At 70.3% G+C, this 57,671-nt stretch carries 44 protein-coding genes and 2 pseudogenes (1 of these 46 running past the window's edge); 28 read left to right on the top strand and 18 right to left on the bottom strand.

What is annotated here, in order from left to right; translation table 11 throughout:
• The 5 genes in view from ACGFI8_RS41260 to ACGFI8_RS41240 are tightly spaced (at most 25 nt apart) and all read left to right on the top strand, a layout consistent with a single transcriptional unit that may run on beyond the window.
• Positions 1-171, top strand: partial view of an NDP-hexose 2,3-dehydratase family protein gene (locus tag ACGFI8_RS41260; RefSeq protein ID WP_392813083.1) — the final stretch only. The gene continues 1,230 nt to the left of window position 1, outside the view; only the last 171 of its 1,401 coding nucleotides appear in the window; its start codon lies off the left edge, out of view; the stop codon is at positions 169-171.
• Positions 172-184: 13 nt separating this feature from the next.
• The gene (locus ACGFI8_RS41255) at positions 185-1,183 is read left to right on the top strand and encodes a Gfo/Idh/MocA family protein (protein WP_392813081.1); all 999 of its coding nucleotides are present in this window, start codon (positions 185-187) and stop codon (positions 1,181-1,183) included.
• Entirely contained in the window at positions 1,183-2,100 is a 918-nt protein-coding gene (locus tag ACGFI8_RS41250; RefSeq protein WP_392813080.1) for an ROK family protein, read from the top strand. Before ACGFI8_RS41255 ends, ACGFI8_RS41250 begins: the two co-directional genes overlap by 1 nt.
• A 15-nt stretch (positions 2,101-2,115) precedes the next feature.
• A complete protein-coding gene (locus ACGFI8_RS41245) occupies positions 2,116-2,697 on the top strand; it encodes a hypothetical protein (RefSeq protein WP_392813079.1) in 582 nt (193 codons plus the stop codon).
• 25 nt (positions 2,698-2,722) lie between these two features.
• The gene (locus tag ACGFI8_RS41240) at positions 2,723-8,023 is read left to right on the top strand and encodes a hypothetical protein (protein WP_392813077.1); all 5,301 of its coding nucleotides are present in this window, start codon (positions 2,723-2,725) and stop codon (positions 8,021-8,023) included.
• 154 nt (positions 8,024-8,177) lie between these two features.
• Here ACGFI8_RS41240 and ACGFI8_RS41235 read toward each other — a convergent pair whose 3' ends face one another.
• Together ACGFI8_RS41235 and ACGFI8_RS41230 are read right to left on the bottom strand one after the other, a co-directional pair.
• Positions 8,178-9,689, bottom strand: a complete 1,512-nt coding sequence (locus tag ACGFI8_RS41235) for an FAD-dependent oxidoreductase (protein WP_392813076.1) — start codon at positions 9,687-9,689, stop codon at positions 8,178-8,180.
• 195 nt (positions 9,690-9,884) lie between these two features.
• The gene (locus ACGFI8_RS41230) at positions 9,885-10,679 is read right to left on the bottom strand and encodes a TetR/AcrR family transcriptional regulator (RefSeq protein WP_392813074.1); all 795 of its coding nucleotides are present in this window, start codon (positions 10,677-10,679) and stop codon (positions 9,885-9,887) included.
• A gap of 97 nt (positions 10,680-10,776) precedes the next feature.
• Here ACGFI8_RS41230 and ACGFI8_RS41225 point away from each other — a divergent pair, with 97 nt between their 5' ends.
• The 6 genes from ACGFI8_RS41225 (at position 10,777) to ACGFI8_RS41200 (ending at position 16,289) form a co-directional block, all read left to right on the top strand.
• Entirely contained in the window at positions 10,777-11,772 is a 996-nt protein-coding gene (locus ACGFI8_RS41225; RefSeq protein WP_392813096.1) for an ATP-binding cassette domain-containing protein, read from the top strand.
• On the top strand, positions 11,772-12,608 hold the full coding sequence (locus tag ACGFI8_RS41220; RefSeq protein ID WP_392813072.1) for an ABC transporter permease: 837 nt from the start codon (positions 11,772-11,774) through the stop codon (positions 12,606-12,608). The genes ACGFI8_RS41225 and ACGFI8_RS41220 overlap by 1 nt, the downstream gene beginning before the upstream one ends.
• 38 nt (positions 12,609-12,646) lie before the next feature.
• Positions 12,647-13,096: a DUF6069 family protein gene (locus ACGFI8_RS41215; protein ID WP_392813071.1), complete on the top strand. Its 450-nt coding sequence runs from the start codon at positions 12,647-12,649 to the stop codon at positions 13,094-13,096.
• Positions 13,097-13,301: 205 nt separating this feature from the next.
• Complete coding sequence (locus ACGFI8_RS41210; protein WP_392813069.1) at positions 13,302-14,468, top strand: DegT/DnrJ/EryC1/StrS family aminotransferase; 1,167 nt, start codon at positions 13,302-13,304, stop codon at positions 14,466-14,468.
• Entirely contained in the window at positions 14,465-15,568 is a 1,104-nt protein-coding gene (locus tag ACGFI8_RS41205; protein ID WP_392813067.1) for a Gfo/Idh/MocA family protein, read from the top strand. The genes ACGFI8_RS41210 and ACGFI8_RS41205 overlap by 4 nt, the downstream gene beginning before the upstream one ends.
• 43 nt (positions 15,569-15,611) lie before the next feature.
• On the top strand, positions 15,612-16,289 hold the full coding sequence (locus ACGFI8_RS41200; protein ID WP_392813066.1) for an HAD-IA family hydrolase: 678 nt from the start codon (positions 15,612-15,614) through the stop codon (positions 16,287-16,289).
• Positions 16,290-16,337: 48 nt separating this feature from the next.
• Here ACGFI8_RS41200 and ACGFI8_RS41195 read toward each other — a convergent pair whose 3' ends face one another.
• Complete coding sequence (locus ACGFI8_RS41195; protein WP_392813064.1) at positions 16,338-17,378, bottom strand: 3-dehydroquinate synthase family protein; 1,041 nt, start codon at positions 17,376-17,378, stop codon at positions 16,338-16,340.
• Positions 17,375-18,616 (bottom strand): 3-deoxy-7-phosphoheptulonate synthase, encoded by a 1,242-nt coding sequence (locus tag ACGFI8_RS41190; RefSeq protein ID WP_392813062.1) that lies wholly within the window; start codon positions 18,614-18,616, stop codon positions 17,375-17,377. The genes ACGFI8_RS41195 and ACGFI8_RS41190 overlap by 4 nt, the downstream gene beginning before the upstream one ends.
• 391 nt (positions 18,617-19,007) lie before the next feature.
• Between ACGFI8_RS41190 and ACGFI8_RS41185 the strand changes: the two genes are divergently transcribed.
• The 4 genes from ACGFI8_RS41185 (at position 19,008) to ACGFI8_RS41170 (ending at position 25,205) form a co-directional block, all read left to right on the top strand.
• Positions 19,008-19,817 (top strand): thioesterase II family protein, encoded by an 810-nt coding sequence (locus ACGFI8_RS41185; RefSeq protein ID WP_392813060.1) that lies wholly within the window; start codon positions 19,008-19,010, stop codon positions 19,815-19,817.
• Positions 19,810-20,259 carry a type II 3-dehydroquinate dehydratase gene (locus ACGFI8_RS41180; RefSeq protein ID WP_392813058.1) on the top strand — a complete coding sequence of 150 codons (450 nt, stop codon included), beginning with the start codon at positions 19,810-19,812 and terminating at the stop codon, positions 20,257-20,259. The genes ACGFI8_RS41185 and ACGFI8_RS41180 overlap by 8 nt, the downstream gene beginning before the upstream one ends.
• 511 nt (positions 20,260-20,770) lie before the next feature.
• Positions 20,771-23,437 (top strand): BTAD domain-containing putative transcriptional regulator, encoded by a 2,667-nt coding sequence (locus ACGFI8_RS41175; protein ID WP_392813056.1) that lies wholly within the window; start codon positions 20,771-20,773, stop codon positions 23,435-23,437.
• Positions 23,438-23,477: 40 nt separating this feature from the next.
• Positions 23,478-25,205 carry a copper resistance protein CopC gene (locus ACGFI8_RS41170; protein WP_392813055.1) on the top strand — a complete coding sequence of 576 codons (1,728 nt, stop codon included), beginning with the start codon at positions 23,478-23,480 and terminating at the stop codon, positions 25,203-25,205.
• A 34-nt stretch (positions 25,206-25,239) separates the two neighbouring features.
• Here the strand turns inward: ACGFI8_RS41170 and ACGFI8_RS41165 are convergent, their stop codons facing one another.
• The 3 genes from ACGFI8_RS41165 to ACGFI8_RS41155 all read right to left on the bottom strand — a co-directional run bounded on the left by ACGFI8_RS41165 (position 25,240) and on the right by ACGFI8_RS41155 (position 29,373).
• Positions 25,240-28,098 carry an AAA family ATPase gene (locus tag ACGFI8_RS41165; RefSeq protein ID WP_392813053.1) on the bottom strand — a complete coding sequence of 953 codons (2,859 nt, stop codon included), beginning with the start codon at positions 28,096-28,098 and terminating at the stop codon, positions 25,240-25,242.
• A gap of 211 nt (positions 28,099-28,309) precedes the next feature.
• A complete protein-coding gene (locus tag ACGFI8_RS41160) occupies positions 28,310-28,552 on the bottom strand; it encodes a DUF5988 family protein (RefSeq protein WP_392813052.1) in 243 nt (80 codons plus the stop codon).
• A 113-nt stretch (positions 28,553-28,665) separates the two neighbouring features.
• Positions 28,666-29,373 carry a YcnI family protein gene (locus tag ACGFI8_RS41155; protein WP_392813051.1) on the bottom strand — a complete coding sequence of 236 codons (708 nt, stop codon included), beginning with the start codon at positions 29,371-29,373 and terminating at the stop codon, positions 28,666-28,668.
• Between the two features lie 226 nt (positions 29,374-29,599).
• Here ACGFI8_RS41155 and ACGFI8_RS41150 point away from each other — a divergent pair, with 226 nt between their 5' ends.
• Both ACGFI8_RS41150 and ACGFI8_RS41145 read left to right on the top strand, forming a co-directional pair.
• Entirely contained in the window at positions 29,600-30,448 is an 849-nt protein-coding gene (locus tag ACGFI8_RS41150; RefSeq protein WP_392813050.1) for a shikimate dehydrogenase, read from the top strand.
• 267 nt (positions 30,449-30,715) lie between these two features.
• Complete coding sequence (locus ACGFI8_RS41145) at positions 30,716-31,123, top strand: nuclear transport factor 2 family protein (RefSeq protein WP_392813049.1); 408 nt, start codon at positions 30,716-30,718, stop codon at positions 31,121-31,123.
• A 214-nt stretch (positions 31,124-31,337) separates the two neighbouring features.
• On the opposite strand, the gene ACGFI8_RS41140 is transcribed toward ACGFI8_RS41145, so the two are convergent.
• The 5 genes from ACGFI8_RS41140 to ACGFI8_RS41120 all read right to left on the bottom strand — a co-directional run bounded on the left by ACGFI8_RS41140 (position 31,338) and on the right by ACGFI8_RS41120 (position 34,801).
• Positions 31,338-31,892, bottom strand: a complete 555-nt coding sequence (locus ACGFI8_RS41140; protein ID WP_392813047.1) for a hypothetical protein — start codon at positions 31,890-31,892, stop codon at positions 31,338-31,340.
• 332 nt (positions 31,893-32,224) lie between these two features.
• Complete coding sequence (locus ACGFI8_RS41135; RefSeq protein WP_392813046.1) at positions 32,225-32,599, bottom strand: hypothetical protein; 375 nt, start codon at positions 32,597-32,599, stop codon at positions 32,225-32,227.
• 89 nt (positions 32,600-32,688) lie between these two features.
• A complete protein-coding gene (locus ACGFI8_RS41130; protein WP_392813094.1) occupies positions 32,689-32,835 on the bottom strand; it encodes a hypothetical protein in 147 nt (48 codons plus the stop codon).
• A gap of 294 nt (positions 32,836-33,129) precedes the next feature.
• Positions 33,130-34,017 carry an ABC transporter substrate-binding protein gene (locus tag ACGFI8_RS41125; RefSeq protein WP_392813045.1) on the bottom strand — a complete coding sequence of 296 codons (888 nt, stop codon included), beginning with the start codon at positions 34,015-34,017 and terminating at the stop codon, positions 33,130-33,132.
• Positions 34,018-34,042: 25 nt separating this feature from the next.
• Complete coding sequence (locus tag ACGFI8_RS41120; RefSeq protein WP_392813044.1) at positions 34,043-34,801, bottom strand: SDR family oxidoreductase; 759 nt, start codon at positions 34,799-34,801, stop codon at positions 34,043-34,045.
• Positions 34,802-35,979: 1,178 nt separating this feature from the next.
• On the opposite strand from ACGFI8_RS41120, the pseudogene ACGFI8_RS41115 reads away from it, so the two are divergent.
• A pseudogene (locus ACGFI8_RS41115) lies at positions 35,980-37,062 on the top strand (RNA-guided endonuclease InsQ/TnpB family protein); the annotation flags it as partial.
• A 292-nt stretch (positions 37,063-37,354) separates the two neighbouring features.
• On the opposite strand, the gene ACGFI8_RS41110 reads toward ACGFI8_RS41115, so the two are convergent.
• Entirely contained in the window at positions 37,355-37,837 is a 483-nt protein-coding gene (locus tag ACGFI8_RS41110; protein ID WP_392813042.1) for an SDR family NAD(P)-dependent oxidoreductase, read from the bottom strand.
• Between the two features lie 731 nt (positions 37,838-38,568).
• Here ACGFI8_RS41110 and ACGFI8_RS41105 point away from each other — a divergent pair.
• From ACGFI8_RS41105 to ACGFI8_RS41085, 5 genes are all read left to right on the top strand, one after another.
• A complete protein-coding gene (locus ACGFI8_RS41105) occupies positions 38,569-39,492 on the top strand; it encodes an NADP-dependent oxidoreductase (protein WP_392813040.1) in 924 nt (307 codons plus the stop codon).
• 447 nt (positions 39,493-39,939) lie between these two features.
• On the top strand, positions 39,940-41,295 hold the full coding sequence (locus ACGFI8_RS41100) for a dihydrolipoyl dehydrogenase family protein (RefSeq protein WP_392813039.1): 1,356 nt from the start codon (positions 39,940-39,942) through the stop codon (positions 41,293-41,295).
• A gap of 115 nt (positions 41,296-41,410) precedes the next feature.
• Positions 41,411-41,860, top strand: coding sequence for a VOC family protein (locus tag ACGFI8_RS41095; RefSeq protein WP_392813037.1), 450 nt, complete (start codon positions 41,411-41,413; stop codon positions 41,858-41,860).
• A gap of 182 nt (positions 41,861-42,042) precedes the next feature.
• Positions 42,043-42,858: a helix-turn-helix domain-containing protein gene (locus tag ACGFI8_RS41090; protein WP_392813035.1), complete on the top strand. Its 816-nt coding sequence runs from the start codon at positions 42,043-42,045 to the stop codon at positions 42,856-42,858.
• Positions 42,859-43,551: 693 nt separating this feature from the next.
• Positions 43,552-44,931 carry an amidohydrolase family protein gene (locus ACGFI8_RS41085; RefSeq protein WP_392813033.1) on the top strand — a complete coding sequence of 460 codons (1,380 nt, stop codon included), beginning with the start codon at positions 43,552-43,554 and terminating at the stop codon, positions 44,929-44,931.
• On the opposite strand, the gene ACGFI8_RS41080 is transcribed toward ACGFI8_RS41085, so the two are convergent.
• Both ACGFI8_RS41080 and ACGFI8_RS41075 read right to left on the bottom strand, forming a co-directional pair.
• Positions 44,912-45,832 carry a LysR family transcriptional regulator gene (locus tag ACGFI8_RS41080; RefSeq protein ID WP_392813031.1) on the bottom strand — a complete coding sequence of 307 codons (921 nt, stop codon included), beginning with the start codon at positions 45,830-45,832 and terminating at the stop codon, positions 44,912-44,914. The two genes, ACGFI8_RS41085 and ACGFI8_RS41080, sit on opposite strands and share 20 nt — an antisense overlap.
• Positions 45,833-45,923: 91 nt before the next feature.
• Positions 45,924-46,748, bottom strand: coding sequence for a PaaX family transcriptional regulator C-terminal domain-containing protein (locus tag ACGFI8_RS41075; protein ID WP_392813030.1), 825 nt, complete (start codon positions 46,746-46,748; stop codon positions 45,924-45,926).
• A 154-nt stretch (positions 46,749-46,902) separates the two neighbouring features.
• Here ACGFI8_RS41075 and ACGFI8_RS41070 point away from each other — a divergent pair, with 154 nt between their 5' ends.
• The 5 genes from ACGFI8_RS41070 to ACGFI8_RS41050 are packed head-to-tail and all read left to right on the top strand — an operon-like array spanning position 46,903 to position 55,936.
• Positions 46,903-48,519, top strand: a complete 1,617-nt coding sequence (locus tag ACGFI8_RS41070; RefSeq protein ID WP_392813028.1) for an FAD-dependent monooxygenase — start codon at positions 46,903-46,905, stop codon at positions 48,517-48,519.
• Complete coding sequence (locus tag ACGFI8_RS41065; protein WP_392813026.1) at positions 48,512-50,596, top strand: acetate--CoA ligase family protein; 2,085 nt, start codon at positions 48,512-48,514, stop codon at positions 50,594-50,596. The genes ACGFI8_RS41070 and ACGFI8_RS41065 overlap by 8 nt, the downstream gene beginning before the upstream one ends.
• 2 nt (positions 50,597-50,598) lie before the next feature.
• Positions 50,599-52,734, top strand: a complete 2,136-nt coding sequence (locus tag ACGFI8_RS41060) for a hydantoinase/oxoprolinase family protein (protein WP_392813025.1) — start codon at positions 50,599-50,601, stop codon at positions 52,732-52,734.
• On the top strand, positions 52,731-55,022 hold the full coding sequence (locus ACGFI8_RS41055; protein WP_392813024.1) for a hydantoinase B/oxoprolinase family protein: 2,292 nt from the start codon (positions 52,731-52,733) through the stop codon (positions 55,020-55,022). Before ACGFI8_RS41060 ends, ACGFI8_RS41055 begins: the two co-directional genes overlap by 4 nt.
• Complete coding sequence (locus ACGFI8_RS41050; protein WP_392813023.1) at positions 55,019-55,936, top strand: 3-keto-5-aminohexanoate cleavage protein; 918 nt, start codon at positions 55,019-55,021, stop codon at positions 55,934-55,936. Before ACGFI8_RS41055 ends, ACGFI8_RS41050 begins: the two co-directional genes overlap by 4 nt.
• Positions 55,937-56,095: 159 nt before the next feature.
• Here ACGFI8_RS41050 and ACGFI8_RS41045 read toward each other — a convergent pair.
• The 3 genes and pseudogenes from ACGFI8_RS41045 to ACGFI8_RS41035 all read right to left on the bottom strand — a co-directional run.
• Positions 56,096-56,140, bottom strand: a pseudogene (locus tag ACGFI8_RS41045) (hypothetical protein); the annotation flags it as partial.
• A 2-nt stretch (positions 56,141-56,142) separates the two neighbouring features.
• Complete coding sequence (locus tag ACGFI8_RS41040) at positions 56,143-56,337, bottom strand: hypothetical protein (RefSeq protein WP_392813021.1); 195 nt, start codon at positions 56,335-56,337, stop codon at positions 56,143-56,145.
• Between the two features lie 143 nt (positions 56,338-56,480).
• Positions 56,481-57,041 (bottom strand): cupin domain-containing protein, encoded by a 561-nt coding sequence (locus ACGFI8_RS41035; protein WP_392813019.1) that lies wholly within the window; start codon positions 57,039-57,041, stop codon positions 56,481-56,483.
• Positions 57,042-57,671: the final 630 nt, after the last annotated feature.

The following is a 57,671-nucleotide window of genomic DNA, read 5'->3' as shown; positions in this document are numbered from 1 at the left end:
TACCACGCGCAGAACCGCTACCTGGTGGTCGAGGTCGGCGACGACTTCCCGATCGAGGCCCCGCCCGGGTACCGCTGGCTGAGCCTGCACCAGTTGTGCGACCTGCTGCTGCACAGTAACTACCTGAACGTTGAGCTGCGCACGCTGATGGCCTGCATCCAGGCGCTGTGAGACGGAGCTGACGATGTCCGTGACACGCATTCTCGCCCCCGTCCGTTTCGGCGTGCTCGGCTGCGCCGACATTGCCAGGCGCCGGATGCTACCGGCGCTGCTCGCCGACCCGGAGGTTCGGCTGGTCGCGGTGGCGAGCCGCGACGCCGCGAAGGCGCGCACGTTCACCGACCGCTTCGGTGGCGAGCCGGTCGGCGGCTACGACGCGCTGCTGGAGCGCACCGACGTCGACGCCGTCTACCTCCCGCTGCCGGCCGTGCTGCACGCCGAGTGGATCCGGCGGGCGCTGCTCGCGGGCAAGCACGTGCTGGCCGAAAAGCCGCTGACCACCGACCATGCATCGGCCGCCGCGCTGGTCGAGCTGGCCCGAGAGCGCGGCCTGCTGCTGTTCGAGAACGCCATGTTCCTGCGGCATTCGCAGCACGAAGCGGTGCGCGGCATGGTAGCCGGTGGGGCCATCGGCGAACTGCGGCAGTTCGCGAGCGCGTTCACGATTCCGCCGAAGCCGCCGACCGATATCCGGTACCAGGCCGACGTCGGCGGCGGCGCGCTGCTCGACGTCGGGTTCTACCCGATCCGGGCCGCGGCGCACTTCCTCGGGCCCGACCTGGCGGTCACCGGCGCCGTGCTGCGCGTCGATCCGATGCACCGCGTCGTGGTGTCCGGATCGATCCTGTTGCACACGCCCGACGGCGTGGCCGCTCACCTGACCTTCGGCATGGAGCACAGCTACCGGGCGAGCTATGAGCTCACAGGCAGCACCGGGCGGCTGTCACTGGACCGCGTGTTCACGCCGCCCGCCGATTTCCAGCCGGTGGTCCACGTCGAGCGCCAGGATCACCGCGAGGAGCTGGTCCTGCCGGCCGACGACCAGTTCGCCAACGTGGTGCGGCTGTTCGCCGGTGCGCTGACGGCGGGCACCGGCCTCGATGCGCACGCCGCCGACTCGCTGTGCCAGGCGCAGCTCATGGACGCCGTGCTCGCCCGGGCGGACCTGGTCAAGGCCGAGTAATGGCGGCCTACCTGGGCGTGGACGTCGGCGGAACGAAGACGGCCCTGCGACTGGAGGCCGACGGTCACGCCGCTGTGGAGAGCGTCGTGCGGTGGCCTGTCGGCGGCGGGGTCCGTCACGACCTGGGCGTGCTCGCCCGCGCGGTGCGCGAGGTGTGCGCCGGGCGGCCGGTGCTCACCGCGGTCGGCGTCGCGATGCCGGCGACCGTCGACGGCGCGGGCCGTGTGGTGGGGTGGCCCGGCCGCCCGTCGTGGACCGGCCTGGATCTGGGTGCCTATCTTCGGGAACTGTTCCCGACGGCCCGGGTGTCCTGGGCCGACGACGGCGACCTCGCGGCCGTCGCCGAGGCGGCGGTGGCGGGCCGGCGCGACGTCGTGTACGTCGGCGTCGGCACCGGCGTGGGCGGTGGCATCGTGCTCGACGGCCGGCCGTTGCCGGGCCCCGGCCGGGGCTCCTGCGAGCTCGGCCACATGGTGGTCGACCGCGCCGGTCCGGCCTGCGACTGCGGGCGCCGCGGCTGCGTCCAGGCGGTCGCATCCGGTCCGGCCACACTGCGACGGGCGGCCCGCGGGCGCGGCGTCGGTGAGGTCTCGGCCGCCGAGCTGCGCCAGGCCTGGCTCGACGGTGCGCAGTGGGCGAGGGCGGCTGTGCGCGACAGCGCCGACGCGGTGGCCCTGGCCGTGGTGGGTGTGGCGGAGCTGCTCGGGCCCGACGTGGCTGTGGTCGGCGGCGGGTTCGCCGTCGGGCTGCCCGGCTACGCGGCTGTGGTGGCCGAGCACATCCGTGCCTCGGCCCGGCCCGGCCGTCCCGGTCCGGCGGTCCGGGAGGCGGTGCTGGGCCCGCTGTCCTCCCTGTCCGGCGCGGTGCTGCTGGCCCGCGACCAGTTGGCCGAGGCGCAGCCCGCGGACTCGGACTGACCTGAGGAGAGCACCATGCGCAGAGCCCCCACCCGCGCCGCGAGCCGGTCGGTGCGGCCGATGTACCGCGCCGTCGTCGCGGTCGCCGTGTTCGTCGCGGTCGCCGGCACCGGCGTCGGGTTCTGGCTGCGTGGCGAGGGCGCGGCGCCGGTCGCCAGCGCGACGCTGGGCGGGCTGACCGCCACCATCGGGCACGCGTCGTGGGTGGTCATGCAGAACCACGAGATGGACGGCCAGGACGGCTACCAGATGCCGGCGCAGATGATGCCGGGCGCGCCCGAGGGCGACGACATGCGGCTGGGCGTCAAGCTGTCGCTGACCAACCCCGGTGCCGGGGCGCGGCTGTTCGACCTCGGCACCGAGTTCACCCTGGGCGGCGGGCGCACCGACGGGCATCTCGCGCCGCAGGCCGACACGTTCGGCGGCCTGCCCCGGCTCACGGCGCACAGCCAGGTCGACGGCGTCCTCTACTTCGACACGCCGATGCCCAGCCAGGCCGACCCGCCGCTCTTCCTGAACTGGCGCCGTGACGGCGGCCAGCACCGGCTGCTGGTGGATCTGCGGGGCACCGCCCCCGACCACCACAGCCACGGATAGCCCCACTCTCAAGGAGGCCCGATCGATGCTCAAACGGTCCGCCGTGCTCGTACATGGGCCGGCTCCTGGCTGGTCGCAACGACCGGAAGGCGTGCAGTTCGCGGCATTCCGGTCGACCATGTTCCTGGTGTTGTTCCTGGCCATCGGGACGGTCACCTGGCAGCACTGGCTGCTGGGCGATGTGCACGGCTCCCTGCTGTCCCACGCCCCGTACTTCGTGCTCGACCTGATCCTCACCGTGCCGGCGGCGGCGGCGAGCGTCTGGCTCGTGGACGCCGGCGACCGTCTGCTGCGCCGTCGGCGCGGGGGTGTTCTCGGCACCGGCCGGCAGGTGGCCCGCGCGAGTGCCATCGGCGTCGTGCTGGCGGTGCTGTATGTGCCGCTGGCAACCGTGCAGGCGCTCGGCCGGACGGTCATCGCCACGGCCGGAGGCCACCAGCACGATCATGCCGGCTCGGTGGCGACCGGCGGGCTGCCCTACGGCGGCCTGGTCGGGCTGCTGCGAGACGCGGCCGGCGTGGCCGTGCAGGTCGAGGTGGCCATCCTGATGCTGGCGCTGATCGGGGTGGTGGTCGTACCGGCATTCGCCGCCGAGTTGCGTCGTGCGGCCGCACCGGCCCATCTGGTCTGGTCGCGCTCGCTGGCGACCGGCATGGTGGTCGCGGCGTCCGTGTTTGCGCTGCCGGCCGCGGACGCGGCCGCGGCGGGGAGGCCGGAGGGGTGCGGCAGGGCGCCGCAGCGGACCTACAACGTCACGGCGATCGATCTTGACATCGTCGTCGACCGCTTCGGCGATCACGACCCGTACGGCTACATGTACGTGCTCAACGACCGGCTGAGCGCGGTGCGGGCGCAGGAGGCCGCGCTGCACGCCGCGTCGTCGCTACCGGAGGACGACCCGTCGGCCGCCAAGGTGTCGATCGGGCTGGGCCAGGACCCGATCCAGCCGCTGGTGCTGCGGGCACGGCTCGGTGAGTGCGTGGTCATCAACCTGACGAACAAGCTCACCCGGGCACCGCTCAACGGCCTGCTCGGCAACCCGCCGATCGCCCAACCCGGTGGCATTCCGTCCGTCTCGATCGACATGGCGGGCGTCTCCTATGACGCCGCGGCTGGCGACGGCGGTCAGGCGGTCGGCAACAACCCGACGTCGGTCATGGCCGAGGTGGGCCAGACCAAGCAGTACCGGTACTACCTCGACCCGACGATGGGCGAGGGCGCCAAGGTGTTCCGCAGCGGCGGCGACTCCACCCAGCTCACCGCCCACGGCCTGTTCGGCACGCTGATCGCCGAGCCGGCCGGGTCGCGCTGGTACGACCCGGTCACCGGGGTCGAGCGCACCACGGATGCCACGTGGAGCAACTGGGAGGCGATGATCAAGCCGGGGGCCGGCACGACCTTCCGCGAGTTCACGATCATCTACCACGAGGTCGGCGACGAGAACTTCAACCTCCGTCGGCCGCTGCGCCAGAACACCACCGGGATTCCGATCGGTGGTGACCCCGGCACGCCGGTCGGCGACCAGGTGCAGCTCGGCCGGCCGTTGCCGATGCTCGACATCCGGCCGCCCACCGCGTCCCAGCCCGACGAGGGCGGCGGCGCGACGAACTCGTACCGCCCCGGCAGCCGGGCGATCAACTACCGCAGCGAGTCGTTCTACCGTCGGCTTCAGCTCGACGCCGGTCGTGGCGCCGACGCACAGCAGGCCGACAAGTCGCTGGCGTACAGCTCGTACACGTTCGGCGACCCGGCGACCCCGATGCCTCGGTCGTACCTCGGTGAGCCGACGAAGACCCGCCTGGTGCAGGCGGGCCAGGAGCAGCTGCACGTGCATCACGTGCACGGCGGCGGTACCCGGTGGACGCTGGACGACGGTGCCGGCGACACCGACCTGGGCGGCGGCCTGTCGAAGGAGCCGCTCCCGAGCACCGACACCATCCAGTTGGACTCGCAGACGGTCAGCCCGTTCGAGTCCTACACGCTGGACCACGCGTGCGGTGCGGGCGGATGCCAGCAGGCGGCCGGCGACTTCCTGTACCACTGTCATATCGCGCACCACTACATCGCCGGCATGTGGGGCCTGTGGCGGGTCTACGACACGGCCCAACCCGACCTGGCGAAGCTGCCCGGCCGGGAGGCCGCGCCGAGCGCCGTCAACTCCGCCGGCCTGCTGGGCCGCACCATCGAGGGCAAGACGGTGGTGCTGCAGGCCGGTCTGACCAACCCGCAGACCCAGGTGGCGCTGGAGCAGTTGGTGGAGAACGCGCTGCCGCCGCAGGGCACCCGCTGGAACGACGGCAGCGGCCCGGACACGCAGGACGCCACCGTCTGGGACTGGCTGAAGCGCGGCACCGCCGCGGCACCTGTGTATCTGGGTGAACCGGACACCACCGCGGTATGGGCCAACTATCGCTCATCCGCTCCCGGCGCCCGACCGGAGATCCTGTTCAACCCGGTCACCGGGCGTCCCGCGTACCCGTTGTTGAAACCACATCTGGGGATGCGACCACCCTTCGCGCCAAACGGGCACGCCGGCGCGCCGGGCGTCGGCGACACCGCGACGGCGCGACATCGGGACGGGCTGTGTCCCCAGGCATCCCGGGTGGACAGGTTCAACGTCACGGCCATCTCGGTGCCGTTCCAGGAGACGGCCCGCGAGACCGACAACAAGGGTGAGATCTACGTCCTCACGCAGGACAAGGACGCCGTGCTGGCCGGCACGAAACCTGTCGAGCCGCTGGCGATCCGGTCCAACGTCGGCGACTGCATCGCGGTCAACTTCGGCAGCGAGCTGAATCCGTCGGTCCAGAGCAAGGTCAACATGCACACGCACCTCGTGCAGTTCGACCCGCTCGCATCCGACGGCGTGGTGGCGGGCTTCGCGTTTGAGCAGTCCGTGTACGCGGCGAGCCGGGACAACCGCACGCTCGCGTCGGTCGACGCGCCCAACCGGGTCACCGTGTCGAACGTCGATCACCTGCGGCCGGGCATCTCGATCGGCGTGGGCGTCGCCCGCACCAGCATCGAGGTCAAGAAGATCGTGACCATCGCCGGCAATCAGCTCACCTTCGACAGCGACCTCGCGAACCCGGACCACACCGCGGGCGAGCCGGTGAGCGTGGAGTTCGTCCAGTACCGCTGGTACTCCGATGTGGACTCGGGCACGGTGTTCTGGCACGACCATGTCAATGCCATCTATTCGTGGGCGCACGGCCTGTTCGCCGCGCACATCATCGAGCCCAAGGGCTCGACCTACCATGATCCGAAGACCGGCGCACAGGTGACCAGCGGCACGCAGGTCGACATCCACACGACGGGCTCCGTCGGCGCCGGGCAGTCCGGCTCGTTCCGCGAGTTCGTGCTGTTCCTGCACAACGGCCGACGCGGCCGCGGTGAGTTGAACTCGTCGCCGCAGGAGGGCCTCAACCCGTTCAACCCCGGCCAGGAGTGCGAGGAAGGGGACATCAACCTCAGAGCGGCGCCGCTGGGTGAGCGAACACCGCCGGGCGCGACACCGGCGAACCCGACGACCACCATGCAGCGGCAGGAGTTCAACGGCGCCAACTGTCGCAACGCGTTCAGCCGGGCACCCGACATACCGAACCAGCTCGACGCGAACACCGTCCGGGCAACCGTCACCACGGTGGACCCGTATGTGTTCTCGTCGGTGAAGTACGGCGACCCATCGACACCGCTGCTGCGGGCGTACACCGGCGACCCGGTCGTGGTGCGCACCATCGGGGTGGGTGAACGCGCCGAGGCGCTGCGCATCCAGGGCCACCGGTTCCGAACACAGCGGTTCAACGCGGACGGCGAGCTCACCGACACGGCCACCACGGGCATCTCCGAACGGTTCGACTACGTGCTCGACGGCGGTGCCGGCGCCCCTGGCGACTACCTGTACTACAGCGCGCGGACGTTTGCGCTGGAGAGCGGCGCGTGGGGCATCTTCCGGGCGCACGACACGCTGCAGGGCGACCTGAAGCCGTTGCCCGGCAGGCCGGCTCCGGCCACCGGGGTCGGGTTCCCGAGACAGGTGGCGGCGACCGGCAACACCCAGCAGGTTCCGGGGCCCGACCCGGCCTCGGCGTACCGGCCGGACGGCACGGTCAACACCGACGTGGTCACCTCGACGGTCAACCCGTGTCCGACGCTCGCCAGGCGGATCGACTACGACGTGTCGCTCATCAACCAGGCGCTGCCGACGTCGCCGTACCAGGACACCGGTGGCGTGGTGTACGCGCTGACCTCCGACGTGGCGGCGGTCAGAGCCGGCACCAAGGCACTGGAGCCGCTGGTGCTGCGGGCCGACAAGGGCGACTGCGTCCGGCTGACGCTGCGCAACCAGACGACGGCCGGGTCGCTCTACGGCGGTACCAACGCTGGCCTCGACCTGGCGAAGCTGGTGCACAACCCGCAACTGTCGTCCGGTGCGGCGATCGGGCTCAACCCCGACTCGACCGTGACGGCGGGCAGGTCGGTCACCTACACCTACTACGCCGACAAGGAACTGGGCACGTCGCTGTTCCAGAACCTGGGCAGCACGGCCTCCCTGCGGCACGGCGCGTACGGCATGCTCATCGTCGAGCCGGCCGGGTCGACCTGGACCAAAAGCGCCGACAACACACCGCTCGGCCCGACCGCCACCAGCACGCAGGCCATCATCAGGCTGCCGAACGGCACGCGGTTGCGCGAGTTCGCGCTGACGATGCAGACGACTGACCAGCAGTTCTCGCGCAGCGTCCAGCCGTATGTCGACGTCGTGGCGGGTAGCGGCGTCAACCAGCCGCAGAGTCCGTTGCCGTTCGCGCCGGTGCCCGGCGCACCACCAGGCACGGCCGATCATTCCGGTCCGTACGACAAGGCGTACAACAGTGTCAACTACCGTACCGAACCGTTGACGCAGCGACTCGGGCTCACCGCGAACGTCAACGACTACACGACGGTCAACGTGGTCGGGTCGTACGGTAGCGCGTTCAGCTCCAACCCGTACGGTGAACCACGAACACCCGTGTTCCAGGCGTACGCGCACGACCCGGTGGTGTTCCGGGTGGGCGTCGGCGCCTCCGACCAGTTCCATTCGTTCGCGATCAGTGGGCACGCGTTCCGGATGGATCCGCGGATCCGCAAGTCGGCGATGATCAGCACGCGCACCATCGGCGCCGGCGAGACGATGGACGCGTGCATCGCCTCGGCGGGTGGCCAGGCCGGCAACCCGGGTGACTACCTCTACCAGGACGCCCGTCAGGCGTTCACGGAGGCGGGCATCTGGGGCATCTTCCGAGTGCGTCCCCGCGGCGCTCCGGGCGGTCCCGCACCGCTGTAGCGGCGGTACCCGAACACGGCGTCCCCGGTCCGCAGTGGACCGGGGACGCCCTCGTGCGTGCTGCGCTGCGACGTCTCGCGGGCGGGATGGGTGGCGGCGCACGAAAAGGCCCGGCGGTCACCTGGGTGACCGCCGGGCCGCCGACCGTACAGCGTCAGCTACCGATGCTCTGCGGGTACCGGAAGAAGTTCGTCGGGTCGTACCGGTGCTTGATCCGCACCAGGCGCGAGTAGTGGTCGCCGAACGTCGAGTGCTGCCAGTCGGCCACCGGGCGGGCGCTCGGGAAGTTGATGTACGAGCCGCTCGCGAACTGTGCCAGCACGGCGGCACCCTCGTCGGTCCACGCGGTCGCCTGGGCGACCTGTTCGTCGCTCGGTGCCGAGCTGTCCTGGCCGCAAATGTAGCCGATCAGGAATCGCGCGTCGCGCTGCCACCATGCGCTCGACGCGCGCGGGATGTGGTTGGCCACGCCGCCGATCGCGATGCACTGCAGGTACCGGTAGGGCAGCTCCGGGTGCCTTTCCCAGGCGGCCACGTAGCGGCCGACCTCCTCGGCGGTAAGAGCCCGGTTGATGAGCTGGAAGCTCTGCCGCTCCCACGGTGCGCGGGGCATCTGCGCCTCGGGGTTGTGCCCGACGCGGTGGCACTGCAGCAGGGTCTTGTCGCCACAGTAGTTGGTCGTGGCCGCGTCGGCGTAGGGCAGCTGCCCGCTGACGTCGCGGGTGAGCGGCTGCACGCCGACGCGGCCGGCCAGTTCGTCGAGCGCCGCGTCGAGCTCCGCCTTGGGGCCGAGGTACAGGCCCGTGATGAGGACCGTCGGCGAGCCGAAGAACGGTGGGAGCACCGCGAGCAGCGAGCCCAGGCTGTTCGAGCCGGCGACGCACCAGGCCTGCCATTCGGCGATGACCTGTTGCATCTTGTCGGCCGGCCACGTGGTGGTGTACGTGACCGCCGTGGGCGCCTCGACCGGCGCGACCTCGAAGTCGACGACCACGCCGAAGTTGTTGCCACCGCCGCCGCGGATCGCCCAGTACAGGTCGGGCTCCTCGTCGGGGGAGCAGTGCACCAGCCGGCCGTCAGCGAGCACCAGCCGGGCCGACACGACCCGGTCACTGCCGATGCCGAATTTGCGGGTGTGGTAGCCGATGCCGCCGCCGGACAGGAATCCGCCGAGGCAGACCGTCCCGCAGGTACCGCTGATCACCTGCTTGTTGTAGGGCTTCAGCGCGTTGACGGCGTCGACCGCCTCGAGGCCGGGGCCGAGGTGGATAGTGGACCTGCCGACGGTTGCGTGGTTGATCCGCGACACGTCGATGACCAGACCTTCGCTCGTCGACCAGCCGGAGTGATTGTGCCCTCCACTACGTACCCGTACCGGTATCTCGTAGTGCTTGGCGAACCGGACGCACGCGCTCACGTCACCGGGCGTCTCGCAGTAGGCGATGCCCTGCGGGTTGACGGCGTCGTACTGGGCGACCTCCAACTGCTTGGCGAGGTCGTAGCCGCTGTTGCCGGGCAGCACCAGATCGCCGTGCAGCTGGTTGCGCAGGCGGCCCCAGTTGGTGCCCGGACCCGTCGCGTTGGCGGAGCCCGCGCCGAGGCCCACTGTGCCGGTGGCCAGCGCGATGCCTCCGGTCGCGCGGAGCAGGGTTCGTCTGGATGGCAACTGTTCCTCCTTGGAATGGCAACCGCCACGTCCCGGTGCCGGAACGTGGTTCGTGCGGTTCCGCTCAGCCGGCCACGCTATTCGGTGCGATACCGGGTGGCTATGTAGCGGCCGAGATGAGGGGTGCATGAGGGGGAGGAACAGCAGGTGTCACGCGCGTTGCGGGGTTGATTCCCGAAGCGTGGCGGGCTTGTATCAACGCGACGGTTTCTCCGGCAGCGTCGCGGCGATTCCGGCGATGATGCGGTCGAGTCCACGTTCGAACCTGGTTTGGAAGTCATGGTCGGCGCCTTCGCGCACCACCCGGGTGAAGTACGGGTACTCGCCGCCGCTGGTGAGTCGTTCGAGGTAGTCGGCCATGCGCTTGTTCCACTCAACTTCGTCGATGCCCATGTTGCGTCGGGCCTCCTGTTCGGCCAGCTCTTCCTGGACGAACCCGCCGACCCAGCTGGCGACCATGGAGAAGATGCCCAGCATGTCCTCGATGGACAGTCCGACTCCGTCGAGCACCGCCATCGCGTGCTCGAAGATGACCAGCATGTTGGGGCCCATCGCCGGACGCCCGGCGGCGATGCGCGCGAGCCACGGGTGCGTGAGCTGGGTGTCGCGCAGTTGCGCGGCCACCGTGCGCAGATCGTGCCGCCAGTCGCCGACCGGCGGGGGTAGCTTCGTCTCGCCGTGGATGTGGTCGAGCATCAAGGCGCACAGCGACTCCTTGTTCTCGACGTAGCGGTACAGGCTCATCGCGCCGGTGCCGAGCGACGCCGCGACCTTGCGCATCGACACCGCCTCGATGCCGTCTCGGTCGGCGATCTCGATGGCGGCCTCGGCCACCTGGGCGAGGCTGTACGACGGGGCCGGGCCTCGGGCGGGCTTGGTGGCCAGCGGCACCTGGACCCGACCGGAGAGTCGCCCCTTGCCGACGGTCGGGGCTGCCCTCGTATCGCTCTTCCTGGTTGCGTCGTCGCCGGCGCCGGCCCTCGATGTCACTGTCACCCGTCCTTACCTAACTTGCGTACGCCGTACCTGGTTAGCTATCGTACAACCGCGTACGGTGTACTCAGCGGAGGGACGTTGTATCGTGACCATGCATGGCGACGCTGTCGTCGTCGCAGAGGGAGTACGCAAACGGTTCGGCAAGACGCAAGCGCTTGACGGTTTCGACCTGACGGTGCCGGCCGGGGCGGTCTACGGGGTGCTGGGGCCCAACGGCGCCGGCAAGACCACCGCCGTGCGAGTGTTCGCCACCCTGGTGCGGCCCGACGAGGGCCGGGTCACGGTCGCCGGCCACGACGTGGTCCGCGACCCCGCCGAGGTGCGCCGCCGCATCGGGCTCGCCGGGCAGTTCGCGGCGCTGGACGAGGCACTGACCGGTCGCGAGAACCTGCGGATCTTCGGCCGGCTCTTCCACCTGCGCCGGGCGGTCGCCCACAAGCGGGCCGACGAGCTGTTGGAGCGTTTCGACCTGGCGTCGGCCGCCGACCGGCTGGTCTCGACCTACTCCGGCGGCATGCGGCGGCGCCTGGACCTCATCTCCAGCCTGATCGTCTCGCCGTTGGTGCTGTTCATGGACGAGCCGACGACCGGCCTCGACCCGCGCAGCCGCAACGAAATCTGGAACACGATCCGCGAGCTGGTCAGTGACGGGACCACGGTGCTGCTCACCACGCAGTACCTCGACGAGGCCGACCAGCTGGCGGGGCAGATCGCGGTCGTCGACCACGGCAAGGTGATCGCCTCGGGAACCCCGGACACCCTGAAGGCGATGATCGGCGGCCGCATCGACGTGGTCGTGCAGGACTCGGGCGACCTCGAGCGGGCCGGCCGGGTGCTGAGCGAGGCCGCGCGGTCGACGCCCGACGTCGACGTCGAGCAGCGCCGGCTCAGCGCGCCGATCGGCGTCGACACGTTGACGCTGCCGGCGGTGGTGCGCCTGCTCGACGCGGCTGGAGTCGACCCCGAAGACGTGGCGGTTCGTCGCCCCACCCTCGACGAGGTGTTCCTGGCGTTGACCGGCAAGCGTGACGACGGCGAGCCGGCCGCCGAGCCCTCCGTGGAGAAGACGAAGGAAGGGGTTTCCTGATGACGGCGCTCGACGTGCGGCCGGCCGAGACGGCGACGGTGCCGCGGATGGGCCAGGGGCCGGCCGACGTCCTCACGGCGACCTACCGGCATCTCCTGCGGCTCAAGCACGCGCCCGGCCAGATCATCAGCACGCTGATGTTTCCGCTGGCCTTCGTGGTGCTGTTCGGATTCGTCTTCGGCAGCGCGATTCCGATCGACGGTGGCGCCAACTACCGTGAGTACCTGATTCCCGGCCTGCTGGTGCTGACCATCTTCACCAACATCATGGCCACCATGATCGCCGTTGCCCGCGACAACGGCCTGGGCGTGATGGACCGGTTCCGTTCCATGCCGGTCGCGCGTTCCGCGATCCTGTTCGGCCAGGCCCTCGCCGACCTGATCAGCATGGCGGTGACGCTGCTGTTCATGCTGCTGTGCGGCCTGGTCGTCGGCTGGCGGGCACACAACGGCGTCGGGCAGTTCCTCGCCGCGTTCGGCCTGCTGCTGTTGCTGCAGTTCGCGACGTCGTGGGTCGGCGTCTACTTCGGTACCACGGTCAAGAACCTGGAGACGGCGGGCAAACTCGGTCCGCTGATCATGCCCCTCACCATGATCTCCAACGTCTTCGTGCCCACTCAGCAGATGCCCCTCGTGCTGCGGGTGATCTCCAACTGGAACCCGGTCAGCTGCGCGGTGGCGGCGTGCCGGCACCTGTTCGGCAACCCGGGCGTGCCGCAGGGCGACGTGGCCTGGCCGATCGCGCATCCCGTGGTCGCCACGCTCGGCTGGTCGGTGCTGCTGCTGGCGATTTTCGTGCCGCTGGCCGTGCGGCGTTTCCAGATCGACGAGTCCTGACCGCACCAGACCATCGAACAACAACGAAGGAGAAAGTCATGACGACGTCGAAGGCGTCGAGCGACGGCACGGCCGTCGCGCCCAAGGTGCGTGGCGGGCGGATCTGGGGCGCCGGCCTCCTCGCTGCCCTGGTGGGGGTGTTCCTCAACCTGGGCGTCGGCCTGGGGCTGCGCGCCGCGCTGGACATCGACAATAAGTTCCTGCCGCTCACCCCGGGCGCCATCGTGTTCTTCACGTTCATCCCGATGGTGTTCGGCGTGCTGTTCTACCAGATCCTGCGGGCCGTGTCCGGTCGTGCCAACGCCGTCTTCGCCATCGTGGTCCTGGGGCTCGCGGTGCTGAGCCTGGCGGCGCCGCTGAGCCTGCTCGGTGCAGACGCGAAGGACTGGGAGGGGCTGACTACCGGTGCCGCCCTGGCGCTGATTCCGTTGCACCTGCTGCCGGCCGTCGTGCTCGTGTTCGCGTTGACCCGGCTGCAGCCGCGGTAGCCTGATAAGCGCCCGTCGCAATCGCGCCGGCATCGCCTTCGACGGCGATGCCGGCGCGAACTTTTTCGTTCCCTGTATCAATGACCGGTAGGGGGTGCTTAGGGGAAATACTAGGGCGCTGACGCCTTTCATTTCCTGCGATAGCGTCCACCACGCATCCACAATCGCCGAGTGTCGGCTCAGGTATGTGGAAAGGTGGAATCAGGTGAGCGACAATTCCCTCAGCGCCCCGCAGCTCCCGCAATGGCCGCAGTTCGACGACACCGAGCGGACGAACCTCATCCGCGCCCTGGAACAGGGGCAGTGGTGGCGCATGGGCGGCAGTGAGGTCGACTCGTTCGAGCGCGAGTTCGCTGAGTACCACGGCGCCCAGCACGCATTGGCAGTAACGAATGGCACGCACGCGCTCGAGCTGGCCCTCGAAGTGCTCGGCGTCGGCCCCGGCACCGAGGTTATCGTGCCGGCGTTCACCTTCATCTCGTCGTCGCAGGCGGCGCAGCGGCTGGGCGCGGTGGCCGTGCCCGTCGATGTCGACCTCGACACCTACTGTATCGACGCGGCGGCGACCGAGGCCGCGATCGGCCCGAAGACCCGCGCGATCATGCCGGTACACATGGCGGGCCAGGTGGCCGACATGGACGCGCTCGCGAAGCTCTCCGCCGACGCCGGTATCCCGCTGGTGCAGGACGCGGCGCACGCGCATGGCGCACAGTGGCAGGGCCGGAAGGTCGGCGAGCTCGGCTCGGTCGCGGCGTTCAGCTTCCAGAACGGCAAGCTGATGACCGCGGGCGAGGGCGGCGCGGTGACCTTCCCCGACCAGACGTTGTACGAGAGCGCCTTCCTGCGGCACAGCTGCGGCCGGCCGCGCACCGACCGGTGGTATCTGCACCGCACGTCGGGCTCGAACTTCCGGCTCAACGAGTTCTCTGCGAGCGTGCTGCGCGCCCAGCTGACCCGGTTGGCCGGGCAGATCGACACTCGGGAACAGCGCTGGCCGTTGCTGTCAGGGCTGCTGTGCGAGATCCCCGGCGTCGTTGCGCAGGGCCGCGACGAGCGGTGCGACCGCAACCCCCACTACATGGCCATGTTCCGGCTCGAGGGCGCCACCGAGGAGCGGCGCAACGCCGTGGTCGACAAGCTGGTCGCCCACGGCCTGCCGGCGTTCGTCGGGTTCCGCGCTATCTACCGGTGCGACGGTTTCTGGGAGACGGGCGCGCCGGCCGAGTCGGTGGACGACATCGCCGGTCGCTGTCCCGCGACCGAGGCTCTGCACCGCGAGGCCATCTGGCTGCACCACCGGACGCTGCTGGGCACCGAGGCGCAGATGCAGGACGTCGCGCGGATCGTGGCACACGTGCTGGCGGAGGCGTGACGGTCCGCGTGGCCGTCGTGGGTCTGGGCTGGGCAGCCAGGTCGATCTGGCTGCCCAGGCTGCATGCCCACACGGCGTTCGACGTGACCGCCGTCGTCGATCCCGCGCCCGCGGCGCGGGACTGGGCGGCCGGGCACTATCCGGGCGTCCCGGTGCTGACGGACGTCGACGAGCTGGGCCCCGACCGGATCGACCTGGCCGTGGTGGCGGTGCCCAACCACCTGCACAGCGCGGTGGCCGGCCGGCTGTTGTCCGGTGGCACGCCGGTGTTCGTGGAGAAGCCGGTGTGCCTGAGCCCGGCCGAGGCCGGGCAGCTGGCTGCAGCCGAGCAGGCCGGCGGCGCGGTGCTGCTCGCGGGGAGCGCGGCGCGCTACCGCACCGACGTGCGGGCGCTCTACGACGTGGTGGCGCAGCGGATCGGGCGGATCCGACACGTCACGCTGGCCTGGGTGCGCTCGCGGGGCGTGCCGGACGCCGGCGGTTGGTTCACCCGGCAGCACCTCTCCGGCGGCGGCGCCCTGGTCGACCTCGGCTGGCACCTGCTCGACACGGTGTTGCCACTGCTCGGTGACGCCCCGTTCGACCAGGTGGCCGGCGTGGTCTCCAGCGACTTCCTCGACGCCGGTGGGTGGGGCGCCGCGTGGCGCGACGAGCCGGGCGCCACCGAGGCGGAGACCGGCGACGTCGAGGACACCGCCCGAGGCTTCATGGTCACCCGGGACGGCGTGGCGGTGTCGCTGCGGGCCAGCTGGGCGTCGCACGAGGCGCTCGACAGCACCCTGATCGAGGTCGAGGGCAGCGCCGGTACGGCGACGCTGCACTGCACATTCGGATTTAGCCCGAACCGGCGCCACGGCTCGTCGCTGACGTGCACGAGCGGCGGCAAGACCGTCGAGGTACCCGTTGCGGATGCGGCCGTCGGCGAGGAGTACGCGCACCAACTCGACGCGCTGCCCGCGCTGCTCGCCGACCCGGCGGGCAAGGGCCGCGCCGTCGCCGAGGCGCGCCGGATCGTCGAGGCGATCCAGCACGTCTACGCCTCCGCGCGCCCGTACCGGACCGCTGACCAGCAGGTCCGGGTTGCGCCCGCGGTCCGCTGACGATCCGGCGGACCGTGCGTACCGAACCCACGAGGGAGCGAGCATGCGTACAGACACCGATACCGATCCGCGCAAACTTGCGGTGATCTTCGATCTGGACGGCGTACTCGTCGACAGTTTCGAGGTCATGCGCGAGGCCTTCACGATCGCGTACGCCGAGGTGGTCGGCGGCGGCGAAGCGCCGTTCGAGGAGTACAACCGCCATCTCGGTCGCTATTTTCCGGACATCATGCGCATCATGGGGCTGCCCCTGGAGATGCAGGAGCCGTTCGTGCGGGAGAGCCGCCGGCTGGCGCACCGGGTCACCGTCTTCGCCGGCGTCCGTGAGCTGCTGCGGGTGCTGCGGGCCCGCGGGCTGCGACTGACGGTGGCGACCGGCAAGAGCGGCTCGCGCGCCCGGTCGCTGCTCAACCAGCTGGGCCTGCTGTCGCAGTTCGACTTCGTGACCGGCTCGGACGAGATCGCCCGGCCGAAGCCCGCACCCGACATCGTGTTGGACGCGTTGGATCGCCTGGGCGTACACCCGGACGAGGCCATGATGGTCGGTGACGCCGTCACCGATATCGCGAGTGCCCAGGGCGCCGGTGTGATGGCGGTGGCCGCGCTGTGGGCCGACAACGACGAGGAGGCGCTGCTGGCAGCGCGGCCGGATGCCGTGCTGAGCCGGCCCTCGGACCTGCTCGTGCTGTGCCCGCCGATACCGGCGCCGGCTCGCCGCTGACGGGCCAGGGCTCCCCGGAAGCGGCCACTTCCGGGAAGCCCTGGAGTTTCAGAACCGCGCGCGCGGCATGCTCTCGAGCGTGTGGGCGACGATCTGCTCCGGCACGTCCGGCACCAGCTGCGGGCCGTCCGGACCGTCGAGCACGAACGTGAGCCCGTCGGTGGCCTTCTTGTCCAGCCGCATCAGGCCGGTGAGCGCCGCGACGTCCAGCTCCGCCGGCAACGCCTCCGGCAGCCCGTAGTCGCTGACCACCCGGTGGTGCTCGGCGACCCGGTCGTCGTCGATGCGGCCCAGCGCGCCCGCGAGGCGGCCGGCGAACACCGTGCCGACCGCGACCGCCTCGCCGTGGCGCATCCGGAAGTCGGTGGCGCGCTCCAGCGCGTGGCCGAGGGTGTGGCCGTAGTTCAGGATGTGCCGCAGCCCGGCGTCGCGCTCGTCGGCGCTGACCACAGCCGCCTTGAGCGCGACGCTCGCCGCGATCTGGTCGCCCACCGGCTGGCCGCGCAGGTCGCCCGCGCCGATGAAGTGGCAGCGGGCGATTTCGCCGTATCCGTTGACCCATTCGCGCCGCGGCAGCGTCTGCAGGTACTCGGTGTCGCACAGCACCGCGCGGGGCTGCCAGTACGCGCCCACCAGGTTCTTGCCCTCGGGCAGGTTGACCGCCGTCTTACCGCCGACGCTCGCGTCGACCTGGGCCAGTAGCGAGGTCGGCAGGTGCACGACCGGTACGCCCCGGTGGAACAGCGCGGCGGCGAGCCCCACGACATCGGTGGTGGTGCCGCCGCCGCAGGAGACCACCGCGTCGGCACGGGTCAGCCCGAACCGGGCAAACTCGCTGCACAGCCCGGCGACTGTGGCGAGGGTCTTGTCGTCCTCGCCGTCGTGGGCGGGCAGCACGAGCGCCGGTACCCCCGGGTCGGGCAGCCAGTCGTACGGCCGCGCCGACACGATGACGACCCGCCGGGCCCCGATGCCAGCGATGACGTCGGCCAGCAGGTGCCGGACGCCGGGTCCGATATGGACGGTGTAGGACCGTTCCCGCAACTGGACTTCGACGCGCCGGGGCGGGTCGGCCGGTACCGTAGTCATGTGCTCCCCCTGCATCCGCGCAGCAGCTGCGCCACGTGCCGGGCCAGCTCGACCGCCTGCGACGCGTTGAGCCGCGGGTCGCACGCGGTCTCGTAGCGCCGGGGCAGGTCGGCGTCGGATATCCGCTGTGCGCCGCCCAGGCATTCGGTGACGTCCTCACCGGCCAGCTCCACGTGCACGCCACCTGGGTGGCTGCCCAGCCGGCGGTGCACGTCGAAGAAGCCCTCGACCTCGTCGAGGATCCGGTCGAAGTGGCGTGTCTTGTGGCCGGACGCGGACCGGAAGGTGTTGCCGTGCATGGGATCGCACTGCCAGACGACCTGGTGTTCGGAGGCCTCCACCTTTTCGACGATCGGTGGCAGCATGTCGCGGACCTGGTCGCTGCCCATCCGGCTGACGAAGGTGAGCCGGCCCGGTGTGTTGTCCGGGTCGAGGCGGTCGAGGTACTCGACCGCCTGTTCGGGTGTCGTCGTCGGTCCGAGCTTGACGCCGATCGGGTTGGTCAGCAGTTCGGCGAAGGCGATGTGTGCGCCGTCGAGCTGCCGCGTGCGCTCGCCGATCCACAGGAAGTGGCCGGACACGTCGTAGAGGCCGCCGGCGCTGAGCCGCAGCAGCGCCCGTTCGTAGTCGAGCAGCAGGGCCTCGTGGCTGGTGAACAGGCGGCCGTGATGGTCCGGCAGGGCCCGCAGCAGCTGCATCGTGCGGGCGGAGTCGTCGTACGCCTGGATCATCCGGTACGGGTCCGGAATGCGGGCCCGCGCGCTGGCGGTGAACGCGTTGATGATGTCGCCGCGGTACGCCGGCAGGCCGTGTTCGTCGAATGGGTGGGAACGCGGCTTGGCGTACTGGCCGGCGATCCGCGCGACCGTGACGACGGACACACCACCGTCGATGCGCAGCACGTCGGCCATCTCGGTGAGGGTGTGCACGTTGGCGCGGAGGTGCGCCTCGGTGTTGCCGGCGAAGGTCTCGGCGCAGTCACCGCCCTGCAGCATGAACGCCTCACCCTTCGCGACGGCGGCCAGGCGCCGGCTCAGTACGTCGATCTCGATGGGCAGAGCCAGTGGTGGCGCGACGGCCAGCGCCGCGCCGACCGCCAGGACCTCATCGCGGTCGGGCCACTCGGGCTGTTGGAATGCCTGGCGGCCGAGGGCGGTCTCCAGCCGTTCGTGCCACCAGGGGGGCAACCATAGTGATGCGGCCGCACCGTGGACCGGTGCGCCGGGGGTCACGTCCATGCCGCCAACCGTAGGAGGCGGCCGAGCGCTGCCTGCCTATCTGCCGGTAACTGGGCCGGCTCCGGCGACGAATGTCGGGTTCCGCGCTGAGACACCCGGGGATGTTAGGGGTTGGCGCGGTCCGGCCCGCTGTCTAGCGTCGACCTGTCGCTTGATATCGATGACCGTTTGGGGGTCAGATGTCGGCATCGGCAGATCACGTACCGCCGCTCATCGTCCGCAAGTCCTACGGAGGGGCGTCCGTCGCGATGAACTCGAGGGAACTCGGTGCCACGGCGGTCTTTGCCTGGCTGGAAGCCGGCGTGATCGACTCGGGCAGCACCCGGTTCCGGCGGGCGCAGGCTCTCGCGGCCGCACCGGCGGGCCGTGCCCGGCGCGCGGACATCTCGCGGTGAGCGCGGCACCGGTCGCCTCGTCCGCGGCCGCGGACGAGGCGTGGATCCGGCGATACCGGCCCGCTCCTGAGGCGCGGGTCTCGCTCGCCTGCTTTCCGCACGCCGGCGGTTCGGCCAACTTCTACCTGCCGGCCGCCCGCGGGTTGGCGCCCGCCGTGGAGGTGCTGTCGATGCAGTACCCGGGCCGGCAGGACCGGCGCGCGGAGCCGTCTGTCGACACCATCGCCGGGCTGGCCGACCTCGCCTTCGTGGCGCTGTCGCCGGTCGCGCGGAGCGCAGACCGTCCGTTCGCGCTGTGGGGCCACAGCATGGGGGCGATCGTCGCGTTCGAGGTCGCCCTGCGGCTGCGTGCGCAGCGGCTGCCGGCGCCGGTGCGGCTGATCGTGTCGGGCCGCCGCGCGCCGTCGTGCCTTCGTGGCGAGCAGGTGCACACCGGCGGCGACGAGGCCATCATCGCCGAGCTGCGCGCGCTCGGCGGCACCGCCGAGACGCTGCTGGCCGACGCGGAGCTGCGCGAGATGATCATGTCCGCGGTACGTGCCGACTACCACGCGATCGAGACGTACCGCTACGCCCCGGGGCCGTCGCTGGACTGCCCGGTGTCGGTGCTCACCGGCGACAGCGACCCGCACGTGACGCTGGACGAGGCGCAGGCATGGGCGCTGCATACCACCGCGGCCACCGATGTCAGCGTCTTCCCGGGCGGCCACTTCTTCCTCGTCGAGCAGGCCGCGCAGGTGCTCGACCACGTGGCGCACCGGCTGGCCGGCGACGTACCCGTCGATCGGGAGGTGACCGATGCGTGAGCTGCTGCTGGTCAACGGGCCCAATCTCGGGATCCTGGGGCGGCGGGAGACGGCCATCTACGGTACCGCGACGCTGGCCGACATCGTCGATGCCGTCGCGGCCGAGGTCGCGGAGCGGGGTTGGCAGGTGGTCTCCGTGCAGGACGAGTCGGAGGGCGAGCTGATCCGCGCGATCCAGGACAACTATGCGACAGTCGGCGCGATCGTCAATCCCGGTGCGTTGATGATCGCCGGCTGGAGTCTGCGCGACGCCCTCGCGAACTATCCGCGTCCGTGGATCGAGGTTCATCTGTCGAATGTGTGGGCGCGCGAGCAGTTTCGGCACGAATCCGTGCTGGCCCCCCTGGCGAGCGGCGTCATCGTCGGGCTCGGCGCCCGCGGTTACCGGCTCGCGGCCCGTGCGCTGCTCGAACTGGTCGACGAACCGGCCGGTCGATTGTAAAGATTTGCACTAACCGTCGTTTACATTCTCGAAACACGGCGCAGTCGATCACGTCGGAATCCCGACGTGGCGCCGTTGAGTTGCCATTCGCGTCTGTCACTGCTATTGTCAATTTACGGAGGATGGATCACTGTAGCCTGCGACCCTGTCGCGGGAACGTCGGCGCAATGGCCGGTCCACGCGGATCAATGACGACAACCAGCATGGGGGTGGGGTCGTATGGTCGGATCTGGATGTGTCGCAGGGTGCTCAGAGAGCGCTGCAGGTGCCGCGTATGTTGGCTTTTGTGCAGCTCGTTTACGCCAGGATCGGCCCGGTCCCCGGGTCTGCGTGCTGCAACACTCAACGTGTTCGCCGGGATGTCACGCGCACACGCCGCGACGCCGCCAGCATGTTCCTCTCTCGGTCCGTTTGACGCCCGGTGATCCTACCGTTCTCAGGTGGACGGGGCGCAATGCAATTTAATGTTCTCGGGCCGCTCGAGGTTGTTTCCGATAACTATTCGGTTCCGTTGGGAGGGGTCAACCAGCGCGCCACGCTCGGTGCGCTGCTGTTGCAAGCCAACAATGTCGTGGCAACGCGCCAATTGCTCAAGGCGCTGTGGCGCGACGATCCGCCGGCCACCGCGCGCAAGATGTTGCAGAACGCCGTCGCCGGACTCCGCGCGACGTTCGCGGCGCACGGCACCGACGCCCGACTGCTCACCTACACGCCCGGCTACCTGCTGCGCGTCGATCCCGACAGCGTCGACCTGCTCCGCTTCCAACGGCTGGTGGAGCGCGGCCGGGCCGCGATGGCAACCGGCGGGTGGGAAGCTGCAGTACAGGACCTTCGCGAGGCGCTCGCGCTGTGGCGGGGCCCCGCGCTCGCCGACCTGCTCGAGACCGGCCTTGCCTGGCCCCAGCTCGACGTGTTGCGCAACGCCCACCTGGCAGCGCTGGAGGACTACGTCGAGGTGCAGCTCGCCACCGGACAGCACTACGCGGTGATCGGCGAGATCGAGCAAGTGGTGGCGGAGATCGAGCCGCCGCGGGAACGGCTCTGCCGCCAACTCATGCTCGCGCTGTACCGCTGCGGACGGCAGGCCGACGCGCTGAGCGTCTACCGGCGCACCCGCACCGTGCTGGCCGAGAAGCTCGGCCTCGACCCCGGGCGGGAACTGCAGGAGCTGGAACGGGCGATCCTCTCGCACGACCCGGCGCTCACGTCGCCCGCCGCGGCCGAGGCGCCCACCGCGAACACCGTCCCGGTCGCGCCCGTGGCCGACGCCCCGCCCGAGCCGCGGCCCGTGGCACCGGGCCCCGTGCGCACCGAGCGCAAGCGCATCACCTTCCTGCAGATCGACGTGCCGTCGGCGGCACCGGGCCGCCATGACCCGCACGACGTCACCGAGGTGCTCGCGCCACTGACCGCGATGTTCCGGGCCGAGGTCGAGCGCCTCGGCGGCCGGGTTCAGGGCACGCCGGTGGTCGGCCCGCGCCTGCTGGCACTCTTCGGGGCGCCCCGCACCGGTGAGGACGACGCCGAGCGGGCCACGCGCGCGGCGCTGGCGATCCGCGACCGGCTACGGTTCGAGGCCGGCCCGGCGACGTCCGAGGCGCGCATCGCCGTCGCCACGGCCGAGACGCTGGTGACCTACCAGGGCGATCCCGGCGACGCAGCCGCGACGGAGGTCACCGGGAGCGCGCTGGACACCTGCCGGCAACTGCTGGCCGCCGCGTCGCCCGGCACGGTGCGGGTGTGCGCCGCGACCCTGACCGCCACCAGGCACGCGTTCGTGCACCGGCCGGTGCTCGGGCCGGCCGGGGGCGCCGAGCTCCTGGCGGTGCGCCAGGAGCCGTTGTCCACCGACTTCAGCGTGCCGTTCCTGGAACGCGACAACGAGCTGGAGATGCTGCACGGGCTGCTGAAGAACGTCCGCCGGCGGCGGCGCCCGCACCTGGTGACCGTGCTCGGCGATTCCGGCATCGGCAAGAGCCGCCTCGTCGAGGAGTTCGGGCGCCGGTCGCGTGAGCCGGTGCGCTGGCTGGTGGGCCAGGTGCCGCAGTTCGGCAGCGACGCCGGCTGGGCGGCGCTCGCCGAGGTGATCGGCCCGGACCCGGGCGGCCCCGGCACGGTCAAGGCACTGGAGGACGCCGCGGCCAAGGGTCCGCTGGTGATCGTCATCGAAGACCTGCACCGCGCCGACGACGCGCTGCTCTCCTTCGTGGAGGAGCTCGTTGAGCACGCCGCGCGGCTGCCGGTGCTGCTGATCACGACGGCCCGACCGGAATTGTTGGTGCGCCGTCCACAGTGGAGCGGCGGCAAGCGCAACGCCACGATGATCACCCTCGAACCGCTGTCCGGGGACGCAATCCGCGAGCTGCTGAAGGGGCTCGCCCTGCGCCACGGCATGTGCGGACGTCCGGCCGGCAGCGACGTATGGCGCGACCGGGCCCGTGACGAGGCGATGTACGAGGCGTTCCTCGCGTTGATCCGGTGTATCGGTGGCAACCCGCGGTTCGCCATCGAGTATTTCCGCATGTCGATCGGCGACGGGGACGAGACCGCGCGCCACTGCCCGAGCGTACGGGCCGACGGCGCGGGCGTTGTGGCGCCCGACGACCCGCTCGCGCTGCCGCAGTCGGTGCGCAGTGCGATTGCCGCCACCCTCGACATGCTCTCGCCGCTGGAGAAGGCTGTGTTGCAAGACGCCGCGGTGTTCGGCGAGACGGTCTGGGGTTCGGCCGTGGCGGCGCTGGGCCGCCGTGACGTCGAGACAGTCGAGCGGTGCATGGAGCGCCTGGAACGGCGCGACATCCTGTGCCGCGCCGGCCCGCGCGCGACGCCGGACGAATCCCGCTACGTCTTCCGGCACGTGCTGGTGCGCGACGTCGCCTACTCGCAACTGCCGCGCAGCACCCGGGTGGAGAAGCACCTGCGGGCCGCGCTGTGGATCGAGGGACAGGCCGCCGACGAGCACCCCGAGCTCCTCGGCTATCACTACAAAAACGCAATCAGCCTCGCCGTCGCGTCAGGCCATCCGACCGGCGAGCTCACCGACCGGGCGCACCAGGCGCTGGCCAAGGTGACCCGCGAGAACGCCGGCCGGCAGGCCGTGATGAGCGCCCGCGACCAGAACCACGACCCGCGCAAGCCGCGGCCGCCGACGGCGCGAGGTTACGCCGCCGCGGGCTGACGCATCCGCGCGCGGACCCGATTCCACAGGAGTCAAACGCATGCCGCGCAACGAGCTGGTCCGCAGGGTTGCCGCGTTGACGGGGCTGGTGGTCGCGCTGGGCGTGGCCCTGCTGGTGCCCGCGACGCCGGCCTCCGCGCACGCGGAGCTGCTGTCCATCACTCCGGGCAACGGCGCCCGGCTGGCCGCCGCGCCGACCGAGGTCCGGTTGCGGTTCAGCGAGAAGGTGTTTCTGCCGCCCGGCGGCATCCGGGTGCTGGGCACCGGCGGCAAGACGGTGACCACGGAGCCGGCGCACACCGAACCCGACCGCCCGCAGGAGGTCGTGCAGCCGATGCCGGCCGGGCTCGGCACCGGAACGTACACCGTGGACTGGCGCGTCGTGTCGGCCGATTCGCACCCGGTGCACGGCGGGTTCGTGTTCATGGTCGGCACCGGCGACCTCGCCGGGCTGCCGCAGACGGGCGCGCAGGCCGACGGGGTGACCGCGCTGTCGGTCGGATACGCCGCGATGCGCTGGCTCGGCTACGGTGCGCTCGCCCTCTGCGGTGGCGGCGCCTTCGTGCTGCTGCTGTGCTGGCCCACCGGCTGGAGCCGGCCGCGGGTGCGCCGCCTACTGCTGGCGGGCTGGGCCGCCGGTGTGCTCTCGGCCGTCGCGGTGCTGTTCCTACAGGGGGCGTACACGGCTGGCGCGAGCATTGGTGACGTCTTCGACCCGGAACTGCTGGCGAGCACCTTCGACACCGACTACGGCCCTTGGGTGTTGGCTCGGCTGGCGTTGCTGCTCGCCGGCGGCGCGGGACAACTCATGGCGGTGCGCACGGGCGGCGGCCGGCGGTGGGCGATCACCGCGGCCGTGGCGCTGGGCATCGGGCTCCCGGCCACCTGGATCGGCACCGGGCACGCCAACGCGGACCTCACCGTGCTCACCGCGGCGGTCAGCGTCGGGCACCTGGCCGCCGTGAGCGCGTGGCTGGGCGGGCTCATCTTCATGGTGTGCTGCCTCGCCGATCGCGCGACGCCGCTGCCGGCGGACGAGTTCGCCACGGCGATCGCCCGCTTCTCGCACGTTGCGACGGCGGCCGTGGCGCTGCTCGTCGTGACCGGCGTGGTGCGCGCCTGGACCGGCGTCGGCACGCTCGCCGCGCTGGTCGGCTCGACCTACGGCGAGCTGCTCACCTTCAAGGTCGCCCTGACCGGCGTGATGCTGTGGCTCGGGTCCCTGTCGCGGGCCGTGGTGCGGCGACGCTACGCCGTCGCGGCCGGCGCCGACGAACCGGCCCTTCAGCGCGTCTCGCGCACCGAGCGGGAGCGTGAGCAGTTCGACCGGCGGCAGTTGCGCTGGTCGATGGGCGGTGAGATCGCGATCGGTACCGTGGTGCTGGTGCTGGCCACGGTGCTCGTCGCGACGCCGCCCGGCGCGCACAACCACACCGTGCCCGACAGCGTGGTCGTTGAGTTGGCCCTGCGCGACGCGGGCCAGGCGCAGGTGACACTCGACCCACCGCAGGTCGGGCCCACGTCGCTGTGGGTGGTGATCCGCGACGGTCAGGGCCGGCCGTGGGACGTCCCGGAGGTCACGGCCACGATGAACCTGCCGGAACGCTCCCTCGGCCCGCTGACCGTCTCGCTGGTCAGGTCGGGCGCGGGCAGCTTCGCCTCGCGCGACCTGCAGCTGCCGATGACCGGCACGTGGCGGTTGGCGTTGAAGGTCCGCACGACCGACATCGACCAGCAGACCGTGAACACCGACGTGGCGGTCTTCTGATCGACGCCGCACCGCCCGGTGCGCCGGTGCCGGCTCAGCGCACGCTGCCGGTGCGGGACGCGCGCTGGGTCCGGGCGGTCTTGGCCCACAGCACCACCGGCAGCTCCTTGCGCCGCTTGACGTTGAGCTTGCGGTACACCCGGGTCAGGTGCTGCTCGACCGTGCTGGCCGTGATGTAGAGCTTGCTGGCGATCTCACGGTTGGTGTAGCCCATCACCGCCAGCGACGCGACGCGACGTTCCGAGCCGGTCAGCGACTCGATGCCGCGGGCCTCGTCAGGCGTCGGTGTCGCGGTAGCGACTTCGCCCGCCAGCGACAGCAGGTCGCGGTGCAGCGGTTCGGCGCCACACATGTCGGCCACGTGCAGCGCCTGGCGGAACAGCATGCGGGCGCGCCGCTTCTGGTCCAGCGCGTTGTAGGCGCGGCTCAGGTCGGCCAGCACCCGCGCCTGCTCGAACCGGTCGCCGTACAGCTCAAAGATGTCCAGCGCTTCGTTCAACAGTGGCAACCGCTTGCCGGGCGGGGTCGCGGCCGCGAGCGCCCGCAGCGAGGCGGCGCGGGCGCGGGCGCTGCCGGTGCCCTGCCGGCTCAGCTGGTCGAGCACGAGCGACCGGGCCTGTTCGGGGTTGCCGAGCAGCTGCCAGGCCTCAGCGGCGCCGGCCCGCCACGGCACAATGCCGGCCACGTCCATGTCCCAGGCGCGCATCAGCTCACCGCAGGCCAGGAAGTCGGCGAGGGCAGCGTGGTGCTGGTCGGTGGCGAGGTGGTACTGCCCGCGCGCGTGCAGGTACGGCAGTCCGTAGCGGCTGAGGAAGATGGCCTCGGGCGTCTCCAGCGACAGGTGGCGGGCCGCCCGCTCGTAGTCGCCGCTGCGGGTGGCAGCGAGCACCAGGCTGCCCAGCGGCAGGCCGATGGCCACGCCCCAGGACTTCGAGCGGATCCGGGTCGACGCGGTCTCCGCGTGCCGCATGGCGGCGGCCAGGTCGCCCTGCCGGACAGCGGCCTCCGCGCGGGCGGCCGACACCAGCGCGTGTGCCGTTGGCATCCGCTCGACGTCGAGCTTGTCCTCCAACCGGTCGCACCACTCCCGAGCGAGGTCGCACCAGTCCGCGTAGATCAGTGTGTACAAGGCCAGTGTCGCGGACTCCTCGGCCCACGGCGTGCTGCCGCGCAGCAGCAGGTTGCGCAGGGTCTGCTCGGCGTGCTCGACGGCGGTCTCGGCGCGGCCACGGGCCATGTGGTCGGCGAGCGTGGCGGCGCAGTGCAGCCACGGGTCGACGCCCAGGGCCGTCGCGATGCCCGGCCGGTGCGCGGGCGGGCCGGCCGGTCGCCGTCGGGCGAGCGGGGGGTAGCAACCCGCCAGCCACAGCTCCAGGTCGCGCAGGTCCTCCTGCGGTTCGTGGTCGGCGTCCCGGAGCCGGTCGAGCAGGTCGACGGCGTCACTGGTGCGGCCGTGCCACAGCAGCGCCTTCACCAGCCACAGCTGGTCGGCGCGGGCCAGCAGCCCCGAGCGGGCGGCACCGATCAGCGACGTCAGCTGCTGAGCGGCGACCGCCGGGTTCACTGCCGACTCGCACTGGGTCAACTGCGCGCGCACCGCGGCCCGCCGGCGTTCGTCGACCGGCGCGCGCAGCGCGAGCTGTAGGCACTTGGCCGCCAGTTCGGGGGAGTGGTCGAGCATCGCCTGGTCGGCGGCCTCCTGCAGCATCGGCGCCGCCCACGCCTGCGCCGGCCGGTCGGCGGCGATCAGCTGCCGCGCGGCGTCGAGCGCCGGTGCCCCGCTGTCGTACAGCAGCCGCGCGGCCCGCTGGCGGAGCTCGGCGCGCTCGGTGGGGGCGATGTGGTCGAGGACGGCCAGCCGGCCCGCCTGGTGATGGAACCAGCCGCCGGTGAGCAGCCCACCGTCGTTCATCGCGGCCGTGGCCTGCGCGACGGCGTCGGGGTCGGCGTCGACCAGTCGAGCCACCTCTTCGGGCGCCGCGCTGCGGCCCAGCACCGCGAGCCCACGCGCGACCGACAGGAACGTCGGGTCGCCGCGGCGCAGGCAGGCCAGCAGCACCAGGCCATAGCCGGATGGGCTCGGTTCGCCGAAATCGACGTGGTCGTCGACCAGCGCCTGCAGCAGTTGCGGGTTGCCGCCGCTGATCGAGGCGTAGGAGGGTGCCACGCGGGCCGCGTCGGTCGGGTCGAGCCGCTGGGCAAGCAGTTGCTGTACGCCGTGCGGCGACAGGGCGTTGAGCTGCATCCGGCGGGCGTGCGGCTGGCGCAGCAGCTCGGCGCGGAACGGCAGGTGTGGCGTGCGCCGGTCGATCGTGTCGGTCAGCACCAACATGATGCGTGTCGTGGCCACCCGGCGGCTGAGGTGCAGCAGATACTGCAGCGACGGCGTGTCGGCGTACCCCACGTCGTCGACGCCGATGAGCACCGGCGTATCCGCCGCCATGTCGGCTAGGGCGGTGGACAGGCCGTGGAAGACCTGAACCGGCGCGGCGGCGTCCGGTCCGGCTGCCGAGGTGCCGGTGGACAGCAGCCGGTCGATCTCGGCGGCGACCTCGTTCGGCAGTGCGACACTCCGCATGAGCTGGGCAACCATGCCTAGCGGCAGGCTACGCTCCTCAGGCGAGCAGGCGGCGCTCAGCAGCTGGAAGCCGGCGCGTCGGGCTCGGTCGCCGAGCGTGAGCAGGAGCTGGGTACGCCCGACGCCGGAAACCCCTTCGAGCAGCACCACCCCACCTCGCTCCGTGCGGCAGCGAGCCAGCAGCGACTCCAATTTCGCCAGCAGATCATCTCGTTCGACCAAAGCCACGACAGTTTTCTCCCCGGTTTGTAAGCTCGTGTCCGTTTCTTTGGCGCCCTTTTCTTGTTTCCATGGATTCCCGCTCGCGCGGACCATGATGTCGATTCAGGTCGATGTCGTCGCAGAGTCGGTCGGCGCGGCGTTGCTCCGGTCGCCAGCATGGCGGTGATACCCCCATCGGCCACCCATTGGGCACCCATTTGCCTGGTGGGCGGCCCGGTCGCGAGGCAGTGCCGACGATGGACGGCAAGCAGCCCGGGCCCGGTGGGACAACCACCGGACCCGGGCGCCCGGGGGAGAGTGAGGTCTATTCCGCGATTCTCGTGCGTTGCGTCCAGCGGAAGACGGTTCCCGGGCCGCCGTCCAGTTCGATACTTTCGTCGGTACGCTCGAAATGCTCGTAGCCGCCGTGGTGCTCGATCTTGATCTTCTCGCCGGCGGCCGGCTCGGGGTGCACCCGCAATTCCTCGGGGAAATCGCGGGGACCGCCTTCGAGTCGAACCACGCGGTCGCTCTGATCGGGCACATTCATGTGCATCTGTTCGGTCACTAGCGCACCTCCATTTTGTCTCGTCGCCGTCGAAGAACGATGGGCTTGCGCCGCGACATGACGAACGTTACGGTTGCCCGTTTCGTCGGTGACACCCCTCAGTGGCCCCTGTTTTAGGCGGCGGCGGTGCTGGCGCGACGGTAGGCGAGCAGGCCGATGCCCAGCCCGGCGAGGCCGACGAACAGGCCGGCGACCGCCAGCCCGACCGCCGTGCCGTTGCTACCGGGCGCCGCGGCCGGGGTGTGGCCGATGATGTCGGCCCTCGCGGCGACCGCGTGCGAGCCGTCGGTCAGGGTCAGTACCGGCGCCGGGTGCTCGGGGTGCGCCTCGCCGGGGGTCGGCTCCTCGATCCAGCGCACGACGGTGCCGTCCGAGTAGGTCTGCAGCGCCTTGAATACGATCTTGTCAGTGTCGGGCAGCGAGCCCAGGGCCAGCTGGAACTGCTGGAACTCGCCGGCCTTGATGCCGCCGCCGGCCTCGGCCGTCCAGGTCACCTTGGTGACTGTCTCGTTCACGTCGCCGTCGTCGGTCTTGATCGGCGTCGCCAGCTTGGTCGTCGTCGTGGTCGCCGTCCAGCCGACGACCGGCCGCGTGGAGACCGACCCGATCGGGGCGTCAGCCGGCAGGCTGAGTTCGACTTTGACGGTGGTCGCGGCGTCCTGTTCGTTGGGCACCTGGAACGACACCGTCGCGTCACCGCCGCGTGACGCGGTGACGGGGTTGATCGTCACGTGCGCGGATGCGGAGGCCGCGAACCCGAGCACGGCCACCGCCGTAGCGGCGAGCACGACCGCCGCGCGCGTCAGTTGTAAACGGCACATACGGCACCCGATTCCTTTCTTGACGGAGGCAGGAGATACATCACCGGCCGGCAAGTACGGGTGGACCAGCACGGGATATTCGTCATAACATTCGCTGCGGACTCGGCCGGTGTACGTCTGAAACCGTATCCACGCCCCCGATTGGCAACAACCCGTAACTGACCCCGATAACTACCTTGTTCGATCGGCGCGGTCGTTTCTGCCAAACTCCGACGGAGCGTGATACGTGTCCGGACACCTGATCGGTCTTGTCGGCGCGGACCTGTCGACGTCGCTCAGCGCGGCCCTGTTCGAGGCAGAGGCCGACGCGCTCGGCCTGCGGCTGGTCTACCGGCTGCTCGACACCGACCGGCTGGGCGAGCACGCCGACCTCGGTGCCCTTGTGCGCATGGCGTGGTTCATGGGCTTCACCGGGCTCGACGTCACATACCCCTGCAAACGGTCCCTCATCCCGCACCTCGACGGGCTCGACGCCGACGCCACCGCGCTCGACGCCGTCAACATGGTGTCCTACCGCGACGGGCGCAGCACCGGCCACAACACCGACGGGCACGGCTTCGCCACGGCCGTGCGCGCGGCATTGCCCGGTGCGACCCTGGACCGGGTGGTGCTGCTCGGCGCCGGCGGCGCAGGCTCGGCGGTGGCCCACGCGCTGCTCGCGATGGGCGTCGCGCACCTCGTCGTGGTCGACGTCGACACCGCTCGCGCCGCCGGCCTGGTGACCTGGCTCGCCGGCGTCTTCCCGCGCGCCCGGGTCGAGGCCAGCGGCGATCCCGCCGAGGCGATGACGGGTGCCCCGGTCGACGGCCTCGTCAACGCCACCCCCATCGGTATGCAGGGACACCCAGGTGCGCCGCTGCCGCTCGACCTCCTGACGCCGCGGCTGTGGGTGGTCGACGTGATCTACCGGCCGTTCGAGACGGTCCTGCTGGGCCACGCCCGGACGCTGGGCTGCCGAACGGCGAACGGCGGCGGCATGCTCGTCCACCAGGCCGCTGCCGGGTTCCGCCTGCTGACCGGGCACACGCCCGACGCCGCCCGCATGACGGCCCATTTCCGTGCCGTCACCCGATGACCGTCGCCAGCGCCTTGTCCCCTCAGGGCGAGTTGTATCTGGTCAGCGCGGCGCGCCGAGGTGGCGCATCAACCTACTCGCAGCGCTCGCTCGGATCGTGGCCTGTCGCCAAACGGTGATGTGGCGTTTGCGGATGGTGTGGTCGGGAATCTGCGCGGATACCGGTTACCGAGGCGCGGCTTGAGCGGGAACGGCATAGCCGGCAGACCTCACCGTCGTCGGTGCCGACGTGCCGGCTCACACCAACACAGGAAGTACCGTGATCATATGGCCACCGAAATGCCGGAATCGAACGGAAGCACCCGGCTCGCCTACATTCTCGGTGTCCCACTGGACGATGACGTCGTCCGTCAGTGGCCACAGATGGGAGAGGTGGTACGGACCAACCGCCGCGTTGCGGAGGTCGAGGGAAACTTCCCGGAACTCACGCTGGAGGTCGGCCGGCGCCACCGCCTCGGCGACGTCGTCGTCGTGGAGTGGACCTGCAACTACGGCGACGGCCGGCTCTACCGCAACGTGAGCATCGGCGAACTGCGCGACGGAAAGGCGGTCCGGGTCACCGACTACTGGGGCGAACCAACGGAAACCCCGCAGTGGCGGGTTCCGCTGACCGCCCGCCTGGACATGCCACCCGATGGCATCTGGAAGGACGCCGAACACCTCCGCCATTACTGAAGTCGGATACTCATGTCTCAACGAAGACTGAGATGATCTCAACGAAGTAGGTAGCGGTGCTCGAAAAGTGAGCACGAGCGCCGCTTTCGCGAGGTCGCCGATTCTGGATGGGCTGGCGGTGACGTGTTGCAGGGCGCGGAACCTGTCCGGGCTCGCCGGCTCAGTGATGTCTATGCCGACCTTGCGCAGCCCCGATCGGCCGGCGGGGCCGCCGTCAGGGGCGCCAGCCCGGGAGGTGCCGCGCGGGCTCGGCCGGCCCGTGGTCGTCGGGGCCGGTCTCCCGGGCGGTCTCCAGGCTGGTGGAGCGGGTGCGGGCGTACCAGGTCAGCGTGGCGAAGACGACCAGGCCGATGAACAGCGTGTTGGCGCCCCAGACGAGCGTGCTGGTCACATCGGCGCGCGGCCGGTCGGCCCGCTGGAAGTTCGAGCAGGGGTGCCAGCGCGAGTAGTGCACGGCGGTGGCGTCGCCAACCACGACCCGGCGGTCGGCCGGGAACAGCATGGCGGTGGTCTCGCAGCGGGTGCCGTCGGGCAGGACGAAGACCGAGGTGTACCGCCACGGCGGGAGCCCGGTCGGATAGGCGTCGTCGGTGATCGTAACCAGCCCGCTGGTCGGGCCGGGCGGGAACTGGTCGACCTGCTGGACGTTCGCGACGGCCTCGCCGCCGTGGGCGTCCTCCCACGTTTGCCACAGGGCCACCCCGAACGCGGCCGTCATGAACGTGGTGCAGATGCCGACGAACCAGCGCAAGCCCCGCAACGACCGCATGCTGCCTCCCCCGCAGATGGTCACTACGAGGTGTACACCACCGTCGCCACCCGCCGATAGCATGCCGATCGGAGTACGGGACCCGGAGTACCCGCCCGCGACAGCCTCTTGACCAACGTCTCTGTGCTGCCGGATCGCCGACCACAGCGGACGAGCGTCGTTCCTCGGTGAACCTCGCGTACTGGACCGGGGAGGCGGGTAACCCGGCGGCCGCCCGCGGGGTCTGCCGAGGCCGTGCGGACCGACGGAACGCCTCGACGCGCTCCGCGCGGACGTCCACGGTGGAGGTCGGGGCCGCCGCGGTCGTTCGACGGCGGCCCCGACCGAATCGGTCAGGAGAACACGATCCGGTTCCAGCTCGTCCCGCAAACCCGCACGATGGCGCGCTGCACGACGCTGCCATTGATAGTCTTGAGTACCCACAGGGTCGTGATCTGGTTCGTCACGACCGTGCCCGGGATGCCAGCCGAACCGGCGTAGACCCGGTTCACCCAGACGTCGACCCGGTTCCGCGGTGTGCGCTGCAGGTGGAGCACCATGCCGTTGACGCGGCTCTGCAGCACGAAGTACGACTGCTGCGGTATCCACGTCGAGTCGACACACCCGGCCGGTGCCGCCACGGCCGGCGCGCTCGTCGCGGCCAGCCCACCGGCGGTCGCGAGCGCCAGCGCCCCCGCCAGCACCATGGCCCGCAAGCGTTTCGTCATCTCGCTTCTCCCTTGTCCGCCGCGCCCAGTGCGCGGCGCTTGTATTGGCGCACAGGCCGCTGCAGGTGGTCCACCGATCCGGCCTGCCGTCACCGGGGCGGGAGATCGATTCGGTCTGTTCGGTCCTGCGCCGGAGCGATACGGCCAGCCGATTCCGGGTCGTGGCCGACCGTGCCGCTCCGGCCACTGGCCGCCGACAGGTCGCCGAGCGAGGCGCCGAGCGGCCGGGTGAGCACGTACGCGATCCAGAAGGTCAGCACCTGTCCGGCGCCGAGGTGGTAGGCGAAGAAGGTAGCCAGGATCAGGCCACCGAAGATCAGCGCGCCGTTGCGGAAGCCCAGGTTGAGCGCCTCGGTAGCCAGTCACCGGCGGCGGTGTCGAGCGCGAACGTGGTCAGGATCGCGCCCCAGTAGAAAGCCTCGCGGCGGGGCGTGTCGATCGAGAGTCCGCCGGCCTTCCCACGGGGGGATGGTGCGATCGGCGCCGCGGGACCCGGACGCGCGTGCGCCGGCCCCGCGCGGCGTACGCGGCTATGCCGCGGGGCCCTCGGCTGGTTCCGTGCGGTAGATGTCGGCTGCGTCGGGGACCGTGGACATGCCCAGTTCCTTCGCCATGCTCGACACCGCTTGGGCCGCGACGGACGGATCGTGGCGGCCGTCGATGGTGAAGTACGGTGCGATGTAGCGTTCGTAATGCTGGCGGGCCTGCGTCTCGCTGAGGCTCGGGATGAGGGCGTTGACGTACCGGACGGCGAGATCCGGCTCGTCGCGGATCGTGCGCAGGGCCCGGCGGTTGGCCCGCACGAGGGCCAGCACCGCCGGATCGTCTGGCGCTAGGTGGGTGGGGTCCACGGCGACGCCTACCGTGGGGATCCTGAAGTGGTCCCCGACGAAGGCCAACAGCCGCAGGCCGTTCTCCTGGGCCGTGACCTCGGGCGCCAGGGTGCTGCCGACGAACGCCGCGTCCAGGGAGCCCTCGGCGAGCCGGCGGAGGTGGCCGCTGTAGTCGCCCGGTGCCATGACGACCGGCTGGACGTCACGGTCTGGATCGAGCCCGAGCGTCCTGAGCACGATACGGCAGAACCACCCGGGCGCGGTCTGCGGCGGGTGGATGCCGATCCTGCGGCCCTTCAGCTGCCCGGCCGACGTATAGGCGTCGCGGGCGAGCAGCCAGAACAGCGGCCGGTCGGTGTTGACGCACAGAACCGTCCACGGGATGCCGTCGGTCAGGCGCAACAGCACCGCCCGGCCTAGCCCGATCGTGGCAGTCCGCCGGAGCCGTTCGCGGTCCCAGGCACGTCCGTCGCGCAGGGCGACGTGGACGCCCTCCTGCTCGTAGTAGTTCTGCTGGTCAGCGACGTAAGCGACCAGTTCCTCGTGGATTCCCCGCTCGACGAAGGTCAGGTCGATGATGTGCACTGGGAGGACTCCGTTCCGGGGTGCGTCAGTCCATGACCAGTCCGCCGTTGACCGGCGCGGTCGTGCCCGTGATGAATCCGCTGTCGTCACCCGCGTAGTAGGCGACGGCCCGGGCCACGTCGTCGGGGGAGGCGATGCGGCCCAGTACCGTCTGGGCCGCCATGCGCTGCTGCTGTTCCTGATCGAGGGTGGCATGGAGGAGACCACCCACCGGCCCCGGGGCCACGACGTTGACGGTGATCCCGCGAGGCCCCAGCTCCTGCGCGACGAAGCGGGCGAACGAGCTCAGGGCCGCCTTCGCGGTACCGAGCGCGATCATGCCCTCATCCGGCCGCCGGCTCAACACGGCACCGAGGTAGACGATTCGTCCGTATCCGCGCGTGGTCATACCGGGGACAACGGCCTTCGTCACCAGGAAGGCCGCTCGCATCTCCTGTTCCACCTTGCTGCCCAGTTCGTCGACCGAGATCTCCTCGAACGACTTGATGGCGTACGGGATCAGGGCGCTGTGGACCAGGACCTCCACCTCGCCCATGGCGGCCCGGACCTGCTCGACCATGCCGAGCACGGCGGACCCGTCGCGCACGTCGGCCTGCACGGCCATCGCCCGGCCGCCGGCGGACCCGATCGACGCGACCACATCGTCCGCCTCGTCGCGGCTGCTGCGGTAGTTGACGACGACCCGCATGCCCCGCGATGCCAGCAACCGGGCCACAGCCGCGCCGATCCCCCTGCTCGCGCCCGTGATGAGGGCGACCCTGCCGCCCTGCTGAACGTTCGTCATGCCGGCCTCCGGGGAGTTTTGGACGTGCCCGGCGCAGAGGACCGGTCACCCGGCCCGGACGTCCCGCCGTGGGGGACCAGCGCCCCGCGCAGCACCACGTCGACGGTCCCGCGCAGCAGGTCGACGGTCTCGCGCAGCAGGTCGGCGCGCTCCGGTCGAGTGCGAGCGGCGGTTCTGAGGTGAGCAGCCGATTCTGGGCGCCGCGCGTGATGACGCTGAGTAGCTCGGGCGGGGCGCTCAGCGCGCTGAGCCGATGGCCGGTCTGGGGGAGGTCGTCGATCCGCCGGTACATCACCGCTTCGGCACGATCGGCCACGACGCGCTGATGGCCCAGGTGGCCCGGCGAGTGGTGGACCGGTCGGTATAGGCCACCGGCACGCCGTCGCCGCGACAACGCGATACACCTCGCGGTACAGCCCGCACAGCGTCTCCGCACCCAACCCCGGTTGCCATCGTGGCGGACGCTTGTCGTAGCCGAAGTCTGTACCACCGGTGCCGGCGGTTACCGGCCCCGCCGAGACATCGGCCTCGACATCGGCCGACACAGACCTTGCCTCGCGGCGGTCGGCGCCTTCCTCGGTGAAGGCCTGCACAAGCTTCTGGCGGGCCACCCGGGCACGCTCGGCCCGGGTGGCGATGGTGACCTCCTCCTGGGCCTGCCGCAGCACCTCCAGCCACGACTCCAGTTCCTCCTGTGCCCGCGCCTCACGCTGCTCGAGCAGACCGATCACCGACGGCATCGCACCCTCACCTTCCAGAGTCGACAACAACCGCCCGCTGTCTGCCCGACACATCCGCGATCATGCCCCGAACGCGAACGAACCCCTGCTCACCGAGCAGGGGAACGCCGATCACCAGTTGATGGGCCAGCCGGCCCGAGCCGGGCCGAGTCATGACACTGGTGCGCCGCCGTCCGCGACCACGAGGTCGGTTCGGTACACCTCGGCCGCACGGAATCCGGCGGTGACGCCCAGCTCGGCTGCGACCGTGTTGATAGCGGCGTCGCCGATCTTGAGGTCGGCCTGGCCGTCATCAGATCCCTTCCGTGGATACCCCGGCCTTCAGGCCGGGAGGAAACGGAACCCCTGCGGAGCAGGGCAGAGATAGCCGATTCGCCGCCAGGGCGGATCGGCGTCCACCGGCGTGTCACCGCAAGGTTCACAAATAGAACGGCCAAGATGTGTGGCATGTCCAGGACGGTGAAGCGGGCGTTCAAGTACCGCTGCTACCCGACCGACGTGCAGGCCGCTGAGCTGGCCCGGACGTTCGGGTGTGTCCGGAAGGTCTACAACCTGGCATTGGCCGCCCGTACCGAGGCGTGGACGCTGCGGCAGGAGCGGGTCGGCTACAACGCCACCTCGGCGATGCTGACCGCGTGGAAGCAGACCGAGGAACTCGCGTTCCTCAACGACGTCTCCTCCGTGCCGTTGCAGCAAGCCCTGCGGCACCTGCAAGCCGGGTTCACGAACTTCTTCGCCGGCCGGGCCTGCTACCCCAGGTTCAAGTCGAAGAAGAAGTCCCGGAAGTCGGCGGAATACACCACCAGCGTGTTCCGCTACCGCGACGGCAGGCTCACCCTGGCGAAGATGGCCGGGCCGCTGGACATCGTGTGGTCCCGGCCCCTGCCGGAGGGTGCGTCGCCGTCGACGGTGACCGTGTCGCAGGACGCGGCCGGGCGCTGGTTCGTGTCCCTGCTCTGCGACGACGTGATCCCCGACGCCCCGGCAGCGGCTGCTGCGGTCGGGGTCGATGCCGGGCTGGACAGTCTGCTCACCCTCTCCACCGGGGAGAAGATCCCCAACCTGCGGCACGAGCGCGCCGACCGGGTACGGCTGGTCCGCGCGCAGCGGAACCTGGCCCGCAAGGAGAAGGACTCCAACAACCGGGCGAAGGCCCGGGTCAAGGTCGCCCGCGTCCATGCCCGGATCGCCGACCGGCGCCGTGACCATCTGCACAAGCTGAGCACTCGGCTCGTTCGTGAAAATCAAACGATCGTGATCGAGGACCTGACCGTCCGCAACATGGTCCGCAACCACACCCTGGCCCGTGCCATCTCGGACGCGGCGTGGCGGCAGTTCCGCACCATGCTGGAGTACAAGGCCACCTGGTACGGCCGTGAGGTGATCGCGGTCGACCGCTGGTACCCGTCCTCCAAACTCTGCTCGGCCTGCGGCGCGCTGGCCGAGCAACTGCCGCTGAACGTGCGGTCGTGGACGTGCCGGTGCGGCACCGTTCACGACCGGGATGTGAACGCGGCACGCAACATTTTGGCCGCCGGGCTGGCGGTGTCGGCCTGTGGAGCTGGTGTAAGACCTCAACGGGAGTCCTCCCGGACGGGGCGGTCGGCGGTGAAGCAGGAAACCCCTGGGGTGACTCAGGGAATCCCCTCCCTTTTAGGGAGGGGAGGATGTCAAGAAGCCGCTCTCGTCGCCCTTGCTTGTGTAGAAGGCGACGACCTGAGCCACGTCCTCCGGCCGGCGATCCGCCCCAGCGGGGTCGCCGCGACCAATCGGGCCCTGACCTGCGGGGACACCTTCCCGGCGACTTCGGTTTCTACCACGCCCGGGGAGGCCACATTTGACGGTGATGCCGAAGGGGCCCAGCTCCTGGGCCACGTAGCGGGTGAACTTGCACCAGCGCTGCCTTGGACGAGCCGAGCGCGATCGTCTCCGCCCGCGGCTGCCGAGCCAGGCCGGTCGCGATGTGAACGATCCGGCCGTAGCCCTGGTCGATCATTGCCGGTGCGACGGCCTTGGTGAGCGTGAAGGCGGCCAGCCTCTCGTCGTGGAGCTTGCCGCCGAATTCCTCCCAGGTCATGTCCTGGAAGGACTTGATGGGAAACGGGATTCTGACAGTGTTGACCAGCACCTCGATCGCACCCCACTGCGCGGACACCGCCTTGACCAACTCGTCTACCTCGCGGGGGTCGCGCACATCGGCCCGCGACGCTATGGCCTCGCCGCCGGCGGCGCGGATCGCCTCGACCGCCGCGTCCGCGTCCGCGTCGCTGGACCGATAGTTCACCACCACCCGCATGCCCCCCGAGCTGAGATGCGGGCTCGTCCGGTCCTACTCCCGATGGTCAGCCTGGATCTTGGCGCCGAGGTGCTCCTGGCCGCGGACCGGCCCGGCCCGTGGTGGCTGCTGCTCGGCAGCCACCGCCGCATCATCCCGACCTGGAGCATGCGGTCCGCTGGTCGTCGAGCGCGACCCGCACCACCGCGGCGATGTTGTTGCTCGCGGCCGGTTTCGGCACTGGCGTCGCAGCGTGCACCTCACCGTGCGGCGCACGCCGGAGGTGATCGCCGCACTGCTGCTGGCCGCCCGCGACCACACCGGCCGCCTGCCGCGGCGGTCGGCCGGGTGGCACGTAGCAGACACGGTCCGGTGGTCACGGCGCTTGATCCCCGGAGTTGTCGTCGCGGTGGTTTTGGCTCACGGGCCAGGGGGAAGAGGGTGGGGCATGCGCCGGTACGGGACGCGGCCTGGCGTCGGGTGGTTGCTGAGGCGTGGCTGCAGCACCGACGGGTTTCGATCACTGCGCTAACGGCGGGGAAGGAACCAGCCCGGCACGCACGACCCGAGGGTGAGGCCCTGCGGGGGCAGGCACCCTTCAGCTCGGTCACGTCCCGGCGGCGACAGGCCAGTCCTGTGTTCGGAGTGCCGCCGGGGGCGGACAGGGCATCGGAAGGCGTCGGCTCGCGGACTGACCAGCTACGTGCCTGGGGTCGCGCCAGAACGTGAACCCGTCCCAGAGGGGAACCTATGTGCAAGCCATCACCGTAGGAGACCGTGCCGCCGGCGCCGCCGGGCTCACGCTGTCCGACATCCCGTACCCCCACGCGTCCGAAAACGACGTGATTGTGCGCGTCCACGCGGCTGGGTTCACCCCGGGGGAACTGGACTGGCCGGGCACGTGGACCGACCGTGCCGGCCGTGACCGAACCCCGAGCGTACCCGGACACGAGCTGTCGGGTGTTGTCACCGAGTTGGGTTTCGGCACCACCGGCTTGACCGTGGGCCAGCGGGTGTTCGGAATGGCTGACTGGACCCGCGACGGATCGCTGGCTGAGTACACCGCAGTGGAAGCGCGCAACCTCGCCCCCCTCCCGGCGGACATTGACTTCACCGTGGCCGCCGCCGTGCCCATCTCGGGGCTGACCGCCTGGCAGGGCCTGTTCGACCATGCAGAGCTAAAGACCGGCCAGACCGTCCTGATCCACGGCGCCGTGGGCGGCGTCGGCTCAATCGCGGTGCAACTGGCCCATGAACTGGGCGCCCACGTGATCGGCACCGGTCGTGCCGCGGACCGGGAGGCTGCACTTGGGCTGGGTGCGGACGCGTTCGTGGACCTGCAGGCCGACCGGCTGGAGGAGGTCGGCGAGGTCGACGTGGTGTTCGATGCAATCGGGGGCGAGGTCCTCGAACGCTCGGCCCCGCTGGTGCGCGCTGGCGGAACGCTGGTCACGATCGTCGGCCCGCCGAAGGTGCGGCCTGCTGACGGCCGTTCGATCTTCTTTGTCGTCGAGCCGGACCGGTTCCGGCTGGCGGATCTCGCCGAGGGGGTGCGGTCCGGGCGGCTGAAGCCGATCATCGGGGCCGTGCGGCCGCTCGCAGAGGTGCCGTCCGCGTTCGCGCCCGACCGCAGGGTGCCCGGCAAGATGATCATCCGGGTCGCGGAAGGCGGATAGCCGATCGGCCACCGGGCTGGTCCGGGCGGCCTGCCCTGACATGTGAAGCCTGGGGGAGACCGGACTGTGTGGACGCTCACCTGCGGAAGCACAAGAGAGCCGGCGACGGGAATCGAACCCGCATGGTCAGTTTGGAAGGCTGACGTCCTACCGTTGAACGAGCGCTACACCGCGCGGGAACGTCTGCGCGGAGGGCAACGCCCGGCGCGGCATCGCCCTGGCGCGAAGGTGTGCCTTCTGCGCGTGCTCGTTACACCGCCGGGCTATCGGCGGCCGCCTGCTGCGGGTCCGCTCTCGCGCAAGCCGCCACCGCAGTGTGTAGTCGGTCGGGCGCGGGGAAGTAGATGACCAGCTTGAGGGCCGGATCGGCCAGCTGGACCCGGACTGGCCGGACTGGTACGCCGAGTACATGGTCCGGGAGCAGGCCGGAGAGGAGCTACCCGAGCGATGAGCGACCACGACGTGATCGTCCTGGGCGGGGGCTCGCCGGGCGAGCACTGCGCCGGCGAGCTGGCCGACGGCGGTCTGCGCGTGGCCCTGGTCGAGCGGGATCTGGTCGGGGGCGAGTGTTCGTACTGGGCGTGTATCCCGTCCAAGACGCTGCTGCGGCCCGGCGAGGCGGTGCACGGCGCTCGCGAGGCGGCGGCCACGGCGCGCGTCGACGTGCAGGAGGCGCTGGCCTACCGCGACGTCATGGTCTCGGACTACTCCGACGCCGGGCAGCAGCAATTTCTGGCGGGCAAGGGCATCGACCTGATCCGTGGCACCGGCCGGCTGGCCGGGCCGGGTGTGGTCGAGGTCGATGGCGTGCCCCACACCGCCCGGCACGTGGTGGTGGCCACCGGCTCGGACCCGGTCATACCGCCCGTCCCGGGCCTGCGCGAGCTGCACGGCATCTGGACCAACCGCGAGGTGACCGGTATGAAGGCTGTCCCGCGTCGCCTGCTCATCCTCGGCGGCGGGCCGGTCGGCGCCGAGATGGCCCAGGCCGCCCGCCGCCTGGGCAGCGAGGTGGCCCTGGTCGAGGGCGCCGGGCATGTGCTGACCCGCGAGCCCGAGCCGCTGGGTCAGGCGCTCGGCGAGGTCCTGCGGGCCGACGGCGCCGAGCTATTCCTGGGCATGCGCGCGACCGCCGCGCGGCGCGACGGCGCGGACTACGTCCTGACCCTCGATGACGGTCGCGAACTGCGTGGCGACCACCTGCTCCTGGCCACGGGCAGGCGTCCGCGGATGCCCGCCGGCCTGGACTCGGTCGGCGTCACCGCCGGCCCGCACGGCATCGGAGTCGACGCGCAATTGCGCGCCGGCGAGCGGCTGTGGGCCATCGGGGATGTCACCGGCATACGGCTGCTCACCCATGTCGGCAAATACCAAGGCGAGGTCGTCGCCGCGAACATCCTGGGCGAGCCCCGCGAGGCCCACTACGAGGCCATACCGGACGTCGTCTACACCGACCCGCAAGCGGCCGCAGTCGGCGCCACCGAGGCCGCTTTCAGCGCCACCGTCCCGGTGTCCGAGGTGGCCAAGACGGCCACCTACACCCACGCCTACGCCACCTCCAACGGCTTCCTGACCTTGCTGTCCGACGGCGACCGGCTGACGGGCGCCTACGCGCTCGGACCCGAGGCCGGAGAGTGGCTGCAGCAGGGCACCCTGGCCATCCGCGCCCGTGTGCCGCTGCCAGTGCTGCGGGACGTCATCCAGCCCTTCCCCACCTTCTCAGAGATCTACGTCGCCGCGCTGAAGGCGCTCCGCGGCCAGATCACGGCCGCCCGCGGGCCGGCCACGGAGGGATCGCTATGACATCCGCCGATTACGCAGGAAACGCCAAGGACAGTCCCCTCGCCCCGATCACCGCAACATCGCCTGCAGACCCCGTCGTAAGCGGGGTCTGAGTCCCAACCAGTGGAGGTGCTAGATGGCCGAGCTCACACCGCCCGCAGGGCCAATGGTGCTGGCCCATTTCATCGTCTCGGACGATGTCGAGCGCTCTCGGCGCTTCTACACCGAAGTACTCGGCGGCAGGGTGGTCTTCTCCGGAGCGCCGACCTATGTCGCGCTAGCCAACAGCTGGATCGTCATCAATGTTGGTGGAGGCCCGACCGACGACAAGCCCGCGGTCACCCTGGAGACGCCACGCGACCCCGACCGGGTCAGCAGCTTCCTCAATATTCGGGTCGCGGACATTCAGGCCGTGTACGCCGAATGGAGCGCCCGGGGTGCTCAATTCCTGACGCCGCCGAAGCAGCACCAGTACGAGATGCGTTGCTACATCCGCGATCCCGATGGTTATCTGATCGAGGTGGGGCAAACCACCGACCCAGAGGGGGACTGGTCGCCGTGGTTGCCGTCTCCCTCGGTGTCATGAAGACGGCGATGGTCGACGCCTCGTCATCGGATTCCTTCCGTGGAAACCCCCGCCTTCAGGCGGGGGAGGAAACGGAACCCCTGCGGAGCAGGACAGGAACGGCTGATTCGCCGCCATGGCGGATCGGCGTCCACCGGCGTGTCACCGCAAGGTTCACAAATAGAGCGGCCAAGATGTGAGGCGTGTCCAGGACGGTGAAGCGGGCGTTCAAGTACCGCTGCTACCCGACCGGCGCGCAGGCCGCTGAGCTGGCGCGGACGTTCGGGTGTGTCCGGAAGGTCTACAACCTGGCATTGGCCGCCCGTACCGAGGCGTGGACGTTGCGGCGGGAGCGGGTCGGCTACAACGCCACCTCGGCGATGCTGACCGCGTGGAAGCAGACCGAGGAACTCGCGTTCCTCAACGACGTCTCCTCCGTGCCGTTGCAGCAAGCCCTGCGGCACCTGCAAGCGGGGTTCGCGAACTTCTTCGCCGGCCGGGCCCGCTACCCGAGCTTCAAGTCGAAGAAGAAGTCTCGGCGGTCGGCGGAGTACACCACGAGCGCGTTCCGGTTCCGTGGCGGCAGGCTCATCTTGGCGAAGATGGCCGGGTCGCTGGACATCGTGTGGTCGCGGCCGCTGCCGGAGGGGGCGGCGCCGTCGATGGTGACCGTGTCGCAGGGACCGGACCGGGCCGGACCAGGACCAGACCAACCAGGACCAGATCAGGCATCTCAACGACCTGATCGCCGTGTTGGACACCCGGATCGCCGCGCCATCGCCGAGCGGTCCGCGCCGATCCGGTCGGCCGGCGCGGCTCCGTCCAGGGCCCGCCGGGGGCGGCTGTTGGCCCGGGCCAGCCACTCGGCCAAGTGCGGCAGGCGGTGGCGGACCGGCCCCGCGGCGGCGTCGACGCCGAGGTCGCCGACAGGCGCAAGATCTCATACACGTTCGGCGTCGCGGACCCGTCACCGGCCCAGCTCGATCAGCTCACCGCGTGCTGGGAGCAATACCGAATGAACCTGCCACCGGACATGACGAATGAGCTGTACGGCAACCGGGTCCGTATCGAGTCGGCGCCCGCGCGGAGCTAATCAACACACTCGGCGAGGTTCCTGGTCGGCGCTGTACCCGATTCAGGAACTCACGGAGGGGCCGCAGGCCCGAGGCCTGGATCACGCACGAGCAGTTTCGCCGAGCGGGTGCCTTGCCGGTACCGGACGGGTTCATCCGGATCGTGCAGAAACTGGCGGTGTCGAGGAGGACGGCTCGATCGGGGCTATACCTAGTCCTCAAGGACCGTTGGGACGTCGACCGGCTGTGCTGAGCACCCCGCGAACCACCTAGTGCATGAACAGGTCCGCCAACAGCTCACAGCGTGTGCGGCGAGGTTTGGCGCGGTACAGGGTCCGCAGCGCACGAACGAAGCGAGGCGGGGGGGGGGGGGGGGGGCCCGGGCCCCCCCCCCCCCCACCCGGCGGCGGGGTTGGCGCGGCGGCCCCCCCCCCCCCCCGCCTCCGAACCAGGTGATCGGGACCTGGAGACGGCGACGATGACGCAGATCAGGAGGAACACAGTTGCCTCAACACTCCCGGCCTCGGTGTCCAGTGATAGGTAGCGCCTCATAAACGCGCTCGAACAGGTCTTGGACCGAGGAACCTGCGCGGGGTTTGACTGTGCATGCCGAAACAGGCAGCGACAAGGAGGGTTGTCATGCCCGATCGCATCCTCATTCGCAACGGTCTCGTGCTGACGATGGAACCCGGTGACCGGCCGCGCCGCGCCGATGTACTGGTGGAAGGAACTCGCATTGTCGAGGTCTCCGACCACATCCCGTCCGCGGACGCCGACATCGTCGACGCGACACGCTGCATCGTCATGCCCGGAATGGTGGACACGCATCGCCATGTCTGGCAGACGCAGCTGCGTGGTGTGACGTACGACTGGTCACTGAAGGACTACATACGCTCGATCCGCTTCCAGGCGGCCGTGCACTACCGCCCCTACGACATGTATGTCGGGAACTACCTCGGCATGCTCGAGGCCATCGATGCCGGTGTCACCACCGTCCTCGACTTCTCGCATTGCATCAATACCCCGGAACACGCCGACGCGGCGCTGCAGGGGACCAGGGAGTCCGGCATCCGGTCGATGTTCGCGCTGGGGCTCAACGACGTGCCGGTAGCGGACGTCTACTTCAACACCCTCGCCCAGCGTGTCGAACACGCCCGCAAGTTGCGCACCAACGAGCTGTCGTCTGACGCCGGTCTCGTCACCATGGGCATCAGCCTCAGCGATGTGCTGGTGGCGGGCATCGAGCGCGTTACGCATGAGGTCGCCACGTCCCGGAGCCTCGGTCTGCGGATCACCTTGCACGCCAACGCGGTGATGTTCCCGCAGCCGGTGTCCGAGGTCGCCTTTCTGGAACAGGCGGGCCTGCTCGGACCAGACCTGGTCTGGGTGCACATGAACCAGACAACCGACGACGAGTTGCGGCGCGTCGCCGATACCGGCGGATCGGTCTCCACCACGCCGGAGACCGAAATGCAGATGGGCATGGGGCACCCGGCGCACGGGCGGTTCATGGCCGTCGGCGGCGAGTGCACGTTCGGTTGCGACGTGATTTCCAACAACTCCGGCGACCTGTTTCCACAAGTCCGCCTGGCCCTGCAGACGGAACGGATGCTGCGCAACGATCCGGAGCTCGCGCGGTACCACGGTCCGGACCTGATCAACCCGTCCGCGTTGTCCCACCTGGAAGGCGCGACCATCAACGGCGCTCGGGCACTTGGGCTCGATTCCCGAGTCGGCACCCTCACCGCCGGCAAGGAAGCCGACATCATCGTGATCCGCGGCGACGCGCCCAACATGCTGCCCGTAAACGACCCGGTTGCCGCCGTCGTCATGCACGCGCACGCGGGCAACGTCGACACCGTCATGGTCGCCGGCCGCGTCCTCAAGCGAGCCGGCCGCCTGCTGGCGGACCCGGCTGCGCGGTTGCGGCTGATGGACGAGTCGCACGCGCACCTGTTCGAGGCGATCGAGCGGACCGGTGGGCTCATCCCACAGCCGCCTACGCCGCTGCCCTGGTGACGGCCAGCCCCGGATCCAGCCATCCGCACCGATCTGCGGCCGCGCGAGCTGCGGCGCGCATGGCGGTGACCGCGGGGCGGCTCGCGGTATCCCGGCGCCAGACGAGTTCCCACTCGAACACCGGCGTCGGCTCGACCAGGCGCCGCACGACAAGGCCGAATCCTGGGTCAGGGCAGGACACCGGCCAGGCGGACACGCCATCCAGCTCGCTGACCTGCTCGAGGATGGCCGACAGGGGCACCTGGGCGCACCGCACCGGTCCGGGGTCGACGCCCGCTTCCCTCAGGAAGCCGACCACGAAATCCACCCAGTCGGGGGTGTGCTCGGTGCTGCCGAACACCCAACGTGCCGAGCCGAGCGCAGCGACCGGCAGGGGATCCCGGGCGGCCAGAGAGGAGTCCGCGCGCATGACCACCCGTACCGGATCGAATCGGACGAGTTCGCCGGCGAGGCCGACCGGCAGCCGGGTACGCCGGCCGAGCGCGACATCGAGCCGGTCTGCCTGGACCTCGGCGAGCTGCCGTGGCATCCCCGCGATGCCCTGCGCCACATCCAGGTGCGGATGCAGGCGGCGCATCTCTCGCAGGATCTTCGGAAGGGTGTCGAGGCCGTCGACGATGGTCGCGACGCGGACCGGTGCCGGCGCGGTCGCGGCGCGCAGCGCCTCGCTCGCGGCGGCCAGCAGTTGCCGCGCCGGGGCGAGGAAAAGGACGCCGGCCGGGGTCAACTCGACGCGGCGGGTCGTGCGAACCAGCAGCTGGGTGCCCAGCAATTCCTCGAGGTGGCGGATCTGGGCGGAAAGGGACGGTTGCGCGATGTACAGACGCGCAGCCGCCCGGCCGAAGTGAAGCTCTTCGGCAACCGCCACGAAGTAGCGGACCAGACGCAGGTCAAGGTCCATATGGGGAGTGTAGAAGGCCATGTTGGCGCTCCGGGTCATTCATTCAGCGCGGATTCCGGGTCGCAGCGACTGCGGCGACCGGGAAGCTTGGCTATTCGTCCAGAACAGTGCGAAACCAGGCACCGGACTCGGCGCCGAGCGCTCGGTAGGCGGCGATGAATTCGGACCATGCCGTGTCTCCGTGCCAGGGGTGCGGCAGCAGTTCGGCGGGAAGCCCCGGGTCGGCGAACGGGAACCGCCGATAGCTTCGCACCAGGTTGACCCGGGTGGCGAGGGCGTCCGATCCGCGGCTGGCGCCCGAGTGCACACGCCGGAAGGTGGGCCGCCAGTCGGCGAGCCAGTCGCGGTACTGGCCGTTCAGTTCCGCCAGTTGCCAGCAACGATGTGCCATCTCACGATCGCTTTCCCGGCTCCCGGTGCGCGCCGTCAGCTGGGTCAGGTGCAGGCCCGGCTCGTCTGCCGTCAGCTCGTTCGCCAGTGCCGTGACGCGGCCGGCGTGATCGCGCGGCGACACCCAGGTCGCGGGGGCCAGGGCACCGTACCCCAGGAAGGCCAGGCGATTGCGAAGCACGTCCCGAACGCCCCGTCGGTCCTCGGGCACCTGGTAGGTCACCAGGTGCCAGGTGCCGTCCCATGCAGCGTCGTCACGGTTGAAGATTCGCTCGCGACCCTCGTCCAACATGGACAGCCCCTTTGGCGTGAGCGAGTACATGACCGTGCGGCCGCTGCGCTCGGAGCCGAACCAGCCCTCCGTGCGCAGCCGCGTCATCGTTGCCCGAGCCGCGTCGGGTTGCACTCCGAACGGCGCAAGCAGCTGGCACAGCTGCGACAGGCCGATCGCCCCGCCCTCGTAGCGGATGAAGTCACCGAACAGGTCGAAAACGACAGATCGCGTGTTGCGTACCGCATCGGCCATCACCGCCGCCGTAGGAGGGGTCGGATCGGTCGTGGGCCGCGACCTCGAGTATTTGTGACAAACCTCTGACGCACATATCAATGTTGTCACACATTGCGCCGGCTGGCCAAGGGCCTGGCGCCCCTGACCATGAACGACGCGAGAAAGGCAAGGCATGAAAGTCGCTATCGCCGGCGGCGGTCCCGGGGGGCTGTTCCTCGCGATCCTGCTGAGGCGGGCGCGTCCCGACATCGAGGTCGTGGTGTGGGAACGCAACCGCGCCGAGGACACGTTCGGCTTCGGCGTCGTCTTCTCGGACGCGACCCTGGCTTCGATCAATGACGCTGACCCGGTCCTGCAGCAGGCCCTGGTCGACCACGGCGCACGTTGGGACACCATCGAGGTCCGAATGAAGGGAGAACGCTGGACGGCCGGCGGCAACGGCATGGCGGCCGTGGGCAGAAAGACGCTGCTGGCGCTCATGCAACGACGCGCCACCGAGGCCGGCGTCAATGTCCGCTTCCGTACCGAGGCGGGGCTGGCAGACACCGCCGACTTCGACGTCGTCGTCGCCGCCGACGGCGCCAACTCCAGGCTGCGTACCCAACTCGCCGAGCACTTCCGACCCAGCTGCGAGCAGGCCACCGCGAAGTTCATCTGGCTCGGCACCACGCATGCCTTCCCAGGGCTGACATTCCTGCACGAGCAGAGCCCGGACGGCGTCTTCGCCGTGCACGGCTACCCGATCGACGCGCGCACCGGGACCTTCATCGTGGAGACCGACGAGGCGTCATGGCGATCGGCCGGCCTCGACGAGTTCGACGTCACGCAGCCTCCCGGCCCTAGCGACACCAAGTCCAGAAGGTATCTGGAGAAGCTCTTCGCCGAGCACATCGGCGGGACGTCCTTGCTGGTCAACAACTCGCGGTGGGCGAACTTCCGCACCCGCCGCGCGGCCACCTGGCGGCATGGCAACGTGGTGCTCCTGGGCGATGCCGCCCACACGGCTCATTTCTCGGTGGGCTCCGGCACCAAGATGGCCATGGAGGACGCCATCGTGCTGGCCGACTGTCTGACCACCGTTGACGACCTCGACGAGGGACTGGGCCGCTACGAAGAGCGCGCCCGGCCGTCGGTGGAGAAGATTCAGCAGTCGGCCGCGCCCAGCCTGGCCTGGTGGGAGCACTTCGGACGGTCGTACCAGGCGTTCGATCCGTGGCAGTTCGCCTTCCACTTCTTCTCCCGCACCCTCCCGGTGGACCGCCTGGAACGCCGCGATCGACGCTTCGTCGAAGCGGTTCGGGCGCGATGGGTCGGCGAGCATGGCGCGCCGCCGCTGCACAGCCCGGGTCGGCTGGCTCACGAAAGCGTTGCCGGCCGCGTCCTGCCGACCGACCCGGGCGGTGTGCTGGCGCCGTGCGAATCTGGACAGACCCTGCGGCTGCCGCTGCACACGGCTGCGCCCGCGTCCAGGTCATCGAGCGCACCCTGGGCGCTTCGCACCACCGCCCCTGACCGCACCACCGAGATCGCCGATGCGGCGGCCCAGGCGGCCTCCGCCGCCGCTCAGGCCGCCCTCGTCGTCGTCGACGGCGGAACCCGTTTCACCCGCGCGCTGCTCAGCGAGGAACTGCGCCTCGCATACGGAGCGACCACCGCGATCGTGGTGAATGCGGGGGAGCCCGAGGTCGCCGAGACGGCCGTCCTGTCCGGACGCGCAGACTTCGTCGCCATCACGAGCGAGGATCTGCCGTGGTGGGCGCGGTCAGGAGGCGGAGACCTTCGTGACTGAGACCATCGCGATCGAGCGGCCCGGACTCGACGCGCTCTTTGCCCCGCGGCGCTGCGCCGTGCTGGGCGCCTCCCGGCAGCCGGGAAAGCTCGGCGCCGTGATGGGCCGCTCCCTGGCGGCCGCCGCCGGCGGCGTGGCGCTGATCAACAGCCGCGCTCCCGACCCTCGGGCCGGCATCCACGGCGACCTGCGTCAGGCCATCGACGTGGGCGGACCGATCGACTTCGCGGCGATCTGCCTGCCCGCGCCGGCGTGCCCCGATGCGGTCCGCGAGGCGGGGGCCGCCGGGGTCCGCGCCGTGCTGGTCTGTGCGGGGGGATTCGCGGAGAGCGGACCATCGGGCCTCGCGCTCCAGGACGAGCTGCGCCGCGCGGCAGCCGAAGCAGGCGTTCGGCTCCTCGGACCGAACACGTCCGGCTTCGTTGTCCCCGGCCGTCACCTCGTGGCCAGCTTCGTACCCGCAATGAGCCATGTGCTCCCGGGACGGATCGCGGTCGTGGCAGCGAGCGGCGGCGTGCACCACACGATCGCCTTCATGCTGGCCGCTCATGGCCACGGCATCAGCTTGGGGGTGGGTCTGGGCAACGCGGTCGATGTCGGCACCGCCGACGTGCTGGATTACCTCACTCGGCACGAGGAGACGGCGGCGGTCGCACTGCACGTCGAGTCGATCACCGACGCCGCCGCGTTGCTGCCGACGGTGGAGCGTCTCGTCGCCGACCGGCCGGTCGTTGCCTCGGTCGTCGGCCGCCACGACATCGGTGCGTTCGCTCGGTCGCACACCGGTGCACTAGCCACATCGTGGCGTACCGCCCGGGCCGCACTCCGCCAGGCCGGTGCGGTGCTCGTCGACGACGAGCGGGCACTGATCGACGCCGTTGTGGCGCTGTCCCACACGAGGCTTCGCCCTTCCCCGCGTCCTGGCATCGCCCTCGTCACGGCGCAGGCCGGCCCTGGCCTGATCACCCTTGACCAGCTACGTGGGCGCGGCGTCCACGTCCCCGAACTCGCCGCCGCCAGCCGCGAGCGCCTCGCCACCGTGCTTCCCCCACTCACCTATCAGGCCAACCCGGTCGACACGGGGCGCCCCGGTCCGGGCTTCGCGGACGTCCTCGACATCACCGCCGAGGACCCGGGCGTGGACCTTGTCGGGGTGTACGCCCTCATCGAGCCCGGCGCCGTCGACCTGCCCGCGGCGCTGGCCGCCCGGACCCGCCCGGAGTCAGCGCCCACGATCGTCGGCATCGGCGGCGCCGGTGACGACGTCTCCCATACGGCGCGCCGCCTGCTCGACGCGGGAATCGTCTGCGTGTCGGGGCCAACAGCCCTGGCCACGGCGCTGGCCGCGCTGGCCGACGACGCGAAGGCGCGCGACCGGTTGCGTCGTGTCCCCGACCGCGACGCCAGCCGCCCGTCGACGATCGGGTTCGCTTCGTCCCGCGGCTGGGACGAGCAGCAGATCAAGATCGCTCTTGCCGGGCTGGGCTTGAACGTGCCGCCAGGACACCGCTGCGCTTCCCGCGATGAGGCCAGGCAAGCGCTCGCTGCACTGGCCACGCCGGTCGCGGCGAAGATCCTGCGGCCGATCATCGCGCACAAGACCGATGCGGGCGGTGTCTGCCTGAACCTGCATACCGATGCGGACATCGTCGCCGCCTGGGACGCACTGGCAGCCATCGGCGCCAGGGAGGTGCTCGTCGAAGCCATGAGCCCAGCCGGGGTCGACCTCGTTGTCGGCGCCCGTCGCGACCCAGCGGTGGGGCCGATCGTCCTGGTCGGTCTCGGCGGCACCGCGGCGGAGGTGCTGGGCGATGTCGCCGTCCGTCTGGCACCGCTCTCCGTCGTGGAGGCCGCCACCATGATCGAGGACCTGGCCGGTCGCGCGCTGCTCAACGGCCACCGCGGCGGCCCCGTGCTCAGGGTCTGCGAACTCGCGGAGACGTTGGCGTTGCTCGGCGACGTCCTCACCGAGCATCCCGACGTGTCGGACATAGAGATCAATCCCCTTCGACTCACCCACGACGGCCTGTGGGTGCTCGACGCCCTGACGACACACCTGGACCAAGGAGGGCATTAACCGTGACAACCTTCGCGCGTACCGGCGGCGAGCAGCCGGCGCGGGCTGCTGAGCAGGGGTGGATCATCGGTACCGATGTCGGGGGAACCTTCACCGACCTTTGGGCGCGCTCACCGGACGGACTGTCGTACGTCTGCAAGTCGCCGACCACAGCCGACGTCGTGACGGGCGTCGTCAACACCGTGCACCTGCTGGCCGAACGTGTGAAGATGACACCCGTCGACCTGTGCCGCCAGGTGACACGGTTCGGGCACGGCACCACGGTCGGCCTGAACGCGTTGCTGACCGGAGCATCGGCGCGCGTCGGCCTCATCACCACGCTGGGCTTCGGCGACGTGCTGGAGATCGGCCGGCTGCGCCGCGGCACGGCCGATCTGCGCGGTCTCGAGCGCGGTGACTACTTCCTGCGCGGCCGGACCCCACCGCTCGTACCCCGGGAACTGGTCATGGAGGTCGAGGAGCGGGTGGGCCCGCAAGGGCAGGTCCTCGTCCCGTTGCGCAAGGAGTCGGTACGCGCCGCGCTACGGACTATCGCGGATGCTGAGGTCGACGCAGTCGCGGTCTGCCTGTTGTGGGCAACCGAGAACCCCGCGCACGAGAACGCGGTTCACGACCTGGTGACGGAACTGATGCCGGATGTGTTCGTCAGCCTCTCGCACGTCGTGGCGCCCGCCGTGGGCGAGTACGCCCGCGCGTCCACGACGGCGGCCAACGCGGCGCTGGGTCCGATCGCCGGCCGGTACCTGCTGCGTCTGCAGCGGGAACTGCAGGCGTTGGGCATGCGTGCACCGATCATGATGACCACCAACGCCGGTGGTGTCGTGCCGGCCGACGCGCTGACGCAGCAGCCGGTGCAGGGTCTGCTCAGCGGGCCGGCGTCGTGCGTGGTCGCTGGTCAGGCGCTCGGCGCCGCGCTGGGCCGCTCCAATGTGCTGACCCTGGACGTCGGCGGCACCAGTTTCGATGTCGGCGTCGTGGTTGACAGCGCGCCGCTGCTGCGCGACGACGTCACGTTCGGCGGAGCGGACATGCTGGTGCCCAGCGTGGACGTGGCCAGCATCGGCGCGGGCGGGGGTTCGGTGGCTGTGGTTGCCGACGGCTTGCTCACCGTCGGCCCGCGCAGCGCGGGCGCCGCTCCGGGTCCGGTGTGCTACGGCAAGGGCGGGACCGAGCCCACGACCACCGACGCTGATCTGCTCCTGGGCGTCCTGGACGCCGCGCGATTCGACAGCGGGGGGATCCGGCTGGACATCGATGCGGCCCGCGATGCGATCCGAGAACGCATCGCATCGCCCCTCGGGCTGAACCCGATGCAGGCCGCCCTCGCGATCCGCCAGGTCTTCGATGCCGCGATGGCGGATCTGCTGCGTGCGGTCACGATCGAACGGGGCCATGATCCGCGCGAGTTCGTCCTGGTAGCCGGCGGCGGCAGTGGCCCGTCGCACGCGTGGGCCCTGTGTCGTGAGTTGGGACTGGACGGCTTCGTCGTGCCGCCGACCGCCACCGCACAGTCGGCTTTCGGGGCCGGTACGAGCGAACTGCGCACGACCGCGTCGCGTACCTGTTATCTGCGTCTGACCGCCGGCGTCGAGCCGGGCGACGCCCACGCGGCCGCGCTGCGCGCCGGTCTGACCGATGCGCACATGCAGGCAACCTCGGTATTGCCGGACGATGCCGGTGAGTCCCACACGCGCTATACGGCCGCCGTCCGCTACCACGGCCAGGCCCATCATCTCGATGTCGACATCGACGAAGTGCCGGATGCCGAAGCCCTGTCCCGGCTGCTGGTCAGGTTCGAAGCCGACTACGAGAGGCTGTTCGGCAAGGGCGCCGGCTTCCGTGAAGCCGGCTTCGAGATCCTCTCAGTGCGCGCCGTCGTGACCGCACCGGCCGCCCTGCCGACCTCATCCGGGGCTGGCGACGTCTTCGAGTTCAGCGGTACGCGCCCAGTCGTCTTCGACAACGCCGACATGCCCGCGGACACCGCGGTCTACGCGGCCGAACGGCCGGCCGCCGATCAGACCATCACCGGACCGAGCCTGCTCCAGCTACCCGGCTGCGTCGTGGTGGTACCGCCCGATGCGACGGCGACCACCGACGGCACCGGAGTCATTCACGTAAGGATGAGAACGCAATGAACAACATGCCCGCCCGCCCGGACGATGACCCGGTGCTCGACCAGATCGTCCGCAGTCGGCTCGTGGCCATCACGGACCATATGCGGCTCGCCCTCCAAGCGGTGAGCGGCAGCCCGACCGTCACCGAGGCGAGCGACTTCTTCACCGGCCTGTACCTGCCTACCGGTTCGTTCGCGACGATGGGCCACCAGGTCACGTTCGAGGCGCCGCCCGTCGGCGCCCTCATCCGGCACCTGCTCGCCAACGGCACCCGACTGCGTGACGGCGACCGCATCATCGGCAACGACCCGTTCGTGGGCGCACTCCACCAGAACGACCTGCAGATGTGCGCACCGCTGTTCGTCGACGGCCAACTCGTCGCGTGGGCCGGGGTCATGGCACACGAAACCGACATGGGTGGCATGGACTTCGCCTCCTGGTCTCCCAAGGCGCGCGAAGTCTGGCAGGAGGGGTTGCGCATACCTGCTGTCAAGCTCGTCGACGGCGGCGAGTTGCGCGACGACGTGCTCGCCATGATCTTGGCCGCGACTCGGCTGCCCGCCCAGGTGGGCCTCGACATCCGTGCCTTTATCGCCACCCTCAACGTGGCGGCTGAGCGGCTGGTCGAACTCTGTCACCGCTACGGCGTCGGCACGGTTCAGCGTGCCATGGCCGGCATGGTCGACGACGCGGAGCGAGCCATACGGGAACGACTGCGCCAGATGCCCGACGGCGTCGTGCACACCCGGGACTTTCTCGAGCATGACGGGCACAGCAACCGGCTGTACGTCGTCGATGTTGTCGCCACCAAGCGGGGCGACCACCTCACCCTTGACTTCTCCAGGTCATCTCCCCAGGCACCCGGCTTCGTCAACTGCTCGCGAGCCGGCCTGATCGGCGGCGTCGCCGGAGCGCTGATACCCACCCTGGGCTTCGGCATCGCCTGGAACGACGGCCTGCTCAAACCGGTCACGGTTGTGGCACCCGACGGCCTGATCTGCACGGCGGTAGCGCCAGCGCCCGTTGGCAGCGCGACGGTCGAGACGGTCTGGGTCGTCAGCAACGTCGTCGCCGCGGCCCTGAACCGGCTGCTGGCCGCCACGCCGCATTTCGCGCACCGTGCCCAGGCGGTCAGCAGCGGCACGATGGCCACCTTCAACCTGAGCGGACACAACCAGTACGGCGAGCGCTTCGGACTGCACCTGATGGACCCCCTCGCCGGCGGCTTCGGCGCGTTCGTCAGCCACGACGGGCAGGACGCCGCCGGTCCGATCAACACACCATGCCCGTCCATTGCCGATGTCGAGGTCAACGAGCAGAAGACGCCACTGCGATACCTGTACCGGCGACTAGCCGCGGACACCGGTGGCGCCGGGCGGCGACGGGGCGGTGTCTCCGTCGAGGTGGCGCTGACCGTAACGGTCAGTTCGACCGAAGCACTGATCATGACGCACGGCGCGGAGGTACCCAACGCCACCGGACTCTCCGGCGGGCTACCCGGGAGCACCGTGCGGCAGTCATTCGCCCGCGGCCTGCTCGACGGGCCGGCGGGACTCGAGCACGCCGTGGTCGGTCTCGCCGCGCACTCGACTCGCTTCACCGGCCCGGCGGTCGACGCCGCAGCGATGGAGAACCTCGGACCCAAGCCAGGCGCACGTGTGCTACGCGACACCGACGTGTTCGCGGTGACCTGGCAGGGCGGCGGGGGTGTCGGCGACCCGATCGACCGCCAACCCGAGCACGTCGTGGCGGACGTACGGCGGGGCGTGGTCAGCCCAGCCGCGGCGTTGGACACCTACGGTGTGGTGCTGGTCGGAGGCGCAACCGGCGTACCGGAAGGCTGGCACGAAGAGCAGACCCGCCGGACTCGCCGAGCGATCCGGGCCGCGCGGCTGGGCTGCCCGGTCGAGGCGGTTTCGGACACCACCCGCGAGCCGGATCCCTCGACGCCGCCCGCGGGCCTTGCCGACGGTGAACGCTGGTTGCGGCTCACCGACCGACTGGCCGCGATCTGTGGGATCGACGGCGGTTGGCGGGTCGAGACCATCGACGGCTCACTGCTGAGCGTCGGGTCGACCCGCTGGCGTGAAGGCGCTCGATCCTTCCCGATCCAGCTGCCCGCCCGCGCCGGTGCGACCCTGCACGAACAGCTCACCACGACCGGCTGGCTGTGCCCCCTCACCGGGCACCTGCTCGCGGTCGACGTACACCGACGCGACGAAACCCCGCCGCATGACCTTGACCTCTTCCTGTCCGGTGAGGGTCAGACAGGTGCACTCGTACCCCAGCAGGTGAGGAAACCAGCATGAGCACGAAGAAGGTCATCGTGACCATCGCGCCGACTGGTGGGATGGCGAGCAAGAAACAGAACCCCAACCTGCCGACTCAGCCGGCGGAGATCGCCCGCGACGTGTACGACTGCTACAACGCCGGCGCCAGCGTTGTGGCCGTGCATGCCCGCCGTTCGGACGACCAGGCAACCTGTGACCCGGACAAGTACCGTGACATCAACGAACGGATCCGGTCCCGCTGCGACGTCATCATCAACAACTCGACGGGCGGCGGCGTGAACGGCGATCTCGTCGCGCGGTCCGACAACGGCTACCTCGAGATCCTCTGGGAGGAGCGCATCAAGGGCATGGACGCCGGCGCCGAGATGTGCACTCTTGACGCGACGACCATCAATGCCATGTTCGACGGCTCCGAGATCCTCATGAACACCAACCCGTCACGTTGCCGCGCCCTGGCGGAGGGTATGTGGGAGCGCGGCATCAAGCCCGAGTGGGAGGTCTTCAGCCACACCCACCTCATACAGGACGTGTCCACGTTGATCGACGCCGGTCTGGACCGCCAACCGTTCGTGAACATCGTCCTCGGCGCGCACCGTGGCTTCCAGAACGCGATGCCCTACTCTCCCCGGATCCTGCAGCAGATGGTCGATCTTCTGCCCACCGGTGCGATCTTCTGCGTAAGCGGCATCGGCCCGGCTCAGCTTCCGTCGGCGATGAACGCATTGCTGCTGGGAGGGCACGTGCGTACCGGCCTCGAGGACAACCTCTACTACCGCCAAGGCGAGCTGGCCACCAACGTGCAGCTCGTTGAGCGCCTCGTGCGCCTGGTCACCGACATGGGGTTCGAGCCCGCCACGCCGGCAGAAGCCCGCGAGATCATCGGCCTGCCGTTGGCAGACGCACCATCCCGGCCCGAATTCGCACTCGGATAGTGAGCCGAGCCTCCGGCGGACGAAAGGCCCCGCGCCCGGGCCAAGCTCGCCACCAGGCTGCACGACTGGAGGTGACGACGCGTCAACCCCCGTCCTGAGCTCGGCCTCCGCGACCACGCGGGCCAGGACCGGCGGATGCCGGCGCAGGCGCTCGATCGCCCACGCGAGGGTGGTCGCAGTCGTCTCGTGCCCGGCGGCGAGCAGGGTCAGTAGCTGGTCGGCGACGGCGCGCGGGGGATGGCCGAGCCGTCGTCGAACCGCGCCTGGAGCATCAGGGCCAGGATGTCGCCGTGTTCGTCGAGGTTCGGATCCGCCTCGGCGGCCGCGACCAACCGGTCGACGATCGCGTCGAGGAACGGCGACGACACCGCCGTCGCGTACCAGCGTGCCGCGTTCACCATCGAGCCGCTGCAGCAGGGCTCGGAGATCCCGGTCGGCCCGGCTGGCGGCGGCACCTCCACCAACGCCGCGCCACGTCGACATCCAGCGCAGACCGTCGGCCATCGGCGCAGTACCAGGTCGTGCGTCGCGGGCGCGTTGCTGACTACTGGCCAGGGGCGGGGTATCTGTCCGGGGGCCAGGGGTTGGCGTGGACCATGACGCCGATGATCATGCAGGGCTGGTTGGACTTGTTCGCCCATGCGTGGTTAACGCCCTGGACGACCGCGGTGTCGCCGGGTTGCAGCAGGGTCTCGTCCGTGTCGGTCACCAGGTAGATCTCGCCGTAGGCGACGGTGAACATGTCCAGTGTGTCGGTGCGGTGCATGCTGGGGTGGCGGGCCAGGTCCGCTTGGGTTGGCGGGTACTTCTGCTTGACCTTCTGGTTCAGCTCCTGCAGCTTCTTGATGTGCTCGCCGGTGTCCTTGATGTCCGGGGGTATTTCCAGGGCGCGGAAGGTGAGCCCGTTGCCGGTCGGCTCGCGCGCGGTGACGTCGGCGCCCCGGTCGCCGGGGATGGTGTTGTCCGCCGGTAGCTCGGTCGTCGCCCACAGCGTGGAGCGCCAGAAGATGCCGGCTTCCTCCTGCTGGTTGGGCGAGTCACGGTAGAGGACGGCGGACCTTTGGTCCTGATCGGCGCCGACGACGATGCGGTTGACGTGGGCCATGACAGTGCTCCGTTCAGCGTGGCGTGGGCGATGGTGCGGGGAAGCCGCTGGCCGGCACGGGCGGCCGGCTCCATTCGGTCGATCCGGAGACGCCGTCGGCCAGTGCGTTCGCGGTGCCTTCGCACCAGGCGCGGAAGCCCATCGAGTCCAGGCCCAGGCAGAAGAACCTGGACGCCGCGGATACCCAGCCTCGGGATCGACGGTGTGAGCCGCACCAAGGCGCGCACACCACGCCCGGCCAACGACAGCGCCGCAGACGTCTCACTTCACCCGGCACTACCCCCTCGCCCGGCCGACTACCGTTCCCGGGAAGTGCCAGTGCACGCGTCTGCTCTCCATCGCCGAGCGTGCTGGATCGCGGTCATCCTCACCACGATGTGTCCGAAGGGCTTCGGTATCCTCACGACCCCGCTCGGTGCCCTCGTACATGCCGACCACGCTCGGGCGTCCGTAGTCCGTCCACTCGATCAGCGGCATATGTCGCCCGTCGGTGCCGCTTCTCGACGTCCGCCTCGACTGGCCCAGAGTCGCCACCGGGACTGTACAAATAACGGCGGATCTGCTGATCAAGGGAGAGACGCCAGATGACGACGGAGACCACCGTCGAGCGGGAGCCGGCCGCCGTGTCGG

Origin of the sequence: Dactylosporangium sp. NPDC048998 (genome assembly GCF_043197855.1) — a bacterium.
Taxonomy (GTDB): Bacteria; Actinomycetota; Actinomycetes; order Mycobacteriales; family Micromonosporaceae; genus Dactylosporangium.
Note: the sequence above shows the minus strand (reverse complement) of the source record. Positions and strands in the feature narration are given on the sequence as shown.

Excerpts from the sequence above, each read along its gene's own strand:
- ACGFI8_RS41255 (WP_392813081.1), top strand. The coding sequence starts at position 185 with ATGTCCGTGACACGCATTCTCGCCCCCGTCCGTTTCGGCGTGCTCGGC.
- ACGFI8_RS41250 (WP_392813080.1), top strand. The coding sequence starts at position 1,183 with ATGGCGGCCTACCTGGGCGTGGACGTCGGCGGAACGAAGACGGCCCTG.
- ACGFI8_RS41245 (WP_392813079.1), top strand. The coding sequence starts at position 2,116 with ATGCGCAGAGCCCCCACCCGCGCCGCGAGCCGGTCGGTGCGGCCGATG.
- ACGFI8_RS41240 (WP_392813077.1), top strand. The coding sequence starts at position 2,723 with ATGCTCAAACGGTCCGCCGTGCTCGTACATGGGCCGGCTCCTGGCTGG.
- ACGFI8_RS41225 (WP_392813096.1), top strand. The coding sequence starts at position 10,777 with ATGCATGGCGACGCTGTCGTCGTCGCAGAGGGAGTACGCAAACGGTTC.
- ACGFI8_RS41220 (WP_392813072.1), top strand. The coding sequence starts at position 11,772 with ATGACGGCGCTCGACGTGCGGCCGGCCGAGACGGCGACGGTGCCGCGG.
- ACGFI8_RS41215 (WP_392813071.1), top strand. The coding sequence starts at position 12,647 with ATGACGACGTCGAAGGCGTCGAGCGACGGCACGGCCGTCGCGCCCAAG.
- ACGFI8_RS41200 (WP_392813066.1), top strand. The coding sequence starts at position 15,612 with ATGCGTACAGACACCGATACCGATCCGCGCAAACTTGCGGTGATCTTC.
- ACGFI8_RS41195 (WP_392813064.1), bottom strand. The coding sequence starts at position 17,378 with ATGACTACGGTACCGGCCGACCCGCCCCGGCGCGTCGAAGTCCAGTTG.
- ACGFI8_RS41190 (WP_392813062.1), bottom strand. The coding sequence starts at position 18,616 with ATGGACGTGACCCCCGGCGCACCGGTCCACGGTGCGGCCGCATCACTA.
- ACGFI8_RS41180 (WP_392813058.1), top strand. The coding sequence starts at position 19,810 with ATGCGTGAGCTGCTGCTGGTCAACGGGCCCAATCTCGGGATCCTGGGG.
- ACGFI8_RS41170 (WP_392813055.1), top strand. The coding sequence starts at position 23,478 with ATGCCGCGCAACGAGCTGGTCCGCAGGGTTGCCGCGTTGACGGGGCTG.
- ACGFI8_RS41165 (WP_392813053.1), bottom strand. The coding sequence starts at position 28,098 with ATGGTCCGCGCGAGCGGGAATCCATGGAAACAAGAAAAGGGCGCCAAA.
- ACGFI8_RS41155 (WP_392813051.1), bottom strand. The coding sequence starts at position 29,373 with ATGTGCCGTTTACAACTGACGCGCGCGGCGGTCGTGCTCGCCGCTACG.
- ACGFI8_RS41145 (WP_392813049.1), top strand. The coding sequence starts at position 30,716 with ATGGCCACCGAAATGCCGGAATCGAACGGAAGCACCCGGCTCGCCTAC.
- ACGFI8_RS41140 (WP_392813047.1), bottom strand. The coding sequence starts at position 31,892 with ATGCGGTCGTTGCGGGGCTTGCGCTGGTTCGTCGGCATCTGCACCACG.
- ACGFI8_RS41135 (WP_392813046.1), bottom strand. The coding sequence starts at position 32,599 with ATGACGAAACGCTTGCGGGCCATGGTGCTGGCGGGGGCGCTGGCGCTC.
- ACGFI8_RS41120 (WP_392813044.1), bottom strand. The coding sequence starts at position 34,801 with ATGACGAACGTTCAGCAGGGCGGCAGGGTCGCCCTCATCACGGGCGCG.
- ACGFI8_RS41110 (WP_392813042.1), bottom strand. The coding sequence starts at position 37,837 with ATGCGGGTGGTGGTGAACTATCGGTCCAGCGACGCGGACGCGGACGCG.
- ACGFI8_RS41100 (WP_392813039.1), top strand. The coding sequence starts at position 39,940 with ATGAGCGACCACGACGTGATCGTCCTGGGCGGGGGCTCGCCGGGCGAG.
- ACGFI8_RS41095 (WP_392813037.1), top strand. The coding sequence starts at position 41,411 with ATGGCCGAGCTCACACCGCCCGCAGGGCCAATGGTGCTGGCCCATTTC.
- ACGFI8_RS41085 (WP_392813033.1), top strand. The coding sequence starts at position 43,552 with ATGCCCGATCGCATCCTCATTCGCAACGGTCTCGTGCTGACGATGGAA.
- ACGFI8_RS41080 (WP_392813031.1), bottom strand. The coding sequence starts at position 45,832 with ATGGACCTTGACCTGCGTCTGGTCCGCTACTTCGTGGCGGTTGCCGAA.
- ACGFI8_RS41075 (WP_392813030.1), bottom strand. The coding sequence starts at position 46,748 with ATGGCCGATGCGGTACGCAACACGCGATCTGTCGTTTTCGACCTGTTC.
- ACGFI8_RS41070 (WP_392813028.1), top strand. The coding sequence starts at position 46,903 with ATGAAAGTCGCTATCGCCGGCGGCGGTCCCGGGGGGCTGTTCCTCGCG.
- ACGFI8_RS41055 (WP_392813024.1), top strand. The coding sequence starts at position 52,731 with ATGAACAACATGCCCGCCCGCCCGGACGATGACCCGGTGCTCGACCAG.
- ACGFI8_RS41050 (WP_392813023.1), top strand. The coding sequence starts at position 55,019 with ATGAGCACGAAGAAGGTCATCGTGACCATCGCGCCGACTGGTGGGATG.
- ACGFI8_RS41040 (WP_392813021.1), bottom strand. The coding sequence starts at position 56,337 with ATGGTGAACGCGGCACGCTGGTACGCGACGGCGGTGTCGTCGCCGTTC.
- ACGFI8_RS41035 (WP_392813019.1), bottom strand. The coding sequence starts at position 57,041 with ATGGCCCACGTCAACCGCATCGTCGTCGGCGCCGATCAGGACCAAAGG.